General features: G+C 72.5%; 49 protein-coding genes (2 of these 49 only partly in view). 26 read left to right on the top strand and 23 right to left on the bottom strand.

All coding sequences use genetic code 11. The annotated features are described in order from the left end of the window. Positions 1–2,221 carry the 3' portion of a leucine--tRNA ligase gene (leuS, locus tag ACTOQ3_RS21770; RefSeq protein WP_440085236.1) on the top strand. The gene continues 248 nt to the left of window position 1, outside the view, so only the last 2,221 of its 2,469 coding nucleotides appear in the window; the start codon falls outside the window, past its left edge; it ends in the stop codon at positions 2,219–2,221. A gap of 202 nt (positions 2,222–2,423) precedes the next feature. On the opposite strand, the gene lexA is transcribed toward leuS, so the two are convergent. Further along, positions 2,424–3,134, bottom strand: coding sequence for a transcriptional repressor LexA (gene lexA / locus ACTOQ3_RS21765; protein WP_350975199.1), 711 nt, complete (start codon positions 3,132–3,134; stop codon positions 2,424–2,426). Between the two features lie 820 nt (positions 3,135–3,954). On the opposite strand from lexA, the gene ACTOQ3_RS21760 reads away from it, so the two are divergent. The 4 genes from ACTOQ3_RS21760 (at position 3,955) to ACTOQ3_RS21745 (ending at position 8,664) form a co-directional block, all read left to right on the top strand. After that, positions 3,955–4,221: a LysM peptidoglycan-binding domain-containing protein gene (locus tag ACTOQ3_RS21760; protein WP_440085180.1), complete on the top strand. Its 267-nt coding sequence runs from the start codon at positions 3,955–3,957 to the stop codon at positions 4,219–4,221. A gap of 437 nt (positions 4,222–4,658) precedes the next feature. Then, entirely contained in the window at positions 4,659–5,120 is a 462-nt protein-coding gene (nrdR, locus tag ACTOQ3_RS21755; RefSeq protein WP_362682135.1) for a transcriptional regulator NrdR, read from the top strand. Positions 5,121–5,204: 84 nt separating this feature from the next. Next, positions 5,205–8,042, top strand: a complete 2,838-nt coding sequence (locus ACTOQ3_RS21750) for a vitamin B12-dependent ribonucleotide reductase (protein ID WP_440085179.1) — start codon at positions 5,205–5,207, stop codon at positions 8,040–8,042. Positions 8,043–8,067: 25 nt separating this feature from the next. Continuing rightward, on the top strand, positions 8,068–8,664 hold the full coding sequence (locus ACTOQ3_RS21745) for an RNA-guided endonuclease TnpB family protein (protein WP_440085235.1): 597 nt from the start codon (positions 8,068–8,070) through the stop codon (positions 8,662–8,664). 43 nt (positions 8,665–8,707) lie between these two features. On the opposite strand, the gene ACTOQ3_RS21740 is transcribed toward ACTOQ3_RS21745, so the two are convergent. From ACTOQ3_RS21740 to ACTOQ3_RS21705, 8 genes are all read right to left on the bottom strand, one after another. Then, the gene (locus tag ACTOQ3_RS21740) at positions 8,708–9,637 is read right to left on the bottom strand and encodes an amidohydrolase family protein (protein ID WP_440085178.1); all 930 of its coding nucleotides are present in this window, start codon (positions 9,635–9,637) and stop codon (positions 8,708–8,710) included. A 64-nt stretch (positions 9,638–9,701) separates the two neighbouring features. After that, on the bottom strand, positions 9,702–10,973 hold the full coding sequence (locus ACTOQ3_RS21735) for a vWA domain-containing protein (protein WP_440085177.1): 1,272 nt from the start codon (positions 10,971–10,973) through the stop codon (positions 9,702–9,704). Beyond that, a complete protein-coding gene (locus tag ACTOQ3_RS21730; protein ID WP_440085176.1) occupies positions 10,966–11,832 on the bottom strand; it encodes an AAA family ATPase in 867 nt (288 codons plus the stop codon). Before ACTOQ3_RS21730 ends, ACTOQ3_RS21735 begins: the two co-directional genes overlap by 8 nt. Positions 11,833–11,996: 164 nt before the next feature. Beyond that, positions 11,997–12,299, bottom strand: coding sequence for an EthD family reductase (locus ACTOQ3_RS21725; RefSeq protein WP_440085175.1), 303 nt, complete (start codon positions 12,297–12,299; stop codon positions 11,997–11,999). 31 nt (positions 12,300–12,330) lie between these two features. Continuing rightward, positions 12,331–13,368 (bottom strand): xanthine dehydrogenase family protein molybdopterin-binding subunit, encoded by a 1,038-nt coding sequence (locus tag ACTOQ3_RS21720; RefSeq protein ID WP_440085174.1) that lies wholly within the window; start codon positions 13,366–13,368, stop codon positions 12,331–12,333. Positions 13,369–13,371: 3 nt separating this feature from the next. Then, entirely contained in the window at positions 13,372–14,757 is a 1,386-nt protein-coding gene (locus ACTOQ3_RS21715; protein WP_440085173.1) for a xanthine dehydrogenase family protein molybdopterin-binding subunit, read from the bottom strand. After that, positions 14,754–15,284, bottom strand: a complete 531-nt coding sequence (locus ACTOQ3_RS21710; RefSeq protein ID WP_440085172.1) for a (2Fe-2S)-binding protein — start codon at positions 15,282–15,284, stop codon at positions 14,754–14,756. The genes ACTOQ3_RS21715 and ACTOQ3_RS21710 overlap by 4 nt, the downstream gene beginning before the upstream one ends. A gap of 56 nt (positions 15,285–15,340) precedes the next feature. Next, positions 15,341–16,144 carry an FAD binding domain-containing protein gene (locus ACTOQ3_RS21705; RefSeq protein ID WP_440085171.1) on the bottom strand — a complete coding sequence of 268 codons (804 nt, stop codon included), beginning with the start codon at positions 16,142–16,144 and terminating at the stop codon, positions 15,341–15,343. Between the two features lie 139 nt (positions 16,145–16,283). Between ACTOQ3_RS21705 and ACTOQ3_RS21700 the strand changes: the two genes are divergently transcribed. Further along, on the top strand, positions 16,284–16,973 hold the full coding sequence (locus tag ACTOQ3_RS21700) for a GntR family transcriptional regulator (protein ID WP_440085170.1): 690 nt from the start codon (positions 16,284–16,286) through the stop codon (positions 16,971–16,973). Positions 16,974–17,221: 248 nt separating this feature from the next. Continuing rightward, positions 17,222–17,482: a hypothetical protein gene (locus ACTOQ3_RS21695; protein ID WP_440085169.1), complete on the top strand. Its 261-nt coding sequence runs from the start codon at positions 17,222–17,224 to the stop codon at positions 17,480–17,482. Positions 17,483–17,594: 112 nt separating this feature from the next. Here the strand turns inward: ACTOQ3_RS21695 and ACTOQ3_RS21690 are convergent, their stop codons facing one another. Next, a complete protein-coding gene (locus ACTOQ3_RS21690; RefSeq protein ID WP_440085168.1) occupies positions 17,595–18,410 on the bottom strand; it encodes an SDR family oxidoreductase in 816 nt (271 codons plus the stop codon). A gap of 138 nt (positions 18,411–18,548) precedes the next feature. Here ACTOQ3_RS21690 and ACTOQ3_RS21685 point away from each other — a divergent pair, with 138 nt between their 5' ends. Together ACTOQ3_RS21685 and ACTOQ3_RS21680 are read left to right on the top strand one after the other, a co-directional pair. Next, a complete protein-coding gene (locus tag ACTOQ3_RS21685; protein ID WP_440085167.1) occupies positions 18,549–19,412 on the top strand; it encodes an RNA polymerase sigma-70 factor in 864 nt (287 codons plus the stop codon). Between the two features lie 4 nt (positions 19,413–19,416). Continuing rightward, positions 19,417–20,187 (top strand): SDR family oxidoreductase, encoded by a 771-nt coding sequence (locus ACTOQ3_RS21680; RefSeq protein ID WP_440085166.1) that lies wholly within the window; start codon positions 19,417–19,419, stop codon positions 20,185–20,187. Between the two features lie 139 nt (positions 20,188–20,326). Here the strand turns inward: ACTOQ3_RS21680 and ACTOQ3_RS21675 are convergent, their stop codons facing one another. The 3 genes from ACTOQ3_RS21675 to sigJ all read right to left on the bottom strand — a co-directional run bounded on the left by ACTOQ3_RS21675 (position 20,327) and on the right by sigJ (position 23,108). Continuing rightward, complete coding sequence (locus ACTOQ3_RS21675; RefSeq protein ID WP_440085165.1) at positions 20,327–21,055, bottom strand: pyridoxamine 5'-phosphate oxidase family protein; 729 nt, start codon at positions 21,053–21,055, stop codon at positions 20,327–20,329. 704 nt (positions 21,056–21,759) lie between these two features. Further along, entirely contained in the window at positions 21,760–22,224 is a 465-nt protein-coding gene (locus ACTOQ3_RS21670) for a carboxymuconolactone decarboxylase family protein (RefSeq protein WP_440085164.1), read from the bottom strand. Beyond that, entirely contained in the window at positions 22,221–23,108 is an 888-nt protein-coding gene (sigJ, locus tag ACTOQ3_RS21665) for an RNA polymerase sigma factor SigJ (protein WP_440085163.1), read from the bottom strand. The genes ACTOQ3_RS21670 and sigJ overlap by 4 nt, the downstream gene beginning before the upstream one ends. A gap of 74 nt (positions 23,109–23,182) precedes the next feature. Between sigJ and ACTOQ3_RS21660 the strand changes: the two genes are divergently transcribed. The 6 genes from ACTOQ3_RS21660 to sthA all read left to right on the top strand — a co-directional run bounded on the left by ACTOQ3_RS21660 (position 23,183) and on the right by sthA (position 31,645). Further along, the gene (locus ACTOQ3_RS21660) at positions 23,183–26,731 is read left to right on the top strand and encodes a protein kinase domain-containing protein (RefSeq protein ID WP_440085162.1); all 3,549 of its coding nucleotides are present in this window, start codon (positions 23,183–23,185) and stop codon (positions 26,729–26,731) included. Positions 26,732–27,051: 320 nt separating this feature from the next. Beyond that, positions 27,052–27,828 (top strand): SDR family oxidoreductase, encoded by a 777-nt coding sequence (locus tag ACTOQ3_RS21655; RefSeq protein ID WP_440085161.1) that lies wholly within the window; start codon positions 27,052–27,054, stop codon positions 27,826–27,828. Between the two features lie 59 nt (positions 27,829–27,887). Continuing rightward, a complete protein-coding gene (locus tag ACTOQ3_RS21650; protein ID WP_440085160.1) occupies positions 27,888–28,325 on the top strand; it encodes a cupin domain-containing protein in 438 nt (145 codons plus the stop codon). 199 nt (positions 28,326–28,524) lie between these two features. Beyond that, positions 28,525–29,763, top strand: coding sequence for a serine/threonine protein kinase (locus ACTOQ3_RS21645; protein WP_440085159.1), 1,239 nt, complete (start codon positions 28,525–28,527; stop codon positions 29,761–29,763). Positions 29,764–29,821: 58 nt separating this feature from the next. Further along, positions 29,822–30,067, top strand: a complete 246-nt coding sequence (locus ACTOQ3_RS21640) for a hypothetical protein (protein ID WP_440085158.1) — start codon at positions 29,822–29,824, stop codon at positions 30,065–30,067. 174 nt (positions 30,068–30,241) lie between these two features. Then, positions 30,242–31,645, top strand: coding sequence for a Si-specific NAD(P)(+) transhydrogenase (sthA, locus tag ACTOQ3_RS21635; protein WP_362838380.1), 1,404 nt, complete (start codon positions 30,242–30,244; stop codon positions 31,643–31,645). 36 nt (positions 31,646–31,681) lie between these two features. On the opposite strand, the gene ACTOQ3_RS21630 is transcribed toward sthA, so the two are convergent. Next, positions 31,682–32,224: a TetR/AcrR family transcriptional regulator gene (locus ACTOQ3_RS21630; protein WP_440085157.1), complete on the bottom strand. Its 543-nt coding sequence runs from the start codon at positions 32,222–32,224 to the stop codon at positions 31,682–31,684. Between the two features lie 93 nt (positions 32,225–32,317). Here ACTOQ3_RS21630 and ACTOQ3_RS21625 point away from each other — a divergent pair, with 93 nt between their 5' ends. Next, on the top strand, positions 32,318–32,944 hold the full coding sequence (locus ACTOQ3_RS21625) for a DUF2867 domain-containing protein (protein WP_440085156.1): 627 nt from the start codon (positions 32,318–32,320) through the stop codon (positions 32,942–32,944). After that, positions 32,941–33,405 (top strand): DUF6463 family protein, encoded by a 465-nt coding sequence (locus ACTOQ3_RS21620; RefSeq protein WP_440085155.1) that lies wholly within the window; start codon positions 32,941–32,943, stop codon positions 33,403–33,405. Before ACTOQ3_RS21625 ends, ACTOQ3_RS21620 begins: the two co-directional genes overlap by 4 nt. A gap of 90 nt (positions 33,406–33,495) precedes the next feature. Here ACTOQ3_RS21620 and ACTOQ3_RS21615 read toward each other — a convergent pair whose 3' ends face one another. Next, positions 33,496–34,152, bottom strand: coding sequence for an NADPH-dependent F420 reductase (locus ACTOQ3_RS21615; RefSeq protein WP_440085154.1), 657 nt, complete (start codon positions 34,150–34,152; stop codon positions 33,496–33,498). A gap of 63 nt (positions 34,153–34,215) precedes the next feature. Between ACTOQ3_RS21615 and ACTOQ3_RS21610 the strand changes: the two genes are divergently transcribed. After that, entirely contained in the window at positions 34,216–34,599 is a 384-nt protein-coding gene (locus ACTOQ3_RS21610) for a winged helix-turn-helix transcriptional regulator (RefSeq protein ID WP_440085153.1), read from the top strand. Between the two features lie 123 nt (positions 34,600–34,722). Here ACTOQ3_RS21610 and ACTOQ3_RS21605 read toward each other — a convergent pair whose 3' ends face one another. The 3 genes from ACTOQ3_RS21605 to ACTOQ3_RS21595 form a co-directional block, all read right to left on the bottom strand. Further along, positions 34,723–35,874, bottom strand: a complete 1,152-nt coding sequence (locus ACTOQ3_RS21605; protein WP_440085152.1) for a low temperature requirement protein A — start codon at positions 35,872–35,874, stop codon at positions 34,723–34,725. Between the two features lie 96 nt (positions 35,875–35,970). Beyond that, positions 35,971–36,762, bottom strand: coding sequence for a DoxX family membrane protein (locus ACTOQ3_RS21600; RefSeq protein ID WP_440085151.1), 792 nt, complete (start codon positions 36,760–36,762; stop codon positions 35,971–35,973). A gap of 79 nt (positions 36,763–36,841) precedes the next feature. Beyond that, a complete protein-coding gene (locus ACTOQ3_RS21595) occupies positions 36,842–38,386 on the bottom strand; it encodes an MFS transporter (RefSeq protein ID WP_440085150.1) in 1,545 nt (514 codons plus the stop codon). Positions 38,387–38,856: 470 nt separating this feature from the next. On the opposite strand from ACTOQ3_RS21595, the gene ACTOQ3_RS21590 reads away from it, so the two are divergent. The 7 genes from ACTOQ3_RS21590 (at position 38,857) to ACTOQ3_RS21560 (ending at position 50,872) form a co-directional block, all read left to right on the top strand. After that, positions 38,857–40,749 (top strand): hypothetical protein, encoded by a 1,893-nt coding sequence (locus ACTOQ3_RS21590; protein ID WP_440085149.1) that lies wholly within the window; start codon positions 38,857–38,859, stop codon positions 40,747–40,749. Positions 40,750–41,128: 379 nt separating this feature from the next. Next, positions 41,129–43,495, top strand: coding sequence for an AAA family ATPase (locus ACTOQ3_RS21585; RefSeq protein ID WP_440085148.1), 2,367 nt, complete (start codon positions 41,129–41,131; stop codon positions 43,493–43,495). A gap of 226 nt (positions 43,496–43,721) precedes the next feature. Beyond that, positions 43,722–44,705, top strand: coding sequence for an ABC transporter permease (locus tag ACTOQ3_RS21580; protein ID WP_440085147.1), 984 nt, complete (start codon positions 43,722–43,724; stop codon positions 44,703–44,705). Between the two features lie 7 nt (positions 44,706–44,712). Then, the gene (locus ACTOQ3_RS21575) at positions 44,713–45,621 is read left to right on the top strand and encodes an ABC transporter permease (protein WP_440085146.1); all 909 of its coding nucleotides are present in this window, start codon (positions 44,713–44,715) and stop codon (positions 45,619–45,621) included. 3 nt (positions 45,622–45,624) lie between these two features. Beyond that, a complete protein-coding gene (locus ACTOQ3_RS21570; RefSeq protein WP_440085145.1) occupies positions 45,625–47,847 on the top strand; it encodes a dipeptide ABC transporter ATP-binding protein in 2,223 nt (740 codons plus the stop codon). Between the two features lie 184 nt (positions 47,848–48,031). Continuing rightward, complete coding sequence (locus tag ACTOQ3_RS21565; RefSeq protein WP_440085144.1) at positions 48,032–49,729, top strand: ABC transporter family substrate-binding protein; 1,698 nt, start codon at positions 48,032–48,034, stop codon at positions 49,727–49,729. 54 nt (positions 49,730–49,783) lie between these two features. Continuing rightward, the gene (locus tag ACTOQ3_RS21560) at positions 49,784–50,872 is read left to right on the top strand and encodes a winged helix DNA-binding domain-containing protein (RefSeq protein WP_440085143.1); all 1,089 of its coding nucleotides are present in this window, start codon (positions 49,784–49,786) and stop codon (positions 50,870–50,872) included. Positions 50,873–50,976: 104 nt separating this feature from the next. Here ACTOQ3_RS21560 and ACTOQ3_RS21555 read toward each other — a convergent pair whose 3' ends face one another. The 5 genes from ACTOQ3_RS21555 to ACTOQ3_RS21535 all read right to left on the bottom strand — a co-directional run bounded on the left by ACTOQ3_RS21555 (position 50,977) and on the right by ACTOQ3_RS21535 (position 55,375). Continuing rightward, on the bottom strand, positions 50,977–51,951 hold the full coding sequence (locus tag ACTOQ3_RS21555; RefSeq protein ID WP_440085142.1) for a biotin-dependent carboxyltransferase family protein: 975 nt from the start codon (positions 51,949–51,951) through the stop codon (positions 50,977–50,979). Beyond that, entirely contained in the window at positions 51,948–52,574 is a 627-nt protein-coding gene (locus ACTOQ3_RS21550; RefSeq protein WP_440085141.1) for a 5-oxoprolinase subunit B family protein, read from the bottom strand. Before ACTOQ3_RS21550 ends, ACTOQ3_RS21555 begins: the two co-directional genes overlap by 4 nt. Then, positions 52,571–53,326, bottom strand: coding sequence for a LamB/YcsF family protein (locus ACTOQ3_RS21545; protein ID WP_440085140.1), 756 nt, complete (start codon positions 53,324–53,326; stop codon positions 52,571–52,573). Before ACTOQ3_RS21545 ends, ACTOQ3_RS21550 begins: the two co-directional genes overlap by 4 nt. 7 nt (positions 53,327–53,333) lie before the next feature. After that, complete coding sequence (locus ACTOQ3_RS21540; protein WP_440064782.1) at positions 53,334–54,845, bottom strand: hypothetical protein; 1,512 nt, start codon at positions 54,843–54,845, stop codon at positions 53,334–53,336. A gap of 203 nt (positions 54,846–55,048) precedes the next feature. After that, positions 55,049–55,375: a hypothetical protein gene (locus tag ACTOQ3_RS21535; RefSeq protein WP_440085139.1), complete on the bottom strand. Its 327-nt coding sequence runs from the start codon at positions 55,373–55,375 to the stop codon at positions 55,049–55,051. Positions 55,376–55,920: 545 nt separating this feature from the next. Here ACTOQ3_RS21535 and ACTOQ3_RS21530 point away from each other — a divergent pair. Beyond that, on the top strand, positions 55,921–57,358 hold the 5' portion of the coding sequence (locus ACTOQ3_RS21530) for a SpoIIE family protein phosphatase (protein WP_440085138.1). 368 nt of this gene lie beyond the right edge of the window; 1,438 of the gene's 1,806 nt are visible here — the first part of the coding sequence; it begins with the start codon at positions 55,921–55,923; its stop codon lies beyond the right edge, outside the window.

The raw sequence follows: 57,358 nt of genomic DNA, 5'->3' as shown, positions 1-57,358 counted from the left end.
CTGGGACTCCTTCGGCCTGCCCGCCGAGAACGCCGCGATCAAGCACGACGCGCACCCGGCGGAGTGGACCTACGCCAACATCGAGACCCAGGCCAACTCCTACCGGCGCTACGCGATCTCCTTCGACTGGTCCCGCCGCCTGCACACCAGCGACACCTCGTACTACAAGTGGACCCAGTGGCTGTTCAACCGCTTCTTCGAGCGCGGCCTGGCCTACCGCAAGGGCGGCCTGGTCAACTGGTGCCCGAACGACCAGACCGTGCTGGCCAACGAGCAGGTCAAGGACGGCAGGTGCGAGCGCTGCGGCGCCGAGGTCGTCCGCCGCGAGCTGACCCAGTGGTATTTCAAGATCACTGATTACGCCGACCGGCTGCTGGACGACATGGCCCTGCTGGAGGGCGGCTGGTCCGAGCGGGTGCTGACCATGCAGCGCAACTGGATCGGCCGGTCCGAGGGCGCCGACGTCAACTTCGTGATCGAGGGCCGCGACGAGCCGGTCACCGTCTACACCACCCGTCCCGACACCCTGTACGGCGCCACCTTCTTCGTGGTCGCCCCGGACGCGCCGCTGGCCGAGGAGATCGTCACCGACGACCGGCGCGAGGCGTTCGAGGCCTACCGGGTCGAGGTCTCCAAGCTGTCCGACATCGACCGGCTGTCCACCGAGAAGGAGAAGACCGGCGTCTTCCTGGGCCGGTACGCCATCAACCCGGTCAACGGCGAGCGCATGCCGGTCTGGGCGGCCGACTACGTGCTGTCCGACTACGGCCACGGCGCCATCATGGCCGTGCCCGCGCACGACCAGCGCGACCTGGACTTCGCCCGCGCCTTCGACCTGCCGGTACGGGTGGTCGTGCACACCGGCCTGGCCGATCCGGGCGAGACCGGCGTCGCCACCTCCGGTGACGGCGCGATGGTCAACTCCGGCCCGCTGGACGGCCTGGCCAAGGCCGAGGCGATCCGGAAGATCATTGAGGTGCTGAGCGAGCGGGGCACCGGACGGTTCACGGTCAACTTCCGGCTGCGCGACTGGCTGCTGTCCCGCCAGCGCTTCTGGGGCTGCCCGATCCCGATCATCCACTGCGCCGACTGCGGCGAGGTCCCCGTCCCCGACGACCAGCTGCCCGTCACCCTGCCCGACATGCGCGGCGAGGCCCTGGCACCCAAGGGCGTCTCCCCGCTGGCCTCGGCCGAGGACTGGGTGAACGTCTCCTGTCCCAAGTGCGGCGGCCCGGCCAAGCGCGACACCGACACGATGGACACCTTCGTCGACTCCTCGTGGTACTTCCTGCGCTACGTCGACCCGGCGTACGAGGACGGCCCGTTCGACGTCGAGCGCGTCCGCAGGTGGGGTCCGATCGACCAGTACATCGGCGGCGTCGAGCACGCCGTGCTGCACCTGCTGTACGCCAGGTTCTTCACCAAGGTCCTGCACGACATGGGGATGATCGACTTCGTCGAGCCCTTCACCCGCCTGCTGAACCAGGGGCAGGTCATCAACCAGGGCAAGGCGATGTCCAAGTCGCTGGGCAACGGCGTCGACCTGGGCCAGCAGATCGACGCCTACGGTGTCGACGCGGTCAGGCTGACCGTCGTCTTCGCTGGGCCGCCCGAGGAGGACATCGACTGGGCCGACGTCTCCCCGGCGGCGTCGCAGAAGTTCCTGGCCCGCGCGTTCCGGGTGATGGCCGAGGCCGGCGCGGCCTCGGCGCCCGGGGTGGACGTCACCGCCGGAGACCTGAACCTGCGCAAGGTCGTCCACCACACCATCGACGAGGTCACCAAGCTGGTCGACTCCCACCGCTTCAACGTCGCGGTGGCCCGCATGATGGAGCTGACGAGCGCGGCCCGCAAGGCCATCGACTCCGGGCCCGGCGCCGCCGACCCGGCGGTCAGGGAGGCCGCCGAGACCCTGGCGGTCATGCTGTCCCTGGTCGCGCCGTACGCGGCGGAGGAGGGCTGGGAGCGGCTGGGGCACTCCGCCTCGGTCGCCACCGCGGGCTGGCCGGTCGCCGATCCGGCACTGCTGGTCCAGGAGTCGGTCACCTGCGTCGTCCAGGTCGCGGGCAAGGTGCGCGACCGGCTGGAGGTCTCCCCGGAGATCTCCGAGGCGGACCTGGAGGCGCTGGCCCTGGCGTCGGAGAAGGTTCGGTCCTTCCTGTCCGGGGAGCCGCGAAAGGTGATCGTCCGCGCGCCCAAGCTGGTCAACATCGTCCCCTAGGCGGCCGGGGAAGCCCTGAGAACGCCGGATGGGCGGTATCCCGTGTCGGGACACCGCCCATCCGGCGTGTCGCGCGTCCTCCGGCGTGTCGCGTGGAGGCCGGAGGCGCGTGGTATGGAACTCGCCTCGGGACGACGTGTTTCGAAACTCGCTCAGCAGGCGCGGAGAAGAACGGTCCGGAGCTCGCCCCGGAACGCTCGCGTCAGAGCTTGCGGAGGACCGCGACGACCTTGCCGAGCACGGTGGCCTCGTCACCCGGGATCGGGTCGTAGTTGGGGTTGTGCGGGACCAGCCAGACATGGCCGTCTCTGCGCTTGAAGGTCTTGACCGTGGCCTCACCGTCGATCATCGCCGCGACCACGTCGCCGTTGTCGGCGACCGGCTGCTGGCGTACGACCACCCAGTCGCCGTTGGCGATGGCGGCCTCGATCATCGAGTCACCGGTCACCTGGAGGAGGAAGAGGGTGCCCTCGCCGACAAGCTGCTTGGGCAGGGCGAAGACGTCCTCGATGCTCTCCTCGGCGAGGATGGGACCACCGGCGGCGATCCGGCCCACCAGGGGGACGTAGGCGGCGGTCGGGCGGCTGACCGGGGCCTCGTCCTCGCCGGAGTCGGGATCCACCCACAGCACGGGCTCGCCGGGAAGGCGGACCTCCAGGGCGCGGGGGCGGTGCGGATCACGCCGCAGGTAGCCCTTGCGTTGCAAAGCCGTCAGCTGGTGCGACACGCTGGAGGTGCTGGTGAGCTGCACCGCCTCACCGATCTCCCGCATGGACGGCGGGTAACCGCGCTGCTGCACGGAATCGCGGATCACCTCAAGGATCTTCCGCTGCCTGGGGGTGAGGCCAAGGGAGTCACGCCTTCGCACCGCCAGGTCGCTGGCGGCCGAACCGTTCTCGTTGTGCTGGCTCATACGAACTCCTCGCCTCCCGGTCTGTATTTAACACGTCGCACACAGCGACCATACCTCGGCCGAAGATCATATTCAAACAATTGTTCGAATGTCCTCGAAATCGGCGACGCCGTGGTGTACAACATCGTACGGGAGTTCGATCGACATCGTGTTCGATTCGCCGATCTTTCTTCGACATGTGTTCGGCCAGGTCGAGGGGATGGGGGTCACCATGAAACCGACCACGACGACACCGCGATCCAGGACCGTGCCGGCATCCCGGGCGGCGCGGCGCTCACCGGAGGCGCCGCGCCTGCGGCTCGTGCCGCCCCCGCGACCGGAGCCGGAGCCGGAGGTCGCGCGAAGGTCCGAGGCGGGGCCCGGGCCGGGGTCCGGGCGGGGGTCGGCGCCGGTGTCGGGACCGCTGCCGGGGCCGCGCCCCGGCCGTGGGCCGGGGCGGAGGTCCGGGCAGGGCCTCGAGCGGGTGTCCGAGCGGGCGTCTGGGCGCGAATCCGGACAGGCGGCCGCCCGTGAGCCGGGGCGGAGGTCCGGGCAGGGGTCCCGGCCGGGGGCCGAGCGGCTGTCCGGGCGTGAATCCGGGCAGGGGTCCGGCCGGGAGTCCGGGCGGTCGTCCGGGCGCGAGCGGAGACGGCGACCCGGTCGCGAGCCGGGCCGGAGGCCTGGCCGTGAGCCGGAGCGGGGGCTCGGGAGCGGATCCGGGCCGAGGAGGGCGCCGGGATCGGCGGTGGCGCCCGTGGTGCGGGCCCGCCGTTCCGGCGTCGCCCGTCCGTCGTCCGTCCGGCGGCCACTCCGGCTCACCAGGCGTGGAAGGATTGTGGCGGTGACGGTGCTCGCGCTCCTCACCCTGGGGGTGCTCTGGATCGGCGGGCGCATCGACATGGCCTCGGCGGGCGGGCGACCGGACCTTGAGGGCCTTCCCCGGATCACGGTGCACGCGGGCGACACGCTGTGGGAGATCGCGGACGCGTTGACGGAGGAGGCCGACGCCGGCCCGATGGTCCGTCGTGTCATGGACCTGAACGGGCTGTCCGGCTCGACGGTCCGGCCGGGGACCCGGCTCTATCTCCCCGAGGGCCTCGTCCGCTGAGGCCCGGGAGGGCCTGTCCCCGAGGTGGACCCCCGAGGTGGGGGAGGGGCGGCGGCGTACGTGGGGGAGGGGTCCGAGAGGGCGGTCGGCGGGCGGGGAGGGGGAGTGCGGGGTGTCTCGCCTGACAGATCGCCCGGGGCGTTTGTGAGGGAAGAGGTGCCCGGGACGAGAGGGGTCTCGCCCGGGTGGCGACACGCCGGGATGTGACGGCTGATCAGCGACTTCGTCCGGCAAGGTCGTTTCAACTTGCGTTCATGGTCGCGCACTTCTACGGTTGGACCACAACATCTAGTGGCTGCATCGCAACCCTTCACCACAGATTGTGTTTCCATTACCGCACCTCGACTATTCGAAGGTGTGTGCGCGAGCGTCTGGGCGTGCGCGTGGTGGGTAGGTGAAGTGGGTCGGCCGCTTCGGTAGTCAAGGAGGCGACACGCGTGCATTGTCCGTTCTGTCGCCATCTCGACACGCGAGTCATCGACAGCCGGGCCACCGAGGACGGTGGGGCCATCCGCCGCAGGCGCACGTGCTCCGAATGCGGGCGCAGGTTCACCACGCAGGAGACCGTCCTGCTCATGGTGAGCAAGCGCAGCGGTGTGACGGAGCCGTTCTTCAGGGACAAGGTGATCGCCGGGGTCCGGCGGGCCTGCCAGGGGCGGTCCGTCAGCGAGGACTCCCTGGCGCAGCTGGGCCAGCGGGTCGAGGAGAGCATCCGGGCCACCGGGTGCGCCGAGATCGCGGCCCACGAGGTCGGGCTGGCCATCCTGGGCCCGCTCCGCGAGCTGGACGAGGTGGCGTACCTGCGGTTCGCCTCCGTCTACCGGGGGTTCGAGACCCTGGCCGACTTCGAGGCGGAGATCGAGCGGCTCCGGGCGGAGCGCTCCACCGAGCAGGACTGATGCAGACCCCGGGCGCCGGGGGTGAGGCGGCGCGTTGATGTGGTCCGATTCGAGGGTTCTGCGGAGCCCCAGGAGGGGGAAGTCATGACGGAGACTGTCGGCGCGGTGACACGTGGGGGCAAGAGGCCGCGCAAGGGCCTGAAGATGAAGCGCATCTTCACCACGCCAGGCGTGCATCCCTATGACGAGCTGACCTGGGAGCGCCGCGACGTCGTCATGACCAACTGGCGCGACGGCTCGATCAACTTCGAGCAGCGCGGCGTCGAGTTCCCCCAGTCGTGGTCGGTCAACGCCGCCAACATCGTGACCACCAAGTACTTCCGCGGCGCGGTCGGCACCCCGCAGCGGGAGTGGAGCCTCAAGCAGCTGGTCGACCGGGTGGTGGGCGTCTACACGCGTACGGCGGTCGAGCACGGCTACTTCGCCACCGACGAGGACGCCGAGATCTTCGACCACGAGCTCAAGCACGCTCTGGTCAACCAGGTCTTCAGCTTCAACTCGCCCGTCTGGTTCAACGTCGGCACCGCGTCGCCGCAGCAGGTCAGCGCCTGCTTCATCCTGGCCGTCGACGACCAGATGGAGTCGATCCTCGACTGGTACAAGGAAGAGGGCGTGATCTTCAAGGGAGGTTCGGGCTCCGGCGTCAACCTCTCCCGGATCCGTTCCTCCAAGGAGCTGCTCTCCAGCGGCGGCACCGCCAGCGGCCCGGTCTCCTTCATGCGCGGCGCGGACGCCTCCGCGGGCACCATCAAGTCCGGGGGCGCCACCCGCCGCGCCGCCAAGATGGTCGTCCTCGACGTCGACCACCCCGACATCGAGGAGTTCGTCGAGACCAAGGCGCGCGAGGAGGACAAGATCCGCGCCCTCCGCGACGCCGGGTTCGACATGGACCTGGGCGGCAAGGACATCGTCTCCGTCCAGTACCAGAACGCCAACAACTCCGTGCGCGTCTCCGACGAGTTCATGCGCGCGGTGGAGAACGGCGAGGAGTTCGGCCTGCGCGCCCGCCTCACCGGCGAGGTCATCGAGAAGATCGACGCCAGAGAGCTGTTCCGCAAGATGGGCAAGGCCGCCTGGGAGTGCGCCGACCCCGGCCTCCAGTACGACGACACGATCAACGACTGGCACACCAGCCCGGAGACGGGCCGCATCACCGCCAGCAACCCCTGCTCGGAATACCTGCACCTGGACAACTCCTCGTGCAACCTGGCGAGCATCAACCTGCTGAAGTTCCTGAAGGACGACGACACCTTCGACATCGCGAACTTCGTGAAGATCACCGAGCTGGTCATCACCGCGATGGACGTCTCCATCACCTTCGCCGACTTCCCGACCGAGAAGATCGACGAGACCACCCGCGCCTACCGCCAGCTGGGCATCGGCTACGCCAACCTCGGCGCGCTGCTCATGGCCACCGGCCACGCCTACGACTCCGACGGCGGCCGGGCGGTCGCCGGGGCCATCACCTCGCTGATGACCGGCGTCTCCTACCGCCGCAGCGCCGAGCTGGCCGCGGTCGTGGGTCCGTACGACGGCTACGCCCGCAACGCCGACGCGCACAAGCGGGTCATGCGCAAGCACAACGACGCGAACGACGCCCTGCGCACGTTCGACGAGATCGACGGGGCCATCCACCGCGAGGCCTCCAAGCAGTGGAACGAGTGCCTGCGGCTCGGCGACAGGAACGGCTACCGCAACGCCCAGGCCTCGCTCCTCGCCCCGACCGGCACCATCGGCCTGATGATGGACTGCGACACCACCGGCATCGAGCCCGACCTCGCCCTGGTCAAGTTCAAGAAGCTCGTCGGCGGCGGCTCCATGCAGATCGTCAACCAGACGATCCCCCGCGCGCTGCGGCGGCTGGGCTACCAGGAGGAGCAGGTCGAGGCGATCGTCGAGTTCATCGCCGAGCACGGCCACGTCGTCGACGCCCCCGGCCTGCGGCGCGAGCACTACGAGGTGTTCGACTGCGCCATGGGCGAGCGCGCGATCGCCCCGATGGGCCACGTCCGCATGATGGCCGCGGCCCAGCCGTTCCTGTCCGGAGCCATCTCCAAGACGGTCAACCTTCCCGAGTCCGCGACGATCGAGGACATCGAGCAGGTCTACATGGAGGGCTGGAAGCTCGGCCTGAAGGCCCTGGCCGTCTACCGCGACAACTGCAAGGTCGGCCAGCCCCTCTCGGCCTCGGGCAAGAAGACCGAGGAGAAGGAGACGCCCGCCGAGCCGGCGATCCAGGTCGTGGAGATCAGCCGCCCGACCCGCCGCCGGATGCCGAACCAGCGCCCCAGCACCACCACCCGCTTCACCGTGGGAGGCGCCAAGGGCTACATGACCGCCTCGTCCTACCCCGACGACGGCCTCGGTGAGGTCTTCCTGAAGATGTCCAAGCAGGGTTCGACCCTCGCGGGCGTCATGGACGCGTTCTCGGTGGCCATCTCCATCGGCCTGCAGTACGGGGTGCCGCTGGAGACGTACGTCGGCAAGTTCGTCAACATGCGTTTCGACCCGGCCGGCATGACCGACGACCCGGACGTCCGCATCGCCGCCTCGGTGATGGACTACATCTTCCGCCGCCTGGCCCTGGACCACCTGCCCTACGACGACCGCGCGGCCCTCGGGATCTTCTCCGCCTCCGAGCGCGCCGCCCAGCAGCGCGGTGAGGACCCGGCCCCGATCCACACCGACGAGGTCATCGCCGAACTCGCCACCTCGGCCCCCATCGAGCCGGCCCCCGCCGAGGAGCCGCGGTCCCGCCCCGAGGCGGTACCCGTGGAGACCCCGCGTCGCACCGGCTCCCTGGAGTCCCACCAGGGCCGCACCGCCGACGCGCCGCTCTGCATGACCTGCGGCACCAAGATGCGCCCGGCCGGCAGCTGCTACGTCTGCGAGGGCTGCGGCTCCACCAGCGGCTGCAGCTGATAATGGGCAAAGTTGTGGCAGATGCATCACTTGGTGTCTCTCGCTGCGGCATGTAATCCCTGATCGGAAGGGGCGTCAGCCTTGTGCTGGCGCCCCTAACTCTTGGGATCGGCTTCGTTCTGAGTCGTGTGGAGAAAACGCGCAACCGGCGAAGCGGGCGCGCCTGCAGGCCAAGGGCACCAGGTCCGCCAAGCGGCTCCTGAAGGCCCGCCGCCGCAAGGAGTCCCGCTTCGCCCGGAACGTCAACCATGTGATCAGCAAGCATCTGGTCGGCAAGGCCAAAGACACCCGGATGGGGATCGCCCTCGAAGACCTCGAGGGGATCCGCGAACGGGTAACGGTTCGTAAGGCTCAGCGTGCCGACCACCACTCGTGGGCGTTCCGCCGGTTCCGCACGTTCGTGACCTACAAGGCCGCCATCGCCGGCGTGCCCGTGCGTCTGGTCGACCCCCGCGATACCTCCCGCACCTGCCATCGGTGCGGGCACTGCGACAAACGTAATCGTCCCAACCGGGACGACTTCACGTGTCTCGGCCGCGGGTTCGCCGGCCCCGCCGACCACAACGCTGCGATCAACATCGGTCGCAGGGCAGTGAGTCACGCTGCCGACGACGCGGCCTGACCCGTGCACCCCATGCACGGTGAGGAGCTGCGAACTCGGCTCTTCAGGGCTGAGAAGCTGACAGGCGGTAGACCCGGCGGGCGGTGGCGGCGAAGACGTTCTGGACGACCTGGGCTGATCGGCCGGCGAGGACCTCCTGCCAGGTGGAGACCAGGGCGGGCAGGTCGGTCCAGATCTTCTCGATCGGGAAGTTGCTCCCCCACATGCAGCGGTGCGAGCCGAAGGCCTCCAGGCAGGTGTCCGCGACCGTCCCGATCAGTGAGCGGTCCACGCGGTGCACGAACGTGCCCTGGCCGGTGAGCTTCACCACGACGTTGGGCCGCTCGGCGAGCAGTCTCAGGCCGCGTTTCCACTCCGCCACCCGGGACACCTCGAAGTCGTCGAGCATCCCCGCGTGGACCAGGACGAACGTGATGTCGGGGAAGTCGTCGACGAAGCTCGCGGCGTCGGCCATCTGCCCGGCGAACACCTGGAGTTCGAACAGCCAGCCGAGGTCGGCGAGCGAGGCGATGTTGCGGCGGAAGACGGGATCCTTCATGCGGTCGGGGGCGGAGGCGAAACGGAACTCCGGCCGCTCGTGCCAGTGCAGCTGCAGCCGGGTGCCCCTCATGAGCGGGGTGAGCGCGGCCTGGCGGCGCATCACGTCGGCCGCGCCCTCGTCGAAGAGGTCGGCGGACCCGATCACGGCCGTGGGCCAGCCGGTCTCGGCGTGCGTCTCGCGCAGCCAGCGCACCTCGTCCAGGGAGCGGTCGAGCGGCCAGTTGGCCTGCACGTAGACCGCGGAGGTGATGCCGCAGGCGGTGGCCTCCTCGACGTACTCCGACACCGGGTAGTCGCGGCGGATCGATTCGTAGGGGCCGAAGATGCGCGGGATCATCTCGCCCTGGAGCCAGGGCAGGTCGGCGGCGCGCCAGATGTGGTGGTGCGCGTCGACGATCCCGGCGGGAGCCGGACTGGCGGTGGTGTCGTTCATCGGGTACCTCCGGCGTGGGGACCCCCGGCTTCGGCCCCGCGCAGGGGCCTGTCCGTGGGGGCTGTCATGAGCGGGCTCCCGCAGGGCGTGGAGTGGAGCGCGGAGTGGCCCACCGCCTGGCCGCCGCGCGCCGGGGGCCGGACAGGACCGCGGGGAGGCGGCGGACCTCCGCGAGGGCGGTGGGCAGGTCTCGTACGCCGCCGAGGTGGTCGAGGTGGGGGAGGAGGGCGGCCACGGCGCGCGTGACCGGGCTGTAGGCGGGAGAGCACGCCAGCGGTGACCACCAGACGAGCCGGTGACCCAGCCGGGACAGGCGGGCGGTCGCGCGGACCATGGGGACGTGGTCGCCGCGTTCGAGCCCGTCGGACAGCACGATCACGAGCGCGCCCCTCGCGAGCGCCACGAACCGCGGAACGCCCAGGAACTCCCGCAGCGCCGCCCCGATCGCGGTGCCGCCGTCGGCGTCCGTCACCCGCTCGGACACCGCTCGCAGCGCCCGGCCCGTGTGGGGGTGCGACAGCGCGGAGGTGATCCTGGTGAGCCGGGTGCCGAAGGTGAAGACCTCGGTGCGGGCCGGTGCCGCGCGCAGTGCCGTGTGCGCCAGGCGGAGCAGGTCGGGGGTGTGCCGCCGCAGCGAGCCCGAGACGTCGACCAGGATGAGCAGGCGGCGCGGGCGCGGGGGCCGGGCGCGCCGGCGCAGCTCGATGATCTCCCCGTCGTGGCGGTGTGCCCGCCGCCAGGCGTGCCGCACGTCCAGCCGGTCGCCGGTCCGCGCCGGGCGCCGCCGCCTCGACGGGGTCGAGGGCAGCACGGCGGGCCAGGCGGCCTCCAGGGCCCGGGTGATCGAACGCCACCGGTCGCCGGTCGCGTCGAAGTCCCGCCTGCCGTACGTGCTGAGCGTGCTGGCCTCGACCCCGTCGCCGGGCAGCACCTCCCGCGGGGCGGGGTCGTCCTCGCCGGGTCCCTGGGGGGAGGGGACGTCGCTCTCCCCGGCGGGCGGCGGTGGCAGGGCGTCCGCGAGGCCGCCCTGCCGGAACCACGCGGCGAAGACCCGGTCGAACGCGGCGAGCTCCTCGATGTCGTGCAGCAGGGTGATCCGGGCGTACCAGTACAGGGCGGTCAGGTCGCGCGGCGGTGACTCGCCGACGACCCGCAGCAGGTCGGCCTGTTTCGGCAGTGCGGTGGTCACGCCCGCGGCGCGCAGCGCGGACAGGAACCCCCACACGTGACCGGCCGCGAGGACGGCGGGTTCGCCGTCGCCGGACGGTCCTTCCGTGAGGGTGGCGGGTTCGCCGTCGCCGGACGGCTCCCGCGCGAAGGTGGAGGGCTCAGGCATCGCCGAACAGCTCCTCCGCGTGCCCGAGGAGCAGCCGGGTGTCCTCCTCGTCCTTGATGAGCAGGCCGAGGGCGCGGCGCAGCGCCACGGGCCAGGGGCTTCCGCCCTCGGCCAGGGTCACCGCGCCCCTGGCCCACTCCACCGACTCGGCGATGCCGGGCCGCTTGAGCAGCGGCAGCCCGCGTACCCGCTGGACGGCGCGTACCAGCCCCTCCGCGGCCCGCTCCTCAAGGCCGGGTACGGCCGCGCGCAGGATCGCCCGCTCGCGGTCGACCTCGGGGAAGGCGATCCAGTGGTAGAGGCACCGCCGCTTGAGCGCGTCGTGCAGCTCGCGGGTCCGGTTGGAGGTCAGCACAACGACCGGCGGCGTGCGCGCCCTGATGGTGCCCAGTTCCGGGACGGTGATCTGGAAGTCGCCCAGGAACTCCAGCAGGAACGCCTCGAACTCGCTGTCGGCGCGGTCGATCTCGTCGATCAGCAGGACCGCGCCGCGGTCGGCCTCCAGGGCGCGCAGCAGCGGCCGCCGCAGCAGGAACTCCTCGCGGTAGAGGTCGCCGACCTCCTGGCCGCGGCTCTCGGCCACCCGGACCTGCAGGAGCTGCTTGGGGTAGTCCCACTCGTACAGCGCCTGTCCGGAGTCCAGCCCCTCGAAGCACTGGAGCCGGATGAGCTCGCGGCCCACGACGCGCGAGAGCACCGTGGCGATTTCGGTCTTCCCGACGCCCGGTTCCCCCTCGAGCAGCAGCGGCCGGCCCAGCCGCAGCGCCAGGTGGACGGCCGTGCACAGGCCCTCGTCGGCGAAGTACCCCTCCCGTTCGAGCGCCGCGGCGAGCGCGCGCTCGTCCAGGAGGCGGCCCACCGAAGCACTCCCACCGGCCCCCGGGACACCTCCGTCGGCCGCCGAGGAGGTCGCGCGGGCCGCAGAGGAGGCCCGGACGGGCGTCGAGGGCTCGCCGGGTGCCGAGAAGGACCCACCGGGCGCCGGGGGGAGCCCGCCGGCCACCGGGGAACCCCCGACAGGCGTCACAGTTGCGCGTGCTCGGTCGTGAGCAGGTGGACCCGCTGGGTGGTGTGCGCGGCGGCGTCGGCCGCGGCGGCCTTGCCGTGCTCGGAGCCGAACGCGGCGGCGCGGGCGTCCTCGTCGTCGAAGTAGAGCTCGTTCACCGAGTCGAACGGCGCGTCCTCGCCGTTGCTGACGCTCACCGTGTACTTGCGCAGCCCGGGAAGCCTTTTGGCGAACTCGACGTGGTCCTCCACGACCCACTTCGCGAACTCCTCGTGGGACATGTTCTCCGCGCGCTTGAGCAGCGAGACGACTTTCAGCATGGGTATCGGTTCCTCCGGATCGGATGGGTGTTCAGGCGTTTCCGCGCGAGGACACCTCGCGCAGGGCGTCCTTGCGCAGGGCGTCCAGCCCGCGCAGGACGCGTTCGGGGGTGAAGGGCATCGCCGTGACGCGCACGCCGCAGGCGTCGAAGATGGCGTTGGCGATGGCCGGGATCGGCGCGTTGGCGGTCATCTCGCCGATGCCCTTGGCACCGTAGGGGCCGTTGCCCGCCGGACGTTCCAGGAACAGGCTGTGCTGTACGGGAATGTCGGCCGGCCCCGGCATGAGGTAGTCGGCGAAGTCGCGGGGTCCGTGGTCGCGCCGCGGGTAGTAGGGTTCGGTGGTCTCGAACAGGGCGTGCGACATGCCCATCCAGGCCCCGCCCTCGACCTGCTGGGTCGCCATCGCCGGGTTGAGCGCCCGGCCGATCTCGTAGGCGTTGTACAGCTCCAGCACCTCGACCACCCCGGTCTCGTCGTCCACCTCGACGACGGCGACCGTGCACGCGTGCGCCTGGCAGGAGTCGGGGTCCATCTCTCCCGTCTCGGGCACCGGCACGCTCGGCTCCTTGAGGAAGATGCCGCGCCCGGAGATCGTGCGGCCGTGCTTGAAGTGCGCGGCCAGGGCGAGGTCGGTGATGTGGATGCTCGGCTGGTCCGAGCCCTTGAGCTTGATGACGCCGGTGCCGTCGGTCTCCAGGTCCCCGGCGTCGACCTCCAGCTCCTCGGCGGCGACCTCCAGCATCACGGCGCGCGCCTCGGCCGCCGCCATGATGACGGCGTTGCCGACGCGGTGGGTGCCCCGGCTGGCGAAGGTCCCCATGCAGTGCGGACCGGTGTCGGTGTCGGCGGTGTTGACCAGGACGTTCTCGATCGGCAGGCCGAGCGTCTCGGCGGCGCACTGCGCGGCGATCGTCTTGATGCCCTGGCCGAGGTCCACCGAGGACAGCGTGATCACGAAGGTGCCCGTGGTCGTGGCGTGGATCAGCGCCTGTGAGGGATCGCCGCCGAGGTTCATGCCGGTCGGGTAGTTCACCGACGCGTATCCGCGCCCGCGCAGCCTGGCCATGGCCTACAGCCCCTCTCGTGTCGTCGACGACATCCGGCGGTACGCCTCGGGCAGCTCGTGCCCGGACATCTCCGCGGCCTTCTGGATCACTTCGACCAGGGCGGTGCCCTCGGCGACCTTGCGGTGGGCCTTGAGGTCCCCGTCGCGGTAGGCGTTGAGGAGGCGCAGCTGGAGCGGGTCCATGGACAGGGCCCTGGCGATCCGGTCCATCTGCGACTCCAGCGCGAAGTCGCCGATCGTCACGCCGAACCCGCGCATCGCGCTGGACGGCGTGCGGTTGGTGAACACGCAGTGGCAGTCGGCCCACACGTTCGGGATCGAGTACGGTCCCGGCAGGTGGGCGGCGGCCTTGGTGGTGCCGTACGGGGTGTGCCGGGCGTAGGCGCCGGAGTCGACGTACAGCGTGACCTTGCGGCCGATGATCCGGCCGTCGTCCATCACGGCGTCCCTGATGTAGATGCGCTCGGCCGCGCGCGGCGAGGAGACCTGCATCTCCTCGTACCTGCTGTAGACGAACTTGACCGGGCGGTCGGTCACCATGGCGGCCACGCACGCGACCGGCTCGACGACGACGTCGACCTTGCCGCCGAAGCCCCCGCCGACCGTCCCGCCGACGACGCGCAGCTTGTTGAACGGGGTCTGGAGGATCAGCGCGGTGTTGTCGAGGGTGAAGAAGCACGCCTGGGTGTCGGAGTGGATGCGCAACCGGCCGTCGGCCTGCGGTACCACCACGCAGCCGGTGGTCTCGGTGGGGGCCTGCTCGATCGGCGCGGACTCGTAGCGCCACTCGAAGACGTGGTCGGCCTGCCCGAACGCCTTCTCCACGTCGCCGAACCGGATCCGCCGGCAGTGGTGCCCCTCGTAGGTGAAGAAGTTGCGGCCGTGGTACTCGTTGACCAGCGGAGCCCCCTCCGCCAGGGCCTCCTCGACGTCGAAGACCGCCGGCAGGTCCTCGTAGTCGACCCTGATCCTGGCCGCGCCCTCCAGGGCCGCCGCCTCGGACTCGGCGACCACCGCGCAGATCGGCTCGCCGAGGTAGCGGACCTTGTCCACGGCCAGGATCGGCTCGTCGTCCGGCCCGACGCCGATCAGCTTGAGCGGGGTGTAGATGTTGTTCGGGATGTCGGCGTGGGTGAGGATCCGCACCACGCCGGGCACCTCGAGGGCGCCGGCCAGGTCGACGCTCCTGATCCTGGCGTGGTGGCGGGCCGAGCGGTGCATCTTCAGGTGCAGCATTCCCCGCGGGGCGACGTCCTCGAAGAACTCGGTCCTGCCGGTGACGTGTCCCCGCGCGTCGGAGCGCTGGACGACCGAGCCGATGACGGTGAAGTCGTCCTCGCGCTCGGAGGCGAAGGAGCCCTTGTCGATGGGGGCGAGCCGGTAGGTCATCGCGACACCGTTCCTTCCACGGGCTCCTCCACGGGCCGTCCCGGCTCCGTGCCCTCCCCGCGCCTGCGCCTGGCCGCGTCCAGGATGGCGATCATGATGGGCTGGTAGCCGGTGCACCGGCAGACGTTGCCCGAGATCGCCTCGGCCACGTCCTCCTTGGTCGGGTCGGGGTTGCGGTCCAGCAGGGCCTCGGCGACCATGATCATGCCCGCCGTGCAGAACCCGCACTGGGTGGCGAAGTTGTCGACGAAGGCGCTCTGCACCTCGTCGAGGTCCCCGCCGGCGGCCACTCCCTCGAGCGTGCGGACCGAGCAGCCCGAGACCGTTTCCACGGCGACCAGGCACGCCGTCACGGGCCGGTCGTCGACCAGTACGGTGCAGGTGCCGCAGCTGCCCTGCGCGCAGCCGCGCTTGGCCGCGGTGAGCCCCAGCGAGTCGCGCAGGGTCGCCAGGAGAGTGGTCCCCGGTCTGGCGATGAACTCCCGGGGTTCGCCGTTGACGACGAGCGAGACGATCTGTGACGACATTGTCCGGCCCTTTCTGGGGGGTGGGCGCGTATGAGCACGTGGGGGCGCGGGGACCGCTAGCCGGTGAAGGCCCGGCGCAGGTGCACGGGCAGGACGCGCGCCCGGTACCACGCGCTGGCGTAGGCGTCGTCGAAGGGCGCGGTGTCGGAGCGGGCGGCCTCCCCGGCCTCGGTCAGGACCTCGGGGCTCAACGGGCGGCCCGCCAGCAGCCGCTCGGCCGACACCGCGCGCACCGGGCGCGGGGCGACGCCGCCGAGGGCGATCCTGGTCGAGGTCACCACGCCGTCCTCGGTGCGCGTCACGGAGGCGACGGTCACGATGGACGCCGAGTTCAGCTTGCGGCGCATGGCCTTGTGGTAGTACCAGGTCCCCGGTTCCGGCAGGGCTATCACCACCGCCGTGACGAACTCGCCCGCGGCGACCCCCGAGGCGAGCACGTCGGCCACCGGGGCGTCGCGCCGCCCGCCGGGGCCCGCGATCTCGCACAGCGCGTCGAGGGCGAGCAGGCATACCGCCAGGTCGCCGTACGGCTGCGCGACGAACAGGTTGCCGCCCACGGTCGCCAGGTTGCGGATCGTGGGGGAGGCGATGGTGCGCACCGCCGGGCGCAGGAAGCCGAGCCCGGGATGCTCCTCGACGGAGGAGAGCGGAGCCGCCGCGCCGATCCTGGCGACGCCGTCGCGGACCTCGATCCCCGCCAGCCCGGCCCTTCGCAGGCTGATCAGCTCGCTCCCGGTCGCGGCCCCGCCGCTGACCAGCGGCATCACGACGGTGCCGCCACCCATGATCTGGCCGCCCCTCGCCGAGTGGACCGCCACGGCCTCGGCGGACTCCGGCACGTGGACCGCCTGGATCATCATGTCCGGACCCCCTGCGTTACAAGCGGGTTAAATATCGATAATTGATTATCGGAACCGTAGGCTGAGGCTCGTCCCTGAGTCAAGGGGAGGTCAAGAGGAGATCGATGAACGAGAATCGACGCTCGGTAGGATGCGCTCCATGACCGAGGAGATGACGGGGGAGCCCTCCATGCTGCCGCGGCTGACGCTGTCGCGGCAGATCCGCGACTCGCTGGTCAGCCGGATCGTCTCCGGCCAGTTCAGGCCCGGTGAGCGACTGGTGGAGACGCGTCTCGCGGCGACGTACGGCACGAGCCAGGCGCCCGTCCGCGAGGCGCTGCGCGAGCTGGAGGTCATGCGGCTGGTGGAGACCCAGCCGCGCAGGGGCACCTTCGTGCGCCCCTTCGTCCACGAGACGCTCAGGGAGAGCTACGTCGTGCGGGCCGCGCTGGAGGAGACGGCCATCCGGCTCGCCCTCCTCGCCGGGACCGTCCCGCTGGAGGCGCTCGGGTCGGACGTGGCGGCGATGCGGGCCGCGGCCGTCGAGGGCGACGGCGAGGCGTCCATGCGGGCGAGCGTGTCCTTCCACCGGCGCATCGTCGAGGCCGCTCGCAACGAGCTGCTCAGGCTCTCCTGGGAGGGGCTGCAGATCGAGGCGCGCACCTCGGTCACGATGCTCGCGACCGGCGTGGACCTCCACGACATCGCCCGCGACCACGCCGAGCTGCTGGCGGTGATCGAGCGCGGCGACCTGGAGACGGCCTGCAAGCACGCCCGCGACCACCAGTGGCACTACGCCGACCTCCCGCACGACGCCCACGGCAGGATCCGCGACACCGCCGCCGGCTGAATCCCGCCTGAATCCCGGCTGAATCACCGCGTATCCGGAGGATTCGCGGTTGGAAGCCGGTGACCGGGGTAGCCGGGCCGGGCTGTCGTCATCACCGGCCGGAACGGCGGGTCACCCGATCCTCATGAGGGGCCGGCGCCCGCCGCGGCACGGACGGCGAGATCGTGCGCGGCGCGGGAGCCCGCACGACCTCACCGCCCCGGCCGGGATGCGGGAAACGCGGATACGGTTCGAGGAAAGGTGAGATCGTGACGAGCAACTCTGGACAGACCGGTTCCGAGGCGGCGACGGCCGCGGCCAAGACGCTGGCCGACCCCAACGCGACCGACGAGGAGAAGTCCGCCGCGGCCAGCGCGCTGTCGCAGGCCCCGGAGAGCCACGGGGAGACCGGTGCCGAGGCGGCGTCGGCCTCGTCCAGGACGCTGTCGGACCCGGATCAGGGCGACGAGGAGAAGTCCGCCGCGGCCAGCGCGCTGTCGCAGACACCGGAGAACAACGGCGAGAAGTGACGATCGGAACTGCCCGGAGGCCGCCTCCGGGCAGTTCGCCGTTCGGGCCGTCGCGAGAGCCGTCGTGAGGCCGCCTCCGGGCGGCCCGCCGTACAGTCCGGCGTCCGGGGCGTCACATCGCCCAGCGCCGGAACCCGCCCTCGGAATTGATCACCTGGCCGGTGATCCAGGCACCGTCGTCGGAGGCGAGCCAGCGAACCAGCCGGGCGACGTCCTCCGGTCTCCCCCACCGGCCCGCGGGCAGCGCGCGGCCCACCCTGCGGGTGATGTCGGGATCGGCCCAGCCGGTGTCGACCGGTCCGGGGTTGACCGCGTTCACGGTGATGCCCCGGTCGGCGAGGGCGTCGGCGAGGCTGAGCGTCATCTGGTGGATCGCGCCCTTGCTGATGGCGTACGGCAGCTCCTGGCTCATCGGGGCGAGATGCTGTCCCGAGGTGAACAGGATCACCCGCCCGCCGGGCCGCCGGTCGTCGTGCCGGGCGGCGAAGGCCTGCGCCAGCAGCACGCTCCCGCGGGCGTTCACCGCCCAGGAGAGGTCGAGCTCGGCCGCGGTGACCTCCTCGAGCGTGCCCAGGGCGCTGCGGGCGTGGTTGGCCACCACCACGTCGACGTGCCCGAAGGACCGCACCGCCTGCTCGATCACCGACATCGGCGTCTCCGGATCGGCGAAGTCGGCCTCCACGTGCCGCAGGCGCTCGCCCACCCCGCCGAGTTCCCCGAGGACCCCCGCCATCCCGGCGGGGTCGACGCCCCACGGCTGATCGGCGTCGTGCGGCGTCCACGAGTGCACCAGCACGCTCGCCCCCTCGGCGAGCAGCTCGCGGGCGATCGCGAAACCGATCCCGGCCCGCCTGCTCACCCCGGTCACCACAGCGACGCGCCCCGCCAGCGATTTCCGGCCGTGGCCGTCGTTCGTCTCGATCGTCATGGTCCGATCCTGCCGGAGGGGACGGTGCGCCCGCGATCGGCCTCCGCGAACGCACCGCCCCCTTCCGTGGCGGACGAGCGGCCGCGGCCCTACCCGCTCGAGAACGGGAGCCGTCGCTCCGTCTGGCACCCTGGTCGGGTGATTGAGGAGTTCGAGGCGGAGCGGCCGAGGATGTTCGGCCTGGCGTACCGGATGCTCGGGTCGGCCACCGAGGCGGAGGACGTCGTCCAGGACGCCTACCTGCGCTGGAGCGGCGCCGAGCGAGAGAACATCGGCTCACCCGGGGCCTGGCTGACCAAGGTGGTCACCAACCTCTGCCTCAACCGGCTCTCCGCCGCCCGCGCCACCCGCGAGCGCTACGTCGGCTTCTGGCTCCCCGAGCCCGCGCCGACCGGCGCGCTCGGCCCGCTGGAGAGCGCCGAGCGGCGCGACGCGGTGTCCATGGCCTTCATGCTCCTGCTGGAGCGGCTCACCCCGGCGGAGCGGGCCGTGTTCGTGCTGCGCGAGGCCTTCTCGTACGGGTACCGCGAGATCGCCGACGTGCTCGACCTGTCCGATGCCAACTGCCGCCAGCTGTACGGCAGGGCCCGGCGCAGGGTCGGCGAGGCTCCGCGGTTCGACGCCCCCGGCGAGCAGCGGCGAAGGATCGTGGAGCGGTTTCTGACGGCCGCCGCCGGCGGCGACCTGGCCGGGCTGGAGCGGCTGCTCGCCGACGACGTGGTCGCCTGGTCCGACGGCGGAGGCAGGGTGAACGCCGCGCTGCGGCCGGTCGCGGGCCGCGACCGGGTCGTCCGCTTCCTCGCCGGGGCCGCCGCCAAGTTCGGGCGGGGCGTGGAGTTCGACCATGTCGACGTCAACGGGCAGGAGGGGGTCCTCGCCCGGCGCGGGGGAGAGATCGTCACGGTCTTCGTGATCGAGATCTCCGGCGGCATGATCGTCGGGGTGCGCGCCGTGCTCAATCCGGAGAAGCTGTCACATTTGCGGGAGCTCACCGGTTCTTAAGGGTATGACGGAAAACATCCTTGTCACCGGCGGTACGGGCACTCTCGGCCGCCACGTCGTGGACCGGCTCGCCGCGGCCGGTCACCCCGCCCGCGTGCTGAGCCGCACGCGCGAGCCCCACATCGGGGACCTGCGGACGGGAGCGGGGCTCGACGCCGCCCTCGACGGGGTGGGCACGGTCGTCCACCTCGCCAGCGACCCGCGCGACTCCTCGGCGGACGTCGAGGGCACCCGGCGGCTGATCGCCGCGACGCCCGCGGGCACCCACCTGGTCTACATCTCCATCGTCGGCGTCGACCGGCACCCGTACTCGTACTACCGGCGCAAGTACGAGGCCGAGAGGATCATCGAGGAGTCGGGGCTGCCGTACACCATCCTGCGCGCGACGCAGTTCCACGACCTGGTCCTGTTCGCGCTGGAGGCGCTGGCGAAGGCGCCGGTCATGCTCGTTCCCGCACGGACGAGCCTCCAGCCGGTGGAGATCGAGGAGGTCGCGGATCGGCTGGTGGAGCTGGCGCTGGGCGCGCCCGCCGGGAGGGTGCCCGACATGGGCGGCCCCGAGATCGTGAGCGTCGCCGGGCTCGCGCGGACCTACCTGCGCGTCACCGGCCGGCGCAGGCCCGTCGTGCCGCTGCTCCTGCCGGGCCGGGTGGCCGCCGCCTTCCGGGGGGACGCGCACCTCGCGCCGGACCACCCCGACGGGCGCGGGACGTTCGCGGACTTCGTGGCGTCGGCCTCGGGCCGGAGCGGGTACGGGACACGGGCGCGGCGGTGACCGGGACGGTCCCCGCCGCGTGGGATCGCGACCCGGCGTGCGCGATGCCGCGCCGGATCACGGCCCGCGCCGGCTCCGGTTCTCACGAGGGAGACCTCCCGGGCCGGTGACCCCGTGCCCGCTTCGCCCGCCGGTGGGATCAGGTGGCCCGCGTGCCCGTCCGGGCGGCGATGTGGTCGGGAGGGGCGATTCCGGCCGGAAGCAGGGGATCGGGGACCGGGGCGAGCCAGGTGGTGGCCAGAGGCAGCCGGCCCGCCCAGAGCCCCAGCTCCGCGTCGGGCCCCTCGCCGTCGTCGGGCGGTCCGGAACTCACCTTGACCGACGCCTCGGCCAGGGAGATCGCGAGGATCGTCGTCGCGGCGAGCTCCTTGCGGCTGGGCCGCCTGGCGTAGTCCCACTGGCCGGGGGCGGCGCGCTCGGTCAGGATCCGCAGCGCGGCCAGTTTCTCCTCGCCCTCCAGGGAGCGGGGCACGCCGTAGACCATGGCGGAGCGGTAGTTGACGCCGTGCTCGAACACCGACCTGGCCAGGATGAGACCGTCCACGTGGGTGACCGTCACGCAGACCGTTCCCGTACCCGGGCCCGCCGGGCCCGCCGTGACTTCCGGGTCGTCCGTGCCGGCGCCCGTTGCGGTCCCGGGTCCGTCCGGGCCGGTCAGGCTCCTGCTGGCCACCGAGCCGTGCACGTAGAGGTGGTCGGCGTCGAAGCCGTAGACGGTGGGGACCACCATGGGCACACCACCTGAGATCACTCCCAGATGGCAGACGAATCCGGCGCCCAGCACCTCGTACAGGGCGGCGCGATCTGTGCGGCCCTTCTCCCGCAGTCGTCGGTGCCGGGTGCGCTCGGTCGCGGACAATTCGCTCATGAGGCGATATTCAATCAGGTGACCTCGGAGTTCGGGTGTCGCGTGGTTCGTATGTCCCGTCGTGTGGATCGCCGGGAAGTCGTGTGGACCGCACGGAAGGGGATCCACGGCGAGCCCGCGGCCGGGACAGTGGCGGAACGGCGGCGGCGGAACGGCGGCCCGAACGGAGAAAGACCCGCCGTGGCGGGTCTTTCGCGAGGAGGGCCGGACGGGGTCAGGCGGCGGAGGTGGGGCCGCTCGTCCGTGGAAAGCGGAGGACGTTGCGGCCCGTGTAGGCGCTGAGGTCGATGACCTTGGTGTCGCCGCTCACCCTTCGGCGTGTCGCGGAACGAATGTCCCTGATCTTGAGCCGTGCGACATATGGTGGCACGACCACAAGTCTCTTCATTGAGCCCCCCGGCGTGATGGTTCCGTTATAAGAAGTATCTACAGATCGCCGCATAAGACTGCCGTAAAGGCCAGTTCAACAGGGACCAGGTCAGTAGGGGAGCGGGCGCCCCGAGGGGGAGCGCAGGTCCAGGCCCGAGGCGCGGTCGGGACGGCGTGGACGCCGCCGGATGATCTGGGTGCGTCGCCGCATGATCTTCCCCTTTTCCGGGCTCGCCGTGCTCCGCGTCCTATGACACCGGTTCGCCGGACGCTCGCGCGCCTGGCTCGCACGGTCGCCCGTGCGAGCCAAACCTAGTCCGCCGGGCCCCTCCCGATCAACCGTTTTCGCTACGCAGGGTTCCCGCGACCTTGCGGGTGGTGACGGCGATCCGGTTCCACGCGTTGATCGTCGAGATCGTCACGACCAGCGCGGCCAGCACCTCCGGTTCGTAGTGCCTGGCGGCCTCGTCCCACACCTCGTCCGGCACCGTCTCGCCGCGGTCGCTGAGCCGGGTGGCCTCCTCGGCCAGGGCGAGGGCCGCCCGCTCGGCGTCGCTGAAGAAGGGCGTCTCCCGCCAGGCCGCCACCGCGAACAGCCGCTCGTCGCTCTCCCCGGCCGCCTTCGCGTCGTGGGAGTGCATGTCGACGCAGAAGCCGCAGCCGTTGATCTGGCTGACCCGCAGCTTGACCAGCTCCTTCGTGGCGTGCGGCAGCCCGCTCTCCGTCAGGTATTTCTCCAGCCTCAGCATGGCCCGGTAGGCCTCCGGGGCGATCTCGCCGATGTTCATCCGCTCTTTCATCGGACACTCCTCAGTTTCTCGGGGTTCCTCACGATGTCGATCTCGGTGATCCGGCCCCCGGAGACGGTCAGCCCGTAGACGGCGAGCTCGCCGTTCCGCGCCCACAGCAGCCCGGCCCGGCCGTTGACCGTGGTCACCGTCAGCCTTCCGGTACCGCCGAACTTCCCGGCGATGCCGCGCATGAAGCGGCCCACCCGGTCGGAGCCGCGGACCGGCCTGCGGGCCGCGCCGACCACTCCGCCGCCGTCGCTGCGTATCACCACGTCCGGATCGAGCAGCGCCATCAGCGCGCCGATGTCGCCGTCCCCGCCCCGGATGATCCGCGCGAACGCCTCGACCACCCTGCGGTGCTCGGCCTCGTCGACCTCGAAGCGGGGTGCCCGCGCCGCGACGTGCCCGCGGGCGCGGGCCGCGAGCTGCCGGCACGCGGCGGCGGAGCGCCCGACCGCGCGCGCCACCTCCCCGAACGGCAGCCCGAACACGTCGTGCAGGACGAAGGAGGTGCGCTCGGCGGGACTGAGCGACTCCAGCACCACCAGCATCGCCAGGCTCATCGACTCGTCCAGGGTCACCCGGTCGGCGGGGTCGCCCCCGCCCACCACGGGCTCCGGCAGCCACGGCCCGACGTATTCCTCGCGCCGTACGCGCGCCGAACGCAGTACGTCCAGCGCGAGTCTCGATACTGTGACCACCAGCCAGCCCGTGACGTCCCCGATCTCAGAACGTTCCGCCCTGCCCAGCCGCAACCAGGCATCCTGGACCACGTCCTCGGCCTCGTCGAGGCTGCCGAGCAGGGCGTAGGCCACGCCGACCAGGCGTGGCCGGATGGCCCCGAACTCCGCCGCGAGGGCTTCGTCACCGTTCACGTAAGGAGGACGAGACATGTTCCAAGTCTGTGACATCGTCCGAACCCCACCGTCCTCCGGGGCGTCCTATCCACCGGTGAACGGAGTGTGAGTTGAGCACGACACTTATCGACGGTGATCCGCAGAGGCTGGGCGGCTACTGGCTGGCCGGGCGGCTGGGCGCGGGCGGCCAGGGCGTGGTCTACGAGGCGTACGACGCCGACGGCACGCGCGTGGCGGTGAAGGTCCTGCACGGTGACGCCGGGACCGACCCCGAGTTGCGCGACAGGTTCGGCCGCGAGGCCGCCGCCGCCCGCCGGGTGGCCTCGTTCTGCACGGCGGGCGTGCTGGACGCCGATCTCGACGGGCCCAGGCCCTACATCGTCAGCGAGTACGTGGAGGGCCCCAGCCTGCGCCGGGCCGTTGCGGAGGGGCGCCGCTTCACCGGAGGCGACTTGCACCGTCTCGCGACCGCGATCGCCACCGCGCTGACCGCCGTCCACGAGGCCGGGGTGATCCACCGCGACCTCAAACCCGACAACGTCCTGCTGGGCCCGGACGGCCCACGAGTGATCGACTTCGGTGTCGCCCGTACGGAGGACATGTCGCTGACCGCCACCGGCATGGTCGCGGGCACCCCGACCTACATGGCCCCCGAGATCTTCATGGGCCAGCGCGCGACCGCGGCCGTCGACGTCTTCGCCTGGGGCGGGATCATGGTCTTCGCCGCGACGGGCGCCGACCCGTTCCGTGCCGAGAGCCTGGGCGGGATCATGCACCGCGTGCTGTCGGTACAGCCCCAGCTGGACATGCTCCCCGAGCACCTGCGGCCGTTCGTCGCCGCCTCGCTCGCCAAGGACCCCGGGTCCAGGCCCACCGCCAGGGACCTGCTGCTCGCCCTGGTCAGCGGCGACGGGGCCCTCAACACCTCCGACACCCCGAGACTGCTCGCGGCCGGCAGCGACGCCGGGGCCCAGGTCCGGGTGGCCTCGGCCGACCCCGCGCTCGGCACCCTCGCCGAGGACGCCTACCTCGCGCTCGGCCCCGCCGAGCGGGAGCTGGCCCCGGAGATCTTCCTGCGGCTGGTCACCGTGACCGACGACGACCAGCTGGTCGTCCGCCGGGCCCAGTGGGCCGAGCTCCTCGACGGGCGCCGGGAGGGCGAGGCCGCCGCGGTACGGCGCCTGGTGGAGGTCTTCGCGTACCTGCTCACCCACGACGACCGGGAGGTGTGGCTGTCGCGGCCCGCGCTGCCGCAGGCCTGGCCCAGGCTGCGCGCGTGGGTCCAGGCCAACCGGGACGGCCTGGCCGTGCACCGGGGCATCCTCACCGCCGCGCGGCGCTGGCAGCTCCAGGGGCGCAGGGACGGGGACCTTTTCCAGGGCGGCAGCCTGGAGAACGCCATGCGCTGGGCGGCCACCGGGCGCCGCAACATCACGCTCAGCCCGGTCGAGCGCGACTTCCTGGAGGCGGGCGCCGCCCTCGCCCGGCGTCGCGTCCGCAGGGGCAGGGTGCTCTCCGGCACGCTGGCCGTGCTGCTGGTCGTCGCGCTGGCCGCCGGGGCGTTCGCCGTGCAGCAGAGCAGGGTGGCCGACGCGCGCAGCGCCGTCATCGCCTCCCAGCGCGACCAGGCGACGGCCGCCAGGCTCGCCGTGACGGCCGACACGTTGCGGATCGCCGAGCCGGTCAGGGCCATGCTGCTCAGCGTGGCCGCCTGGCGGCTGGCGCCGGTGGTCGAGGCGAGGGCGAGCCTGGCCGGTTCGCTGGCCCAGCGGGAGACGGCCGCCTTCCACGACCCGGCCACCGGGATACAGACCCTCAGGGCGCTGAGCGCCGACGGGCGCACCCTCGTCAGCGCGAGCGACGGCGAGGCGCGCGTCTGGGACGTGCGGACCGGCAGGCGCGTCGGCGGCTTCACCGGGATCGGCGGCGAGCTGCGCGGGATCGCGCTGAGCCCGCGAGGCGGCAGGCTCGCCGTGATCAGCGGTCAGAGGCTGAGGATCTGGGACGTGCGGACCGGCAGGCCGACCGGCGCCGTCATGGAGGTCCAGGGCCGGAACGCGGGCGGCGACACCACAGCGTCCTTCGGACGGTCCGACGACTGGCTCATGGTCGGCCAGGGGGAGGGGTTCACCGTCTGGAACATCGCGACCGGCCGGAAGCACTCCCCGCTGGGAGGGGCCGTCGGCGGCGACGTCTCGGCGGACGGGCGCGGGTTCGCGACCGGGGACATCAACGGCGAGGCGGCGGCCTTCACCCTGGACGGCCTGCGCAGGATCCCGCTGGGAAGCCGCTGCAACTTCTGCGTGCCGAGAGTGGCCTACAGTCCCGACGGCGCGACCGTCGCCGTCGGCAGGGGCAAGACCATCGAGCTGCGTGACGCGTTCACCGGGACGAAGCTGGACACCTCCTTCGACGAGGGCATGACCGAGGATCTCGTCTTCAGCCCCGACGGGCGCTTTCTGGCCTCGGCGGTCGACACGGCGCTGCGGGTCTGGCGGGTCGGGGACGGCAGGCTGCTGCTCACCCAGAGGATCGACGCGTACGAGCCCGTCGTGGCCTTCGACCCGGACGGGCGCACCCTGCGCTACCTCACGGAGGACGCGGTGACGAGCCTCGACGTCTCCGCGCTGACCAGGCCCGTCACGCTGAAGGGCCCGGGGACCCGCTGGGCGGCCCTCAGCCCGGGCGGGCGGCTGCTCGCCTCCAGGGCGGACGGGGCGAGCGAGATCGTGATCCGCGACGTCGGGCGGCGCGCCCGCCTGGGCTCGCTGGAGATCGGGCCCAAGGGCGCCGACAACTTCTTCCAGATGGCCTTCAGCGCCGACGGCGGGCGGCTGGTGGCCAACGAGGGCTCGGACAGCCCCCGGCTGACCGTCTGGGACACCGCCACCTTCAAGCGGATCGCCACCGTCACCCCCGCCCGCGGCGGCCAGACGCCCGCCGTGGCGATCAGCCCCGACGGCACCGCCGTGGCCTCGTACACCCTTTACTACGACGCCGCGACGCAGCCCGAGGGGGAGATCCACCTCTGGGACGTGCCCAGTGGCCGGCTCCGCTGGTCACGGCCCCAGGAGATAACCGAGGGGCTGGTCTTCACCCCCGACGGCGAGGCGCTCGCGGTCGCGGGCGGTGAGCATCGGCTGCTGGACGCGGGCACCGGCGAGCCGTTCGGCGAGACCTACGGCTCGCCCACCGTCGGCATCCCGGCGATCGCGCTGGCCTTCGGCGCGGACGGTGCCCGCTTCGCCGTCGCCGACAAGAAAGGGCGGATCTCGGTGTTCGAGACCCGGGGCAGGAAGCGGGTGGGCAGCATGATCAGGGGCGAGGAGGGAACGGGGGCCGACCTGACGTACTCGCCCCGAGGCGGCGTCATCGCCGCGGCGATGACCGAGCGGTCGGTGGGGATCTGGGACGCCGAGACCGGGCGCCGCCTCGGCCAGCCGATCATCGCCCAGCCCGGAGACCTCCAGACGCTGGCGTTCAGCCCCGACGGCGCCCGGCTGATCGCCGTCGACACGGCGGGCGCCCTGAGCGAGTACCCGGTCGAGCCGGAGGCGGTGGCGCGGGCGGTCTGCGAGCGCGCGGGCCGCACCCTGTCGCGCGAGGAGTGGCGAACCTACCTGGGGGACCTGCCCTATCGCGACGTCTGCCCTGCTTGAGTGATTCGTTCCGACGGCGACGTCACCGTGATGTCATGGTGCCCTCCCGGCGGGAGCGGCACCTCCGGCCCCACCGCGACCGGGCCGGCGCCGCCAGCGCCGCCCGAGCCCATCGACATCACCCACCCGGCCATCCCTTCGAGATCATTCCAATGTGGATTTTGGACTCACTTGGGCGAGACCCCGCCCTGTGCCACCCCGGCACGGGGAATCCATTACCGGAGGGATTTCCGGCCGAGCCGTCACAGGTCGTGGGGCTGTCCTGTCTTGGCCGGTGACCGGGTGGCGAGGGGCACCTTCGGGGGACGGGAAGGGTTGTCATGAAGATCGTGGTGATCGGCGGTACCGGCCTGATCGGGTCGAAACTCGTGGCGAGGCTCGGCGAGCAGGGCCACGAGGCGGTGGCGGCGTCGCCGAACACCGGCGTCGACACCCTCACCGGCGAAGGTCTCGCCGACGTCCTGGCCGGCGCGGACGTGGTGATCGACGTGTCGAACTCCCCGTCCTTCGAGGCCGCCGAGGTCCTCGAGTTCTTCGAGACCTCCACCCGGAACCTGCTCGCCGCGGAGAAGGCGGCGGGCGTCGGCCACCACGTCGCGCTGTCTGTGGTGGGAACCGCGCGGCTGCCCCAGAGCGGCTACTTCCGGGCGAAGATCGCCCAGGAGAAGCTGATCGAGGACTCCTCGATCCCCTACTCCATCGTGCACGCCACCCAGTTCTTCGAGTTCACCCGCGGCATCGCCGACGCGGCCACCGACGCGGCCACCGACGGAGGCACGGTCCGGGTGGCACCGGTGTCCTACCAGCCCGTCGCGGGCGACGACGTCGCCCGGGTGGTCGGCGAGGTCGCGGTGGGCTCGCCGGTGAACGGGAGGGTCGAGGTCGCCGGGCCCGAGAGGTTCCGGATGGACAGGTTCTTCCTGGACGCCCTGGCCGCCTGGGAGGACCCGCGCGAGGTGGTCGCGGATCCGCACGCGCGCTACTTCGGAGCCGAACTGGCCGAGGGATCCCTGGTGCCGGAGGGCGACGACGCGATCCTCGGCGAGATCCGGTACGAGGACTGGCCCGGCCGGGCCACCGCCGCCACCGGAAAATAACGCGTCCCCGCCGGGCGCGGGCCCGGCTCCATCACCCATCCGTCACGGAGGTACCTCCCATGCAGGACAACGATCCGACGCCCGCCGGGCGCGAGCCGCGATCGACCGCGTGGCAGACGGCGCTCACCCTGCTGCAGGAGGTGGAGCCGCCGTTCATTCCGGAGGGAGCGCACGTGATGACCGTGGTCATCGAGTTCCCGCCCGGCGACCCCGGCACACCGCCGCACTGGCACTCGGGGCCGGCGTTCGGCTACGTGATGGAAGGCGAGATGCTGTTCGAGCTGGAAGGCGAGCCCGAGCGTGTCATCCGCGCCGGGGAGGCGTTCTGGGAGCCGGGCGGCGACGTCGTCCACTATCAGGACGGCAACAACCGCGACGACGTCCCGGTCCGTTTCACCGTCACGATGCTGTGCGAGCCCGGTAAGCCGATGCTCACCCTGGTGGACGACGAAGAACTCGCCCGGCGCGCGGGGCGCCGCGCCCCCCGGCGATCCTGACCCCGGACCGACCCCTGCCGAGGTGCCGCCGCGGCCGGCCCGCGAGGCCCGGCCGGGCGTACCTGAGGGGAGGCGCGCGGGCCGGCCGGGGCCGGGCGAAGGGACCGGGAACACCGGGCGCTCCTCGAGAGCCCGGGGCGACCCGACGTTCGTCCTCGTCGAGGGAAACATTTTTTCCGCGGGTCGCATCAAACACCGCATGAGAGTGGCGCGGGAGTTGATCGTGGGCGATCCCTGGCGGCTGGGCGGCTACCGTCTCGCCGGACGGCTGGGGGCCGGTGCCCTGGGCGTGGTCTACGAGGGGTACGGCCAGGGCGGGGAGCGGGTCGCGGTGACGGTCCTGCACGGCCGTCCGGGAGGTGAGGCGCCCGCCGAGGCCGCCGCCGCCCGCCGTGTCGCCTCGTCCTGCACGGCGAGCGTGCTGGACGCCGACCTCGACGGGCCCAGACCGTACATCGTCAGCCGGTACGTGGAGGGCCCCAGCCTGCGCCGGGCCGGGCGGGTCTTCGGCGGCGACGACCTGCACGGCCTCGCGGCCGCGGTCGCCACCGCGCTGACCGCCCTTCACGACGCCGGGGTGGTCCACCGCGACCTCACGCCCGACAACGTGATCCTCGGCGGGGACGGTCCCAGGGTCATCGGATTCGGGACGGCCCCCGGGCGGGTGATGTCGCTGACCGCCACCGGGCTCAGGGCGCGGGTGCCGTCGTACACGGCGCCCGAGGTGTTCACCGGCGGCGCGGCGGGCACGGCCGCCGACGTGTTCGCCTGGGGCGGGATCGTGCTGTACGCCGCGACCGGCGAGGACCCGTTCGCGGCGGGCAGCCTGGGCGCGGTGATGCACCGGATCCTCTCGCTCGACCCCGACCTGGGCCCGCTGCCCCGGCTCCTGCGGCCGCTGGCCGCCGCCGCGCTCGCCAAGGACCCCCACGCCAGGCCGGCCGCCCGCGACCTGCTGATCGCCCTGCTCCCCGGGCGCGCCCCGGATCCCGGGACGGCCGCGCTGCTGCGGGCGGGGACCGAGATGGCGGCCCGGATCCGTACGGCCTGCGACGACCCCGGGCTGGGGGCGCTGGCCGAGTCCGCGTACGCCGCGCTCGGCCCGGCGGACCGGGAGCGCGCGCCCGCGGTGTTTCTGAGACTCGTCGCCATCGCCCCCGACGGGCAGCCGGTCGCCCGCGAGGCCAGGGTGCCCGCCGGATCCGAGCGCGTCCTGCGCGGCTTCGCGGGGCTGGTCGCGCACCGGCGGGAGGGGACGCGTCTGGTCCACCAGGCGCTTCCGTACGCCTGGCCACGGCTGGGGGAGTGGATCGAGGCCGACCGCGCCCGCCTCGTGGCGCGCGAGAGGTTCGCCCGGCTGCTTCCCCTGCTGCCGGTCGCGCTGGCGGTGCTGGCGCTGCTGGCCGCCGGGGTGATCGTGGCCGGACGGATTGTCTGACCTGCGGATACCTGGGTACGACTTTCCCTGGGAATGCCGATGATTTTCGGGGGGAAACATGGCGAGCTGTGAAACGTGCGGTAACGACTACGACATGAGCTTCGAGGTGCACGCCCAGGGCAAGGTGCACGTCTTCGACAGCTTCGAGTGCGCGATCCAGCGGATGGCGCCCATCTGCGAGCACTGCGGCGTCCGGATCGTCGGGCACGGTGTCGCGGCGGGGCAGCACTGGTTCTGCTGCGCCCACTGCGCGAGGAAGGAGGGGGCGACCGCGATCGTGGACCGGGTCGCCGCGGAGGTGTGAGGTTCCGGAGTCGCGTCGCGGCCCGTGCCGCGACGCGGTGACGGCGCTCGGTGCCGTCCGGACACCGGGGACGTCGAACTCACCCGACGGTGTGAGGCGGTGTTAACGAGACTGGCACGATCTGGTATTCCGTGAGTCTGGCTGAGACCGCCTCCTACCTTCACACTGGGGCCTATGTGGGATTTTGATGTCCTCGTTCTCGGTTCCGGGCCGGGCGGTCAGAAGGCCGCGATCGCCGCGGCGAAACTCGAACGGCGGGTCGCGCTCGTCGAGCGGCGCAACATGCTCGGCGGGGTGTGCATCAACACCGGCACCATCCCCTCCAAGACACTGCGCGAGGCCGTCCTGCACCTGACGGGCCTCAACCAGCGCGGCATGTACGGCCAGAGTTACCGGGTGAAGGACGAGATCACCGCGGCGGACCTGGGGATCCGTACCCAGCACGTGATCGGCCGGGAGATCGACGTGATCCGCAGCCAGCTGTCGCGCAACCACGTGGCGACGCTCAACGGGCACGGCCACTTCGTGGACCCGCACACGATCGGCGTCGTCGACGAGCACGGCCACGAGACCAAGGTCACCGCCGACAAGATCGTCATCGCCACCGGCACCCGGCCGGCCCGCCCCGACACCGTGGAGTTCGACGGCCACACGATCATCGACTCGGACGGCATCCTGCAGCTGCAGGACATCCCCGACTCGATGGTGGTCGTGGGGGCCGGGGTGATCGGCATCGAGTACGCCTCCATGTTCGCCGCGCTGGGCACCAAGGTGACCGTGGTCGAGCGCCGCGACCGGATGCTCGACTTCTGCGACCTGGAGATCGTCGAGGCGCTCAAGTACCACCTGCGCGACCTGGCGGTGACCTTCCGCTTCGGCGAGACCGTCGCCGCCGTGGAGCGCCGCCCCCGGGGCGCGCTGACCGTGCTGGAGAGCGGCAAGCGGATCCCCGCGGAGACGGTGATGTACTCGGCCGGACGCCACGGCATGACCGACGAGCTCGCCCTGGAGGCCGCTGAGCTGTCCGCCGACGCCCGGGGCCGCATCCAGGTCGACGAGCACTACCGCACCGCCGTGCCGCACATCTACGCCGTCGGCGACGTCATCGGTTTCCCCTCCCTGGCCGCCACCTCCATGGAGCAGGGCCGCATCGCCGCCCACCACGCCTGCGGCGAACCGCTGCGCGGCATCCACCACCTGCAGCCGATCGGCATCTACACCATCCCCGAGATCAGCTTCATCGGTCCCACCGAGGACGAGCTGACCGCCTCCCACGTCCCCTTCGAGGTCGGCATCTCCCGCTACCGCGAGCTGGCCCGGGGCCAGATCATCGGCGACACCTACGGCATGTTGAAACTCCTGGTCTCCCCGGACACCCGCGCCCTGCTCGGCGTGCACGTCTTCGGCACCGGGGCCACCGAACTCCTGCACATCGGCCAGGCCGTCATGGGCTGCGGCGGCACCATCGACTATCTGGTCGACGCCGTCTTCAACTACCCCACCCTGGCCGAGTCCTACAAGGTCGCCGCCCTGGACGCCATGAACAAGCTCCGCCGGGTGGCCCGCTTCGAGCTCTGATCCCTTTCCGAGTGGCTTTGCCCGGACCGGGGGACGTCACGGGCGCAGGAGGTAGTCTCCGGCGAGCCTGATGGCTTCGCGTTTGGTGTGCCCGGGGTGGTCCACGACGATGAAGTGGCGGCCGATCGCGAGCGCGAACGCCAGGGTGCTGCGAGCCTCGATCTCGTCGGGGTCGGTGACGAACGTGCCGAACATCCTCCGCAGGAACTCCATGCGCTCGTTGTCGACACGCCTCAGGCGCGTCGCGACGGACTGGTCCTGGCGGGCCCAGGCCCGGACCGCGAGGTCGATCCGGTGGAAGTCCTCCGAGAAGGTCAGCTGACCGGCGCGCCGGATCTTCTCGGCGGCGTCGCCACCGTCGGCGTCGACCTGGGCGAGGACCTCCTTGGTGCAGCGGCGCTCCCACTCGTCGAGCATCTCCGCGAGCAGCGCGGGACGGCCGTCGAAGTATCCGTAGAACCCGCCCTTCGTCACGCCGAGCCGGGTGGCGAGCGTCTCGACGCGGACCGCGTCGGGCCCTCCCTGGGCGAGGGCTTCGAGGCCCGCCTCTATCCAGCGGGTTCGTGGTGTACGGGCCACGGCGGGAATCCGGCTCCATCCATTGATCGCGTTGAAGTCGTACGGTACCGTATAAACGAAATATACGGCACCGTATAAGCGAAGGGCCGAACCGTGCCGCGACTCGCAGAGACCGCCCATACCGAGCGCCCATGGCGCGTCCACGAACTCACGAGTGACTTCACGGTCGAGGACGTGTGGTCGTTCCGCACCCCCGGAGCCGGGCCCGAGGACTTCCCGACGATGCTCGCGGCGATGCGCGCCGCGCTCGAATTCACCAAGCAGCCCTGGCCGGTGAGGTTCCTGTTCGCCGTCCGGTGGAAGCTCGGCGCGCTCCTCGGCTGGGACAGACCGTCGGCGGGCGTCGGCGCGCGGGTCGTCTCGCTCCGCGACCGCCTGCCGAGCGACCTCCGCGACGCTCCGCGCGGTCTGGACGACGTGAGAATGCCCCTCAAGGCGGTCTACGAGCTCGACACGGAGGCCGCGCGCGAGCTGGCGAACACGACCGTGCACGGCGTGATGCATCTCGGCTGGGTTCAGGGAGCGAGCGGCGACCACGAGCTGCGGATGGCCGTCCTCGTCAAGCCCAACGGATGGTTCGGGCGGCTCTACATGGCCGCCATTGCGCCTTTCCGGTATCTCATCGTCTATCCGGCTCTGACCCGGCAGTGGGAACAGGCCTGGCGCGACCGCGATCGTGCCCGCGCGGGGGCGGGGCACGAGGAAGGACGGTCACGATGAGATCCGGGAGGCGACTGCTCCGCTGGGCGAGCGGGATCATGATCGTGCTGGGAGCGGGGCATCTGTCCCTGGCGGTGCTCATCGCCAGGGAGGGCGTCGCAGGCTGGGTGGACCGGGGGATGTGGGCGGCCGTCCCGCTCGTGCTCACGGGCGGGGGCGCCGGCAAGACGGTGGAATCCCTCCGGAACGACCTCGCCTTCTGGGCCGGTCCGGGAAGCTTCTCCGTGCCGCTGGTCCTCCTGGGCTGCCTGACCTGGCACCTCGCCGGACGCGGGGTGGCCGTGCCGGCCGGGATCGGCTGGGGCCTCGCGGCGTGGTGCGCGCTGGGCGGCGTCCTTCTGGTGCCGTCCCCGTTCTTCGCCGGGACCGTCGCCGGGGCGCTCATCATCCTGGCGGCGCGGAGGGAGGACCGCCCTGTCACCCGGGCGACAGGGCGGGAACCCTCTCCCCGATCGGCATAGACGGATCACCCGGCCACCGGGGCGACGGCGGCGGTCGCCCGGACGTGCGACCTGTGACCCGCGCGCCGTTGGACCGCAGCGCGCACGCGGTCAGCCGGGGGCGCCGAAGGCGTACTCCAGGGGTGGCAGCACCGCGCGGGCGTCCGCGCCGCCGACCCAGAGGCCGATCATGAACGCCGCGGTCGCCTCCAGCAGGCCCGCGCGTTCCAGGCCGCCGCCGTCGACCGGCACGCATCCGAGATCGGTGACGAGGGAGCGTACGGCGGCCAGCGCGGCGGGGTCGTCGCCGCAGAGGGGCACCGCCAGCGGGACGCCGCCGAAGGCGGGTGGCGTCATCCGCCAGACGTCCTCGTGACACAGGTTGAACGCCTTGACGACGCGGGCTCCGGTCGTCTCGGCGACGCGTCGCGCCATCGAGGGACCGCCCTCGGTGGCCAGGGTGAACCGCCCCTGCACGACCGGGTTGACGCAGTCGGCGAGCACCCGCCCGTCCAGCGTCCCCCGGGCGGCCCCGGCGGCCTCCAGGACCTCGGCCACGGCGTGGTCGCGGACGGCCAGCAGCGTCACCTCGCCGAAGACCGCCGCCTCCTCCCAGGTGCCCGCCCGCGCGGCGGGTCCGAGCCTGCCCGCCAGGGCGGCGGCCTTCGCCGGGTCCCGGCCGCTCACCGTCAGTTCGTGGCCCGCGCGGGCCCAGTGCGTTCCGAGCGCGTCCGCCATGCGGCCCGCCCCGAGGATGCCGATGCGCATCCGTCCTCCCCTGCTCGACTGCTGGTGTAGGACGAAGGTAGAAAGTCCGTCAGGCACCGTTCGGTGCGTGACGCCTCGGAAAGACTGGAGGACCCCGGAGTGTTCCTCGCCGACTGCCGCGCCCGGCTCGCCTTCGACCTGATCGGCAACACCTGGAACGCCGTCGTCGTCTGGGCCCTGCGCGCCGGTCCCAGGCGTCCCGGCGAGCTGCGCGAGGAGATCGGCGGGATCAGCGCGAAGGTGCTCACCGAGACACTGCGCAGGCTGGAGTACAACGGCCTCGTCTCCCGGCGGGCCTACGCCGAGGCGCCGCCCCGGGTCGAGTACGGGCTCACCGACCTGGGGCGGACGCTGGTGCCGCTGATCGGGGCCTTCGGCGAGTGGGCCTTCGACCACGGCGACGAGGTCCTCGACGCCCAGGACCGTGCCGAGGGTCTCGCCGGGTGACGCCGGGGACGGGCCCGCCACCGGGCCGATGAGGGCTTTTCGAGGTCGCCGGTGACGGGGGGAGCCGCGCGCTCCGCCGTACGGGAGCGGCGGGCCGGGACGTGCGGGAAAGGAGGATGCGCCTCACGGAGCCGGAGCGGCGACGGAGGCCGCGCGGCGTTCCAGGACGATCACCGCGATCACCAGCGCGGTCAGCGCGGTGAGCTGCGCGAGGGCCGACCAGAGGCCGAGCGCGACCGTCAGGAGCGAGACCACCGCGCCCGCGGCCCGCAGCCCGTTTCCCGCGATGCCGAGGACACGCCGGAACCAGGCGTCGCCCGCGACGAACAGGGCGACCCCCGCGGCCAGGGTGAGGGCCGCGCTGAACTTCAACGGGTCCACCGGGTGGCCGATCGCCTTCTTGACGCCCGCGGCGACCGCGACGATGCCCAGCAGCATCGGGATGTGCGCGTAGAAGTAGGCGCCGAGGATCAGCCGGGTGCGCCGCACCGGCTCGGCCGCCTCCAGGGTGTGCTCGGCGCGCGTCTCGTCGTCGCCGCCGAAGTAGAGCCACCACAGGCAGGCGGCCAGCGCGAGGCCGAGCACCGCCGCCAGGCCGAGGGCGAAGCCGACGTGGAGCCCCTTGGCGCCGATGCCGATCGCCACGATCGACTCGCCGAGCGCCACGATCACCAGCAGGCCGTGGCGCTCGACGATGTGCCCGGCCCGGAGGTTGAAGCCCTTCTGCCCGATGAAGTACGGGCTGCCCCAGAGCAGGGCCACCGCGCCGGCCCAGAGCAGGTAGGTGTACGGCGCGGGGACCAGGGCGGCCAGGCCGATGAGCGCGACCCCGCCGAGGTTGAACGGGAGCACCCGGGCGAAGGCCGAGGTGACCTGCAGGTACAGCCCGGCGTGCACGGCGATCAGCAGCAGGTACCCGATGGCGAACGCCAGGCCGTCGCCGTCGAACACCGAGGGGATCGACAGTGCCACGATCATGAATCCGGCCATGCCCAGCAGGATCAGCACCCTGCGGGCGGGACGTGTCGGCGGGACGGCGTTGGTCAGCCAGGCGTAACCGGCGTACATCCACCAGATGGCGCCGAAGACCAGCAGCGCGCGCAGCGCGCTCTCGGCGGGTCTGCCGTCCTGCAGGCCGTCGACCATGAGGCCGGTGAGCTGGGTGACGGTGAAGACGAAGACCAGGTCGAAGAAGAGTTCGAGGGTGGAGACGCGGAGTTCGGTCTCCGGCGGGGCGGGCTCGACCCGCTCCGCGAACCAGCCGGGGAGGCGCATCCGATCATTGTGCGGGTACGGCGCCTCCCCGTGAATCTCATTAAATGAAGAAGAAAGCCTCTTGTCCCTAAAGGGAGGTATGTCGCCTAAAAATGGTCAGCTCCCGGAGGGCTCGTCCTTCTTTCCTGCCACGAGGGTGTCGCCGGTCTTGCCGGGCACGGGCGCCGGGACCGGCGTGGGCGTGGTCGCGGGCGTCGCGGGAGGCACGGACGCGGCGGCACCGGACGGGGGCTTGCGGGTGCGCGTACGGGGACGGGTGGCGGCGGGGAACTCCGCGGTGTCGGTCGCGCCCTCCGAGGCGGGTCCCTCCGAAGCGGGTCCCCCGGCGGGCCGCTGCGAGGCGGGCGGAGCGGACTCGCCGGGCTTCTTCCCCCCGGTGGGCCGGGCGGGCGCGGGGGGAGTCTCAGGCTCGCGCAGCGCGGCGATGACGTCGTCGGCCTCGGCCTCGGCGGCGAAGTCCTCGGCGGCCTCGGCCTCGCGGCGCTTGATCACCACCATGTGGTCGACCGACAGGCGGCCCGCGCCGCCGACCGCGAGCAGTATGGAGGCGGCCCCGAGCGCCACGATCAGCTTGGCGTCGCCGCCGGTGAGCGGCAGGCCCGCCTCGCCGCTGGCCAGGATGAACACGGCGAGGGCCTCGGCGAACAACAGGAGCCCGCACGCGGCCACCGCGAGGCCGGCCACCAGCAGGGCGCCGCCGATGAGTTCCGTCAGCATGGTGGTGGCGGCCCACACGTAGGCGTACGCCCCGGAGGCGCCCAGGGCCGCGAACTGCTCGGAGGTGGCGTTCAGGCCCGCTTCGAGCTTGTGCCAGCCGTTGGCGAAGAAGATCCCGCCCACGCCCAGTCTGGCCGCCAGGGAAGCAAGATCATGAAGGGTTTGTCGCACGGTTCCTCATTCTGGTTAGATTCCCCGTTCTTGCCCATGCTTGACCGATAAATGACCGAGCAGGGGCTTTCCAAACCCTTCACGAGGGGTCGTCCTCCTGTCCACCGGGCCGGCGGGGCACCAGGAGCGTCACGGCCAGCGCGGTGGCGCCGAGCAGGAACACGCTCACCGCCACCGTCGCGTGCAGGCCGGAGACGAACGCGACGCGGGCCGCGCCGAGCAGGGCGTCCCCCACGCCGCCGCCGATCTCCCGCGCCACGTGCGCGGCGGAGGCGAGCGACTGGCGGGCCTCGTCCATCATCGCGGGCGCGACGCCGTGGACCGAGGCGAGCGCGGGGGCGTACACGGCCGTGGTGATCGTGCCGAGCACCGCGACCCCGAGCCCCGCGCCCAGCTCGTAGGCGGTCTCCTCGATTGCGGCGGCGCCGCCAGCGTGGGACTCCGGAGTGGACGACATGATCGTGTCGGAGGCGGCCAGCAGGGCGACCTGGATGCCGAAGCCGATGCCGACGAAGCAGAGCGTCAGGGCCACCGGGTGCCCCTCGGTGTGCCAGGTCAGGGTGGGGGCGAGGGAGACGGCGGTCAGCGCCAGCCCGCCGCCCATCGTGGCGCGCAGCCCGAACCGGCGCAGCAGCCGCGCGCCGGCCAGGCCGCCCGTGATCGAGGCGATCATGAGGGGGAGCATCCGTACGGCCGCCTGGAGCGGGCTGTCACCGAGGACGAGCTGGAGATACTGGGCGAGCATGAGCTCCAGCCCGACCAGGGCGAAGACCGTGAGCAGCACGGCGCCCACCCCGGCGCGGAACGCCCGCCGCCGGAACAGGCTCAGGTCCAGCAGGGGGAAGGCCAGCCGCCGCTGCCTGCGGACGAACCAGACCAGCAGCCAAATCCCGCCCAGGAACGCCGCCAGCCCGCCCGGATGCCCGGCCCCGGCCTCCTTCAGGCCGAAGGCCACCCCGAGGATGCCCAGCACCGACAGCAACGCGCTGAGCGCGTCCCACGGCTGGCCGGCGCGCTTGCGGGACTCGGGAAGGAGCCTGGCCGCGACGGGCAGCAGGACCACCAGGATGGGAACGTTGATCAGGAAGACGGCGCCCCACCAGAAGTGCTCGACGAGCACCCCTCCGACGAGCGGGCCGACCGCGGCCCCGGCCGCGGCCACCGCGCTCCACACGCCCAGCGCGATCGCCCGCTCGTGCCGGTCGGTGAAGACCTGCCGGATGATCGAGAGCGTGGCGGGCATGATCATCGCTCCGCCGAGGCCGAGCAGCGCGCGTGCGGAGATCAGCGCGAGCGGGGTCGGCGCGAACGCCGCCGCGGCCGAGGCGACGCCGAAGACCAGGTATCCGGCCAGCACCAGGCGCTTGCGCCCGTAGCGGTCACCGAGGGTGCCGAAGGTCAGCAGCAGCGGCGCGACCATCAGCGAGTAGACGTCGATGATCCACAGCAGCTCCACGGAGGACGGTTCGAGGGCGGCCGTCAGCGCCGGTACCGCGATGTGCAGCACCGTGGCGTCCACCGCGATCAGCAGCAGGCTGAAGCAGAGGACGGCGAGGACCGACCACCGGCCGGCCCCGGACGCCCGCGGGTCGCCGTCCGCGCGCCTGGCCATGACGGTGGTCATGAGCCGCTCAGGATTTGCCGGCCTGGACGAACATGCGTCGCAGCTTAGGCGAAGTCGGGCAGTGCCCGGGGCGGCATTGGGTGATTGATTCACGTAGTTATGTCCGTTTTACGGCCCCGATTGGGCCAATATTCGGCCCTTCACGAGGTCGTCGGCGACCTCTCTAGAGAGATACAGGCATATACCGTCGTCTAGGCAAAAAGTGATCTCGCACGGACCATGGCGATCGTGGGGAGTCAGCGCGAGGCCCGTGAGCCGCCGTGGTGAGCGGGCCCGGCGGAAACGACTCCGCTCCGGTCCCGCCACCGCGGGACCCCACCGACCCCCGGCACGGGAAGGACTCCGGCCGGGTTTCCCCGCCACTGCGGGACCCCGCCGACTCCGGACACGGGAAGGACTCCGGCCGGGTTTCCCCGCCACCGCGGGACCCCGCCGACCCCCGGCACGGGTATGACCTCGGCCGGTCCCACGTGCCACCGCGGGACCCCGCCGACTCCCGGCACGAGCGCGAGCGCGACCCCGCCTCGGTCCCCGTTCCGCAGCCACGGGATCCCGCCGACCCCCGGCAGTGGTGCGCCGTGGCCGCCGCGTGGCTGGGCCGCGACCGGCCCGAGGCCGCGCTGGAGGCGGCCCGCAGGGCGCTGGATCTCGACCCCCGCTCGGAGTCCGGCGCGGACTGGGGATACCGCCTGGCCAGCCTCGCGTTCGAGCGGCTCGGCCGCGACGCGGAGGCCGTGGCGGCCGCCGAGGAGGCCGTACGCCTCGCGCCGGGCTCCTGGGCCGCGCGGATGCGCCTGGGAGCCGCGCTGCGCAGGGTGCCGGGGCGCTGGCGCGAGTCGCGGGCCCAGGCGGCCAGAGCCGTCCGCTACGCGCCGGAGGAGCCGGACCCGCACGTCCTCGCCGGTGACCTCGCGCTGCTGAGAGGTGAGTACGACCTCGCGGAGACCGCCTACCGCGAGGCGCTGCGCCGCCTGCCGGACCATCCCGGCGCCAGGATCAACCTCGGCCTGACCCGGCTGCGCTGGGAACGCCCGCGCGCCCACCACGACCCCGCCTGGCCGGTCGACCCGCGTGAGACCGGCAGGGCCAGGCGCGCCCTGGAGAGGTGGTCGCGGCAGACCCGCGTCCTGCTGGCCGTCGCCCTCGTCGTGGTCTGCGCGGCGGAGTTCGGGTTCGGCCTGGCCTCCGTGGCGAGGATCGGCGGCGGGCTGGTGTTGCTCGCGGTCCTGGCGATCACCCTCAGGCAGGCGCACCGGGTCAGGCTCTGGTCGTACGTGCCGCGCATGCTCGTACGCGACCTCTGGCTCGGCATGTCGGTCTCGATCACTCTGGTCGCCGTGGCCGCGTACGTCGCGGCCGTGGCCACCCTCCCCGCGGAGGCCCCACCCCTCCTCTCCGCCCCGGTGCCGGGCGCGCAGGGGGTGGTCTGGGCGGGTCTCGCCGGGCTGGTGCTCCTCAACGGGACGGTGCTGCTCGTCCTGCGCGTGCTCGTCGAGGCGTGGCGCGGGCGGCCGATCAGGGCGCTGGCCGAGTTCGCCGCCGCCGGTGGCGACCGCACGGCCAGGCGCGACGTGAACGTGACCCTCTGGCTGGTGGCGGGCCGGGTCTGGTCGGTGCCGGTGGCGGTCGTGGTGGCGGTCGTCGTGCTGGACGAGCGGAGCTGGGCGCCGGCCGCGCTCGTCGTGCCGCTCGCGCTCGGCTGGGCCCGCGGCCGGGCCGGCACGGCCCCCGGCCTCGCCCGCGCGCTGGCCTCGGACCACGGGCTGGCGGCGGCGCTGGCCCTGTCCGCCTCGGCGTCGGTCCTGCTCGGCGCGGCCGGAGCGGCACCTGCCCTCGGGCTCGTCACGGTGGGCGAGTGGGCCTGGTGGGCCGGGATCGCGCTGCTGGCCGTACCGATGGCGATATTCGCCGCGAGGTCGGTACGGGCGTGGTGGCGGGGCGCACCGGGGCCGTGGCGGGCCTCGCTGGTCATGTGCGACGGCCGCGGGAGCCGCCTTCCCGGCGACGCCGGGCCGCCGGTGGGGCTCAGCGGGGAGGTGCGCGCGGCCTTCACCTACGCGCGGGGAGTGGTGCTCGCCTACGCCGACCCCAGCGGCCCGCGCGCGCTCGCCGTCGGCGCGGTCAGCTCGGTCGGCCCGAGCGGCGAGCTGCGCCTGATCGCCGCCTCCGACGCCTGGGAGGCCGCCGAGCGCGACCCCAGGGTGGCGGTCTTCGTCGCCGATCCGCTCGACCGCCGCTTCTGGGCCGAGGTACGCGGCATCGCCATCGGCGACACCGAGGCCGACCTGCTGAGGATCACTCCCAAGGAGGTCGTGGTCGGCGAGTATCCCGGCCGCCACCAGGGCCGGGCACACCGCGGCTGAACCGCCTCCCGGAGCGCCGGGCACACCGCGGTTGAGCCTCCCTCCCGGAGCGCCGTGCCGCCTTGCCGGGCGGTGACATTTCCATGCCCGTCTCCCGGTGTGTCTCCCCGTGCGGACGGGCGACGGCCGGCGGCCGGGACCGGGCCGTGCCACCCGCGGGGAACGCGGGCGCGGGCCGCCGCGCGCGGGGCGCGGCGGCGGCACAGGGAAGTGTGGGGCCGGAGGGACGGCGCGGGGCGAGCTTGCTGCCTCGGACGCTGGTTTCATCCGTTCTCATCCGTATATCTGATCGTGCCCGCGCGACGGCGTGGCGTGACCCTCAGGCACGCGCAAACGTCCCCTTGTTGCGGTATAACCGGGGGCGGACCGGGGAGGCGTGATGCGGGAATCCAGCAGGGCCCGTCCGGCGGGGCGCGCGGCGGCACGGGATCTGTTCGAGCAGGTGCGGCTGGGATACTTCCGGCTCTCGCCGCCCCTGCGCAGGCTGATCTACGTCGCGGTGCTGGCCGGAGCGGTCGGGCTGGCGCTGGGACTCGGCTGGCCGATCCTCAACACGATCTTCGTCACGCTGACGCTGCTCGGCTTCGCGGCGCTGACCCTGAGCTTCCCCCGCGCGGCCGCCACCCTGCTCGTGGTGCTCGGCTGGCTGGCGGGAAACCTGATCTTCCAGACCGTCGTCTTCGGCCTGAACTCGCCGATCCCGACGGCGCTGATGCTCCTCGGCCCCCTGGTCGCCGGAGCCGCCCACCTCATCCGCTGGGTCCCCCCGTGGGTGACCACGGTCATGGCACTGGTACCCGCCGGGCTGACGGCCGTCCTGCTCGGCGTGGTCGTCCCCGGGGTCGGGGCGTACCCGGCCATCTGGGCCGCGTACGCCGTGGCGGCCGGGGTGCTGGTCCACCGGTTCCTGCAGGCCCGCCGGGCGCGGGTCGTGCTGGAGGCGGGGGAGCGGCACCAGGCCGGGCTCCGGGTCCGCGAGGGTGGCCACCTCCCCTCCGCCCAGGGGGCCGGCGAGCGGGACGCGCCGCCGCCCATCTCGGTGGAGGAGGCGCTCGGCGAGCTGGACGCCATGATCGGCCTCGCCCCGGTGAAGGAGCAGGTCCGCTCGATCGCCGCCTCGATCGAGGCGGCCAGGCTGCGCAAGGAGGCCGGATACTCCACCGAGCCGCCGATGCGGCACTTCGTGTTCGTCGGCCCGCCGGGCACCGGCAAGACCAGCGTGGCCAGGACCGTCGCGAAGATCTTCTATGCCTTCGGCCTGCTGGAGACCCCCTACGTGGTGGAGGCCCAGCGGGCCGACCTGGTGGGGGAGTTCCTCGGGGCCACCGCGATCAAGACGAACGAGCTGGTCGACCGGGCGCTCGGCGGGGTGCTGTTCGTCGACGAGGCGTACAGCCTGATCAACTCCGGTGACGGCCAGCCCGACAGGTTCGGCGCGGAGGCCGTGCAGACACTGCTCAAGCGGGCCGAGGACGACCGCGACCGGCTGATCGTCATCCTGGCCGGATACGAGAAGGAGATGGCCACCTTCCTGGCGTCCAACCCCGGCCTGTCCAGCCGGTTCTCCAGCAGGGTCCGCTTCCCCAGCTACGCCCCCGAGGAACTGCTCCAGATCACCGAACTGCTGCAGCGGCGCCGGGGCGACCGGATGGCGCCCGAGGCCGCGCCCGCCCTGCTCGCCCGCTTCGAGGACATCCACCGGCGCGCGATCGTCGACGACCTGGGCAACGCCCGGTTCGTCCGCAGTCTCGTGGAGGCCGTCGCGCAGGCCAGGGACGTGCGCGTGGTGGGGGCGGGCGGCGCGCCCACCACCGAGGACCTGGTCACCACGGTCGAGAGCGACGTCGTCAAGGCCTTCGACGAGCTCACCGCCCGCTACCGGGGCTACCAGGTCGCCCCCTCCCTCGAGGAGGCCCTGGCCGACCTCGACCGCATGGCGGGCCTGGAGCCGGTCAAGCGGCAGGTGCACGCGATCACCGCGCAGCTCAGGGTGGCGAAGATGCGCCAGGAGCGAGGGCTGCCGACGCCGCCGCAGATGCGGCACTTCGTCTTCGCCGGGCCGCCCGGCACCGGCAAGACCACCGTGGCCCGCATCCTGGGCCGCATCTTCGCCGCGCTGGGCCTGCTCGCCCAGCCCGACGTGGTGGAGGCCCAGCGGGCCGACCTCGTCGGCCAGCACCTCGGCGCCACCTCGATCAAGACGAACGAACTGGTCGACCGGGCGCTCGGCGGGGTGCTGTTCGTCGACGAGGCGTACGGCCTGGTCAACTCCGGCTACAGCGGGGGTGACGCCTTCGGCGCCGAGGCCGTGCAGACGCTGCTCAAGCGGGCCGAGGACGACCGCGACCGGCTGGTGATCATCCTGGCCGGGTACGAGCGGGAGATGAACGCCTTCCTGTCGTCCAACCCGGGCCTGGGCAGCAGGTTCAACCAGCGGGTGCAGTTTCCCTCGTACTCCCCGGGAGAGCTCACCGAGATCGCGGTGCTGCTCGCCGACGAGTCGGGCGACAGGTTCGACGACGCCGCCCGCCGCGACCTGGCCGAGGTCTTCACCTGGGTCTGCGACGAGGGCCTGATCGACGGTCTCGGCAACGGCAGGTTCGCGCGCTCGCTCTTCGAACGCGCCGCGATGCGCAGGGACGTCCGCCTGGCCGCCCTCGGCGGCGCCACCGCCAGCGCCGCCGACCTGACCACCATCACCAGCGCCGACCTGCGCGCCGCCGTGGACGAACTCGCCGGGAAGTGACCCGGCTCGCCGGGAGGTGACCCCGGCTCTCCGGGAGATGGTCCCGGACCAGCCCGGGTGTGCTCCGGGCCCGCCAGGCCCCATCGCGGATCCGGTCGGCTGACCCGCGGGCCCGGCGACGCCATCTCTCACCGAGATCCCTCCGATTCGGTACGCTATGCAGCCCACCGGTCGCCGAGTGTAGCAAGATGGTCACTGACAGCGGCGGGGCTCCGGAGGAGGAAAGATGGCGGGATTCCTTGCCCGCAGGCTGCTCAACTACCTGGTGCTGATCGTCGTGGCCACCAGCCTGGCCTACATGCTGGCCGCCTCCGCCCTCAACCCGCGATCCAACTACGAGGGCCGCAACCCCCCGATCCCCCCGGCCGTCGTCGACGCGCGCCTCACCGACCTCAACCTGAACGACCGCACCCCGCTGTTCGAGCGCTACCTGACCTGGGCGGGCGGTCTCGCGCGCGGCGACTTCGGCAAGACGGTGGCCGGAGGCTCGGTCGGCGACGACCTCGGGCGCCGGATCGGCGTCACGCTGCGCCTGATCACGATCGGGCTGATCCTCGGCAGCGTCACCGGCGTGCTCATCGGCGCCTACGCCGCGGTCCGGCAGTACGGCCTCTTCGACCGGTTGTCGACCGGCCTGTCCTTCGTCGTCCTCGCGGTCCCCACGGTGGTGCTGGCCAACATGCTGATCATCGCCGCGATCCGGCTCAACGAGGCGGCCGGCACCCAGATCCTCCTCGTCAGCGGCGAGGCGACCCCCGGCCTGCAGGGAGGGTTCGGCGCCGCCGCGCTCGACCGGATCCGGCACCTGGCCCTGCCCACGCTGTCGCTGTCGCTCGGACTGGTCGCCGTCTACAGCCGCTACCAGCGCAACATGATGCTCGACGTGCTCGGCGCCGACTTCATCCGCACGGCCATGGCCAAGGGGCTGAGCCGCCGCGCCGCGCTGACCCGGCACGCGCTGCGCACCGCGCTGATCCCGGCGGTCACCTACTTCGCCTTCACCTTCGGGTCGCTGCTGGTCGGCACCACCTTCACCGAAAAGATCTTCGGCTGGCACGGCATGGGGGAGCAGCTGGTCGACTCGATCTCCACCAACGACGTCAACACCGTCGCGGCGATCAGCTGCTTCGCCGCGCTGGCCGTGCTGCTGGCCTCGCTCGCCTCCGACGTGCTGCACGCCGTCCTCGACCCGCGCGTCCGGGTGGGGTGAGCCGGAGATGACCATCGCCGACGAGGAACTCGCCGAACAGCAGGCGTCCGTCGACAGGATCAAGGCGCCCTCGCGGCTGCGGGTGGTCATGGGCCGCCTCCTGCGCTCGGGCCGGGGCAGGACCGGCTTCGCGCTGCTCGTGCTGATCTTCCTGCTCGCCTTCGCCGGGCCCCACCTCACCCGCTGGACGTACGCCTCGAAGGACTACACGGCCTTCCTCGCGCCGCCCTCCGCCGAGCACTGGTGGGGAACCCTGCAGACCGGCGCCGACGTGTACGCGGTCACGCTGCGCGGCATGCAGAGGTCCCTGATCGTCGGCCTGCTCGCCGCGGTGGTCGGCACCGCGCTCGCGGCCGTGGTGGGAGCCTTCGCCGGATACTTCGGAGGCTGGACCGACCGGGCGCTGACCTGGCTGACCGACCTGCTGCTGGTGCTCCCGGCCTTCCTGATCCTGGCGATCATGTCCCCGCTCTTCACCGGGGGGCAGTGGCCGGTGTTCGTGCTGGTGCTGGCGCTCTTTCTCTGGATGGTCACCTCGAAGATCGTCCGGAGCATGACCATCTCGCTCAGGGAGCGGGAGTTCATCCACGCGGCCAGGTTCATGGGCGTGCCCCCGACGAGGATCGTCTTCCGGCACGTGATCCCCAACATGTCCTCGCTGCTGGTCGTCGACGCCACGCTCAACGTCAGCACCGCGATCCTCACCGAGACGTCCCTGTCCTACTTCGGGTTCGGCATCCAGCCGCCCGACGTCTCGCTGGGCAGCCTCATCGCCGACGGCGCGCAGACGGCCCTCTACGCCCCCTGGACGTTCTGGTTCTGCGCGGGCCTGCTGATCGTCACCGTGCTCGCGGTGAATCTGGTCGGCGACTCGCTGCGCGACGCCTTCGACCCCACGTCCCACCGGGGAGGGTGACCGGTGACGAGCGAGCGGCCCTCGGGCGCGACATCCCGGATCCACGGGACCGGCGGGCGCGCGGCCGCGCCGGACCCGGTCCCCCCCGTGCTCGAGGTGCGCGACCTCGACGTCACCTTCGGCTCGGGTCCCGGCGCGGTCCGCGCGGTAAGGGGCATGGGGTACGCGGTCCGTCCCGGCGAGGTGCTCGGTGTCGTTGGGGAGTCCGGCTCCGGCAAGTCGGTCACCTCGCTGGCCGTGATGGGCCTGCTCCCGGCGCACGCACGCGTCACCGGCTCGGTGCGGCTGCTCGGGCAGGAGATCCTGGGCGCCCCGGAGCGGACGCTCACCGCGTTCCGCGGCAAGACCGTCTCGATGGTCTTCCAGGACCCGCTCTCCGCGCTCACCCCCGTCTACCGGGTCGGCGACCAGGTCGCCGAGGCGATCCGCGTGCACCAGCGGGTGAGCGCCGGCCAGGCCGCCAGGCGCGCCGTCGAGCTGCTCGACCTGGTCGGCATCCCCAACGCCGCGCAGCGGGCCAGGGCGTTCCCGCACGAGTTCTCCGGCGGCATGCGCCAGCGCGCGGTGATCGCGATGGCGATCGCCAACGACCCCGACGTGATCCTCTGCGACGAGCCGACCACCGCACTCGACGTGACCATCCAGGCGCAGGTGCTGGAGGTGCTGAAGACGGCGCAGCGCGAGACCGGCGCGGCGATCGTCATCATCACCCACGACCTGGGGGTGGTGGCCGGGTTCGCCGACCGGGTCCTCGTCATGTACGCCGGGCGTCCCGTCGAGGTCGGCCCGGTGGACGAGGTCTACTACCGCAGCCGCATGCCGTACACCATGGGACTGCTCGCCTCGATCCCGCGCCTCGACCGCGGCCGGGAGCAGCCGCTGGTGCCCATCGAGGGCAGCCCGCCGTCACCGGCGGCGCTGCCGCCGGGCTGCCCGTTCGAGCCGCGCTGCCCGATCTCCGTCCCGGAGTGCGCCGAGGCCGAGCCGGAACCGGAGCCGGTGGGCTCGCCCGGCCACCTGGCGGCGTGCCTGCGCTCCGGAGAGATCGAGGCGGCGGGCTGGTCACCCGCCCAGGTCTACGGCATGCGCGGCCCCGCGGCACGTCTCACCCGGCGCCCCGGTGACCCGGCCGCCCCGGCCGCCCCGGTCACCGCGGTCACCGCGGTCACCGCGGCCGGCCCGGCCGCTCCCGCCGTCGAGGGGCCGCCGCGCCCGCGTGACGAGCGCGACGTGGTCCTGGCGGTCGAGGACCTGGTCAAGCACTACCCCCTGGTCAAGGGGACGCTCCTGCGGCGGCGGGTCGGCACGGTCCGCGCGGTGGACGGCGTCGGCTTCGACGTCCGCGGGGGCGAGACGCTCGGCCTGGTCGGCGAGTCGGGCTGCGGCAAGACGACCACCCTGATGGAGATCCTGGAGCTGGCCGCGCCGCAGCGCGGCAGGATCGTGGTGCTTGGTCGCGACACCTCGCGGATGGGCGCCCGCGACCGGATGGCCGTGCGGCGCGACATGCAGGTCGTCTTCCAGGATCCGCTGGCCTCGCTCGATCCGAGGATGACCGTCTACGACATCCTCGCCGAGCCGCTGCGCGCGCACGGCCGCCGGGACCCGGGGCCGAGGATCGGCGAGCTGCTCGGCCTGGTCGGGCTGGAGCCCGGCCACGCCGCCCGCTACCCGCAGGACTTCTCCGGGGGCCAGCGCCAGCGCGTCGGCATCGCCCGCGCCCTCGCCCTGGAGCCCCGGTTGGTCGTGCTGGACGAGCCGGTCTCGGCACTCGACGTGTCCATCCAGGCGGGGGTGCTCAACCTGCTGGAGGAGCTGAGGACCCGCCTGGGCCTGTCGTACCTGTTCGTGGCGCACGACCTGGCCGTGGTCCGGCACATCGCCGACCGGGTCGCGGTCATGTACCTGGGAAGGATCGCCGAGATCGGCCGGGCCGGCGGGGTCTACGACACCCCGATGCATCCCTACACGCGGGCCCTGCTGTCGGCGATCCCGCTGCCGGACCCGGTGCTGGAGCGTTCCAGGAGGCGTGTCCTGCTGGAGGGGGACCTGCCCAGCCCGGCCGACCCTCCCTCGGGGTGCCGCTTCCGCACGCGCTGCCCCCTGTTCAAGGCGCTCGACGAGACCGTCAGGCGGCGCTGCGTGGACGAGGAGCCCCAGGTGCGGCAGCTGGGGGACGACCACGGCGTCTCGTGTCACTTCGCCGAGAGGATCGACGCCGTATGACCCGGTCGCGCGCCCGTTCGAGCACCCGTCCACCACCCGGTCGCGCGCCCGTTCACACCCGGCCGGGTGCCCGGCCGCACGCCGGGACCGGACCGGTCGCCCGTCATTCGTACGCGCACCCGCACGTCCGTTCGCACGCCCATTCGTATGCCCCGGGAGGAACACCGTGATATCAATCCCGCGCGTGGGCGCGTTCGCCGCCGCGCTGGCCGTGGCCCTGGCCCTGGTGCCGGGGCTCGCCGGATGCGGGGGCGGGAGCGGGGGCGGCGGGACGCCGGGCGGGCCCGCCTCGGCGGTCAGGGCCTACGACATCAACCCGGTCGCCCGAGACCGGGTCGCGGACGGGGGCGTGCTCCGCTGGGGACTCAACGAGTATCCGTCCAACTGGAACCTCAACCACATCGACGGCAACCTGGCGACGGTCAAGAAGGTCATGGACGCCCTCATGCCCTCCCCCTTCCGCTCCGACGCCAAGGGGCAGATCTCTCCGAACACCGACTACCTGTCCGAGGGCAGGGTCACCGCGCGCAAGCCCGACCAGGTCGTCACGCTGACCCTCAACCCGCGCGCCAGATGGTCCGACGGCACCCCGATCACCTGGGAGGACTACCGCGCCCAGTGGCAGGCGCTGAACGGCCACGACTCCGGCTACCGGGTGGCGAGCACCACCGGTTACCGGGACATCGAGAAGGTCGTCAGGGGCAGGGACGACCACCAGGTCGTGGTGACCTTCGCCAAGCCCTTCGGCGACTGGCAGTCGCTGTTCGCGCCGCTGTACCCCCGGAGCACCAACGCCACCCCGGAGGCGTTCAACAACGCCTGGCTGAACCGCGTCCCGGTCACCGCGGGCCCGTTCGCGTTCGCCGCGTTCGACCCCACCGCCAAGACCGTCACCCTCGCGAGGGACGACCGCTGGTGGGGCGAGCGGGCCAAGCTGGACCGGATCATCTACCGGTCCCTGGAGAGCGACGCGCTGGTCGGCGCCTTCAGCAACGGCGAGCTCGACACCTTCGACGTCGGCCCGTCCGCGCCCGACTACGCGCGGGCCAAGAGCACCCCGGACGCGATCGTGCGGCAGGCGGCCGGACCCGACTTCCGGCACATCACGATGAACGGCGAGAGCGCCGTCCTGTCCGACCCGAAGATCCGCAGGGCCGTCGCGATGGGTATCAACCGCCAGGCCATCGCGCAGTCGGACCTCCAGGGCCTCGACTGGCCGATCGTCCTGCTCAACAACCACTTCTTCATGAACACCCAGGAGGGCTACCGGGACAACGCCGGTGAGATCGGGACGTACGACCCCGGCAGGGCCGGGCAGGAGCTGGACGCCGCGGGCTGGAAACTGGAGGGTCGGACCCGCAGGAAGGACGGCAGGGAGCTGAACCTGCGCTTCGTCCTGCCGTCCGGCCTGCAGGTCGCCAAGTCCGAGGCCGAGCTCGTCCAGGACATGCTCGGCCGGATCGGTGTCGGGGTCACCCTGCAGTCGGTGCCCGGGGACGACTACTTCACTAAATACGTAATTCCCGGCAATTACGACATCACCGCGTTCGCGTACGTGGGCACGCCCTTTCCCGTCTCCAGCTCCTACGGCCAGTACGCCGACGCCGTCATGCGCCCCGACGGCACCCGGCAGTGGAACGCCAACCTCGGCCGCATCGGCTCCCCGAGGATCGACGCCGCGATGAACAGGGCGACCGCCGACCTCGACGACGCCAAGGCCATCGCCGACACCAACGCGGCGGACAGGCTCATCTGGCAGGAGGTCAACGTGGTGACGCTCTACCAGAGACCGCAGAACGTCGCGGTCAAGAACACCCTCGCCAACTTCGGCGCCCGCGGCTTCCACGACCTGCGCTATCAGGACATCGGCTTCGTCCGGTAGTCCCCTGTCCCCGGCGGGCCGCGTTCTGTCGGGGGCGCGGTGTAGAAGTCGGTCATGGCTATCTCGGTGACCTGGCCCCAGGTGCTCGCCTGGCGGCTGAGGCGGCAGTTCGTCGACCCGGCCGACGGGCCCGACGCGGTGTCCGTGGTGCGGAGACTCGCCGGGGTGCAGGCGCAGGTGGCCTCCTCCGCCGCCCTGGGGGTGGCCGTGCGGAGCGCGCGGCCGGATCCCGGTGAGATCGACCGCGCGCTGTGGCGAGACCGCAGCCTGGTCAAGACCTGGACGGCGCGCGGCACCCTGCACCTCGTCCCCGCCGACGAGCTGGCCTCCTACGCGGCCGTTCTCGGCTCGTTCCGCACCTGGGACAAGGGCTCCTGGCAGCGCGGCCACGGCGTCACCGCCGCCGAGGTCGCCGCCATCCTCGACGCCGCGCCCAAGGCGCTCGCGGGCCGCGTCCTCACCCGAGAGGAGCTGGTCGACGGGGTCATCGAGATCACCGGCGACGCCCACCTGCGGGAGGCGCTCACCTCCGGCTGGGGCGCCCTGCTCAAGCCGCTGAGCTTCCTCGGCGAGCTCTGCTACGGCCCGCCGCGCGAGGGCAGGGTGACCTTCGCCGGCCCCCGCGACCAGGTGCCCGGCTGGCCAGGGGAGCTTCCCACGGCGGAGGAGGGCGGGGTGCGCCTGCTCCGCTCCTTCCTCGGCGCCCACGGCCCCGGCGCCCCCGAGACGTTCGACGGCTGGCTCTACCGGGGGGCCGTCCGCAAGGCGACGCTGCGCGGCTGGTTCCGCGACCTCACCCCCGAGCTGGCCGAGATCGAGGTGGACGGCCGGCCGATGGTCGTGCTCGCCGAGCACCTCGACGACCTGGCCGTGACCCGGCCCGCCACCGGGGTCCACCTCCTGCCCGGCTTCGACCAGTACATCCTGGCCGCCCCGCGCGACCTGGAGCCCCTCCTGCCCGCCGAGGCGAGGGCGAAGGTCAGCCGGGCCGCCGGCTGGATCTCCCCGGTCGTGATCCACCGGGGCCGGGTGGCCGGGGTCTGGGAGGCGAAGGACGGGAAGATCGCGGTTGATCTCCTGGAAGAGGTCCCCGCCGCCGCCCTCGCCGCCGAGATCGAACGGGTCTCCGCCCTCCTGCGCTGACCCGGTCCGCCGGGCGAAGCCCGCGACGCCGCATCACCGTGGCTCGCCGGCGACTCATCGGCACCGGACCGCCGCACGCCCGGCGGGGGCCGTCCGCCCGGCGGTCAGGCGAGGCGGAAGCGCACCCGGTCGCCGGGGCGGAGCTGGGCGGCCCCGGCGAGGCTCGCCGAGGTCAGGACGGCGATGACCGGGTAGCCGCCGGTCGGCGGATGGTCGGCGAGGAACACGATCGGCTGGCCGCTGGGCGGCACCTGCACCGCCCCGGCCACCATGCCCTCGCTGGGCAGCTCCCCCTCCCGGGCACGTTCCAGGCGGGCGCCGCGCATTCGCACGCCCACCCGGTTGCTGTCCTGGCTGACCTCGTACGGCTCCGCGCACAGGGCGGCCAGGGCTCCGGGGGCGAACCAGTCGTCCCGGGGGCCGGGCAGGACCCGCAGGACACCCGTCCCCGGTCCCGGCCGGGGCGCCGCGTCCACGGTGATCGGCGGCAGGCCGCCGGTCGGCCCCACCGGCAGGACCGTCCCGGTGGCGAGCGGGGCCGGGCCGAGCCCGGAGAGCGAGTCGGTCGATCGGCTGCCCATCGTGGCGGGCGCCTCCACACCGCCCCGGACGGCGACGTAGGTGCGCAGGCCGGCCCCGGGCATGCCCAGACACAGCTCGCCGCCCGCCGGGACCCAGAAGGGCGCGCACATCCCCTGAGAGACCGTCACGCGCCGGATCGCCTCGCCGGCGGACGTCCCGCCGGGAGAGGCCCCGCCCGCGGACACCCCGGCCGTGGGCGCCCGGCCCGCGGTGGTCAGGGCCCTTCCGCCCGGGACCGCCGCGCGCGGCCGTACGAGGTCCACAGGGCACGCCGCACCGGTGACGGCGATCCAGGCCCCGGCGGTGAGGCGCAGCCGGGCGCCGCCGAGGGTGAGCTCGATCCCCGCGGCCCCCTCCGGGTTGCCGACCAGGCGGTTGGCCAGCCGCAGGCTCGGCTCGTCCGCCGCACCCGAGCGGGGCACCCCGAGATGGGCGTACCCCGGCCGCCCGAGATCCTGCACGGTGGCGTACGGCCCCGGAGCGATCACCTCGATCATGGCTCACCGACCGCCAGGAACCGCACCCGCGTCCCCGGGGTGAGCAGGGCGGGCGGCTCGGCGGCCACGTCCCACACCGCGGTCGCGGAGCGGCCGAGCAGCCGCCAGCCGCCGGGGGAGGCAGAGGGGTAGACCGCCGAGTAGGGGCCGGCGACCGCCACCGCCCCGGCGGGCACCGAGGTCCGCGGGGTGTCCAGCCGGGGGACGTGCAGCGCCGGGTCCAGCCCCGTGAGGTAGGCGAACCCGGGGGCGAAGCCCAACCAGCCCACCACCAGCTCCCGCGCGGTGTGCCGCTCGACCACCTCCCCGGGGGAGAGCCCGCTCAGCGCGGCGACGTCGTCGAGGTCGGCGCCGTCGTACACGACGGGAAGGACCACCTCGGGCGCATCCGCGGCCACCGTCGCGTCCGCGGCGGACGCCGTGTCCAGCAGGCGGGAGAGTTCCTCCCGCAGGCACGCCGGGTCGGCTCCCGGCGCGGTGACGAGGACCGTGACGGGGCCGGGCACGATCTCGACCACCCCGGAGGGCCGGTCGGCCCGCAGCAGGGCGTCCAGCCGGTGGGAGACCTCCAGCGAGCCGGTCTCCACCAGCAGCGCGTGCTCCCCGGCCCGCCGGATCCTCACGTGAAGGACCTCAGCGTCACTCCGGCGTCCACCAGGCCGTCGCGGACGGCGCGGGCCATCAGCACGGCGCCGGGGGTGTCGCCGTGCACGCAGATCGAGCGCGCCTCGACGGGGACCAGCGAGCCGTCCACCGCCTCGACCACCCGCTCGGTCGCCATCCGCACGACCCGGTTCGCGACCGTGGCCGGGTCGTGCAGCACCGCGCCGGGGGAGCGGCGGGAGACCAGGGTTCCCGCGCCGGTGTAGGCGCGGTCGGCGAAGGCCTCGACGACGGTGGCGACCCCCTCCCCGGCGGCGATCTCGTGGACGACCGAACCGGGCAGGGTCAGCAGCGGCAGGCTCCGGTCGTGGTCGGCGACCGCCGCCACGACGGCCCCGGCCTGCTCGGGGTCGCGGCAGATCCGGTTGTACAGCGCGCCGTGCGGCTTGACGTAGGAGACCCGGCCGCCCATCGCCCTGGCGATGCCGTCGACCGCCCCCAGCTGGTAGAGAACCTCGGCGCAGAGCTCCTCGGGGTCGATGTCCATCTCGCGGCGGCCGAACCCGGCCAGATCCCGGTAGGAGACCTGGGCGCCGATCGCCACCCCCCGGTCGACCGCCGCCGCGCACGTGCGGCGGATGGTCAGCGGGTCGCCCGCGTGGAACCCGCAGGCGACGTTGGCGCTGGTCACGATGTCGAGCAGGGCCTCGTCGTCGCCCAGCCGCCAGATCCCGAAGCCCTCGCCCAGGTCGGCGTTGAGATCGATCACCATGGCTCACCTACACCGGAGGTTCGTCGGGAATGTCCGCGATGTCATCGAGGGCGATGGCCAGTTCCTCGGGGTCGTCCCCGATGCGCTCGGCGATCTCGATCAGCACGTGCAGCACGTCGTGCCGGTCGTGGCCCAGATCCAGCAGCCGCTGCGCCGCCTCCCAGAGCTGCGGCGGGTCGCCCTCCCAGAGCCGGGCGGCGATCTCCTCGTGCCAGGCGAGGTGCTCGTCGTAGTCGCGCCGGTCGAGCTCACCGGCGTGGTCGATGCCCAGCAGGATCCGCCGGTCGGTGTCGTCGGCCGGGTTGAGCAGGCTGAGCTTGATCTCGCCGTGCGTGCCCTGCAGGAAAGGGAACGCGAACACCCGTCTGGCCAGTGCCGACAGGTCGCCGTCCGGCAGCAGCCGGTCGAGCAGGTCGCGGTCGAGCCCGAAGGTCGTCGGGTCGCGGTAGGACTCCGCGAACTTGCCGGTCGCCTCCCAGACCGCGTCGAGCGTGGCCCGCAGCCCCTCGTCGGGCAGGCCGGTCCGGCCGGCGGCGAACCGCGCCCACGCGCCCAGCACGTGCGGCACCGCCTCCTGCTCGGCGGTGGTGAGCATCACCTTGCGCGGCAGCCAGTCGAGGAGGAACGTCTCGCACTTGGTCGGGCTCACCCGGAGTGGGCGGCCGAAATCCTGGTCGCAGCCGTAGTCGATGATGTGGTCGGCGCACCGGGAGGCCGCCGAGGGGTCGGACAGGTGTTCGGCCGCGTCCGAGGAGAGGAACTCGGCCGCCAGCATCGCCCGGCGGTCGCGGCTGTAGGGGGCCTCGCTGTGCAGCGGGGCCGGCCGCTTCCTGCCGGGCGGCAGCGCCTTGATCCGGGACCTGGCGAAGGCGTGGTAGGCGCTGTAGCTGTCGCTGACCGGCGCGGACGTCCTGCGCTGGCCGTACTCGGCGGTGGCCTTCATGGCCGATTCGAGCAGCGCCCTGGCCTGCTGCGGCTCGATCTCCCCGAACCTGAGCATCGGGTTGCCCTCGGCCTCGGCCCTGGCCTGCTCCAGCAGCTTGTCGACGTGCGAGGAGACCCAGGCGTCGCGGGCGATGCCGCGCATGTTGTAGTCGACGATCACCACCAGCGCGTGCCGGTCCTCGACGCTGTCGGCACCCCGGTAGCCGAAGGTGCACACGACGGTGTCCTGGTCGCCGTACGCGTCGCGGGAGACGAAGCAGCCGTTCGTCTTGACCACGCCCAGCCGGTCGGCCCAGCGGGGCCTGGCCACGCCGCGCTCCATGAGCGCCAGCGCGGCGCCCTCCGCCTTGGCGGCCTGGCGGGCCGTGCCGAGATAGGCCAGCGCGATCAGTAGGGTGAGCGCGGCGGGCGAGCCGGCCTTGGCCGCGTAGTCGACCAGGCCCTCGCCGAGGACCTGCTCGGCGTCCCCGCGTCGCAGCCGGCGCCCCCACCAGGCTCCGACCATGTCGGAGACCATGAGCTCGGCGTCCAGCGGGCTGCGTACGGCCAGCAGCTCGCGAGCGGCGAGCAACATCTCGGAGAAGACCGCCTCGGGGGACTGGCTCTCCCTAAGGTCTCGACGATGTCGCCGGCTCAAGCAGCCTCCCCCGTCGGGCGCGCGAGCCCAGCGCGGACGCCGCCGCGTCGATTGGCCCGCTCGCTTCCCTCGCTCACGTCCCAACCTTCTCGCATTCCCGGTCCAAACGGTGCGTAGAAGACGGCCGGGTGCTCCCGATGCTACCGGGGACCGCGGGGCGGCGGCGCGGAGTTGACGAGGGCGAGCAAATGCTCGCGGGCGACGCGCTCGACGACCTCGGCCGTCGCCTCGATGCCGAGATGCTCGGCACAGGCGCAGACGTCGGCCACGCATCTGTCGACGGTGTCGACGGGAACCGTCAGGAACTCGGCGGCCAGGTGAGAGGTCACCGGCTCGTGGAGGACCGTCGAGGGCGCTGCGGGCGCTGCGGGCGCCGAGGACGTCGAGGACGTCGAGGACGCGGCGGGCGTCGAGGACGCGGCGAAGGTCGGGGAAGGCCCGGCGAAGCGGGTGGTGAGAACGGGCATGGATGTCGCATTCCTCCGGAGTTTCCCGGGGGCATCCCCCGGATGTGTCGGCGAGGACGTGCGTTTTCATTCCACAACTTATCTCGGGAGTGTCAACCCTCGGCGCCGTGATATGGAAAGCTGGCCCCGTGTCTTGACTGAATCCTGCAACAGCGGAGTAAGTGAGTGTCCCCGAACAGGGAGCCGAATTGACGGCGAGTCAGTAGCCTGATCTCGCCTGCAAGCCCGACGGAGATGAGGTGGGCAGTTGCCGGGACGGTCCGGCCCGATCCTGCTATGGTCCTGGCCGCAAACGTTCGGAGGCACAACGCCGGCCGGTCGGCGCTCGTGCGGGAGCCCCCTCGCGCCGGTGCGAGGGTTCCGGTGATCGGAGCGGCGGTGTTCCCGGGGTGCGCGGACCGCATCCTGGGCGGGGCTTCCGTCCGCACCTGCCCATCGCCGATGATGTACTCCAGGATCCGGTCCCCCGGAGCCGCGCTACGCCAATTCGCAAGTTTGGAGATGTGCCTCGTGGGAGACCCTGGCACGCGACGGAGGTGCCGACCATGAGCGCCGAAACCTCCGTGCCCCGTCCCCGGGAGTCGGGTGTGGACATCTCAGACTCCGGCCTGCTGCAGGGCCTGCTGTCGCAGTCGCCGTTCGCCTTCGCGTTCTTCGACCCCGACGGCCGCTTCGAGCGCGTCGACGAGGTCTTCGCCGACGTGGTCGGCCTGCCCGCCGAGCGCCTGGTCGGCCGGGCCCCCGGCGAGTTGCTCTCCGCCGACCTGACCGCCCTGATCGAGGGTTCGGTGCGCGGCATCGTCGCGGGGGCCGAGGTCGAGGGCGACCAGCGGATCCGCGTGCGCACCGCCGACGGGCAGACCCACCACTGGTCGCTGACCTTCTCCCCGATCCACGACGACAAGGGCACGCTCCGCGCGATCTGCCTGGTCGGCGTCGACATCACCGACAGCAGGCAGGTCGAGGAGGACCTCAGGCGCAGCGAGGAGCGCTACCGCTCGCTGGTCGAGGCCCAGTCCCAGCTCGTGTGGATCACCGCTCCCAACGGCGTCGTGGAGGAGGACGCGCCGCAGTGGCGGGCCATCACCGGCCAGGGGCTCGAGGAATACCTCACCCACGGCTGGCTGGAGGCCGTCCACCCCGACGACCGCCCGCACACGGAGGAGGCGTGGCGCGAGGCGCTGCGCGGCCGGATCATGTTCGAGTGGAGCTACCGGGTCCGCACCCGGGCCAGCGGCTACCGGCACTTCGAGGTGCGCGCCGTCCCGATCATCCGGCACAACCGGGTCGTCGAGTGGGTGGGCGCCAACACCGACGTCACCCCGCAGCGCGAGGCCGAGGAGATGCGCGGCCGCCTGACCGACCAGCTCGGCGCCGCGGCCCTGCGGACCGCGCGCCTGCAGGGCGCCACGGCGATGCTCGCCGAGGCGCTCACCGTCGAGCAGGTGGTCCAGGTCATCATCGACGTGGGCCGTACGGCGCTGGCGGCCGACCGCTCGGCCGTGGCGCTGCTCGACGTCGACCGGGCCGCGCTGAAGCTGGTCAACAGCGGCGGCATCCCCGACGTCCCCGGTGCGCCCGGGGAGGAGATCCCGCTGTCGCACTCCAGCGTGATGACCATGGCGGTCAACAGCCGGCGCCCGGTCTTCGCCGAGTCGCCGGAGAGCCTGCGGTCCCAGCTGGTCGACGCGGGCGGCGACAACGAGGCCATCACCGGATTCATCGCCCACAGCGACGAGCGGGCCTGGGTGGGCCTGCCGCTGCTGGCCGCCGGTCGCGCGCTCGGCGCGCTGAGGTTCTCCTTCACCCGCCCGCAGAAGATCTCCCAGGAGGACGGGGTGTTCCTGGAGGCTCTCGCGGGGCAGTGCGCCCTCGCCGTGGAGCGGGCCACCCTGTTCGAGCGCGAGCACCGCACGGCCGAGACGCTCCAGCGCAGCCTGCTGCCCGACCGCCTGCCGGTGGTCCGGGGCCTGGTCCTCGCCC

Origin of the sequence: Streptosporangium sp. LJ11, from assembly GCF_051918945.1 — a bacterium.
In the GTDB taxonomy this organism is placed as follows: domain Bacteria; phylum Actinomycetota; class Actinomycetes; order Streptosporangiales; family Streptosporangiaceae; genus Streptosporangium.
Note: the sequence above shows the minus strand (reverse complement) of the source record. Positions and strands in the feature narration are given on the sequence as shown.

Coding starts and splice junctions, on each gene's coding strand:
- lexA (WP_350975199.1), bottom strand. CDS start 3,134: ATGAGCCAGCACAACGAGAACGGTTCGGCCGCCAGCGACCTGGCGGTG.
- ACTOQ3_RS21595 (WP_440085150.1), bottom strand. CDS start 38,386: ATGACCACCGTCATGGCCAGGCGCGCGGACGGCGACCCGCGGGCGTCC.
- ACTOQ3_RS21700 (WP_440085170.1), top strand. CDS start 16,284: ATGACCGAGGAGATGACGGGGGAGCCCTCCATGCTGCCGCGGCTGACG.
- ACTOQ3_RS21690 (WP_440085168.1), bottom strand. CDS start 18,410: ATGACGATCGAGACGAACGACGGCCACGGCCGGAAATCGCTGGCGGGG.
- ACTOQ3_RS21545 (WP_440085140.1), bottom strand. CDS start 53,326: ATGGTGATCGATCTCAACGCCGACCTGGGCGAGGGCTTCGGGATCTGG.
- ACTOQ3_RS21585 (WP_440085148.1), top strand. CDS start 41,129: ATGCGGGAATCCAGCAGGGCCCGTCCGGCGGGGCGCGCGGCGGCACGG.
- ACTOQ3_RS21615 (WP_440085154.1), bottom strand. CDS start 34,152: ATGCGCATCGGCATCCTCGGGGCGGGCCGCATGGCGGACGCGCTCGGA.
- ACTOQ3_RS21575 (WP_440085146.1), top strand. CDS start 44,713: ATGACCATCGCCGACGAGGAACTCGCCGAACAGCAGGCGTCCGTCGAC.
- ACTOQ3_RS21620 (WP_440085155.1), top strand. CDS start 32,941: ATGAGATCCGGGAGGCGACTGCTCCGCTGGGCGAGCGGGATCATGATC.
- sigJ (WP_440085163.1), bottom strand. CDS start 23,108: ATGTCTCGTCCTCCTTACGTGAACGGTGACGAAGCCCTCGCGGCGGAG.
- ACTOQ3_RS21705 (WP_440085171.1), bottom strand. CDS start 16,144: ATGATGATCCAGGCGGTCCACGTGCCGGAGTCCGCCGAGGCCGTGGCG.
- ACTOQ3_RS21680 (WP_440085166.1), top strand. CDS start 19,417: ATGACGGAAAACATCCTTGTCACCGGCGGTACGGGCACTCTCGGCCGC.
- ACTOQ3_RS21535 (WP_440085139.1), bottom strand. CDS start 55,375: ATGCCCGTTCTCACCACCCGCTTCGCCGGGCCTTCCCCGACCTTCGCC.
- ACTOQ3_RS21720 (WP_440085174.1), bottom strand. CDS start 13,368: ATGGCCAGGCTGCGCGGGCGCGGATACGCGTCGGTGAACTACCCGACC.
- sthA (WP_362838380.1), top strand. CDS start 30,242: ATGTGGGATTTTGATGTCCTCGTTCTCGGTTCCGGGCCGGGCGGTCAG.
- ACTOQ3_RS21650 (WP_440085160.1), top strand. CDS start 27,888: ATGCAGGACAACGATCCGACGCCCGCCGGGCGCGAGCCGCGATCGACC.
- ACTOQ3_RS21580 (WP_440085147.1), top strand. CDS start 43,722: ATGGCGGGATTCCTTGCCCGCAGGCTGCTCAACTACCTGGTGCTGATC.
- ACTOQ3_RS21655 (WP_440085161.1), top strand. CDS start 27,052: ATGAAGATCGTGGTGATCGGCGGTACCGGCCTGATCGGGTCGAAACTC.
- ACTOQ3_RS21560 (WP_440085143.1), top strand. CDS start 49,784: ATGGCTATCTCGGTGACCTGGCCCCAGGTGCTCGCCTGGCGGCTGAGG.
- ACTOQ3_RS21540 (WP_440064782.1), bottom strand. CDS start 54,845: ATGTTGCTCGCCGCTCGCGAGCTGCTGGCCGTACGCAGCCCGCTGGAC.
- ACTOQ3_RS21605 (WP_440085152.1), bottom strand. CDS start 35,874: ATGCGCCTCCCCGGCTGGTTCGCGGAGCGGGTCGAGCCCGCCCCGCCG.
- ACTOQ3_RS21750 (WP_440085179.1), top strand. CDS start 5,205: ATGACGGAGACTGTCGGCGCGGTGACACGTGGGGGCAAGAGGCCGCGC.
- ACTOQ3_RS21670 (WP_440085164.1), bottom strand. CDS start 22,224: ATGAAAGAGCGGATGAACATCGGCGAGATCGCCCCGGAGGCCTACCGG.
- ACTOQ3_RS21710 (WP_440085172.1), bottom strand. CDS start 15,284: ATGTCGTCACAGATCGTCTCGCTCGTCGTCAACGGCGAACCCCGGGAG.
- ACTOQ3_RS21555 (WP_440085142.1), bottom strand. CDS start 51,951: ATGATCGAGGTGATCGCTCCGGGGCCGTACGCCACCGTGCAGGATCTC.
- ACTOQ3_RS21645 (WP_440085159.1), top strand. CDS start 28,525: ATGAGAGTGGCGCGGGAGTTGATCGTGGGCGATCCCTGGCGGCTGGGC.
- ACTOQ3_RS21675 (WP_440085165.1), bottom strand. CDS start 21,055: ATGAGCGAATTGTCCGCGACCGAGCGCACCCGGCACCGACGACTGCGG.
- ACTOQ3_RS21640 (WP_440085158.1), top strand. CDS start 29,822: ATGGCGAGCTGTGAAACGTGCGGTAACGACTACGACATGAGCTTCGAG.
- ACTOQ3_RS21725 (WP_440085175.1), bottom strand. CDS start 12,299: ATGCTGAAAGTCGTCTCGCTGCTCAAGCGCGCGGAGAACATGTCCCAC.
- ACTOQ3_RS21740 (WP_440085178.1), bottom strand. CDS start 9,637: ATGAACGACACCACCGCCAGTCCGGCTCCCGCCGGGATCGTCGACGCG.
- ACTOQ3_RS21715 (WP_440085173.1), bottom strand. CDS start 14,757: ATGACCTACCGGCTCGCCCCCATCGACAAGGGCTCCTTCGCCTCCGAG.
- ACTOQ3_RS21735 (WP_440085177.1), bottom strand. CDS start 10,973: ATGCCTGAGCCCTCCACCTTCGCGCGGGAGCCGTCCGGCGACGGCGAA.